Here is a 56541-nt window from a genome sequence, read left to right on the forward strand (position 1 = left end):
TTTCTGTATTCGTTGGTCTGATCATCACGAACTGTATCGTTATGGGTCGTGCTGAAGCATACGCCATGAAGTCTGAGCCATTGCCATCTCTCGTCGATGGTATTGGTAACGGCCTAGGTTACGGCTTCGTACTTATCACTGTTGCTTTCTTCCGTGAGCTATTTGGTTCAGGCAAGCTATTCGGTGTGGAAATCCTGCCGCTAGTGTCTGACGGTGGTTGGTACCAGCCAAACGGTATGATGATCCTAGCACCATCAGCGTTCTTCCTGATTGGTTTCATGATCTGGGCTATCCGTATCATCCGTCCAGAACAAATCGAAGCGAAGGAGTAAGGGGAACATGGAACATTATCTAAGCCTTCTAGTTCGTTCGATCTTTATCGAGAACTTGGCACTGTCGTTCTTCCTAGGTATGTGTACATTCCTAGCGGTATCGAAAAAAGTGAAGACTTCTTTCGGTCTGGGTGTAGCGGTTATCGTTGTACTAACGATCGCTGTTCCAGTGAACAACTTGATCTACAACCTACTGCTAAAAGACGGCGCCATTGTTTCAGGTGTTGACCTTAGCTTCCTGAACTTTATTACGTTCATCGGTGTTATCGCGGCATTGGTACAGATCCTGGAAATGGTTCTGGACCGCTTCTTCCCGCCGCTATACAACGCGCTAGGTATTTTCCTGCCATTGATCACAGTAAACTGTGCGATCTTCGGTGGTGTATCTTTCATGGTGCAGCGTGATTACAACTTTGCTGAATCTGTAGTATACGGTCTAGGTTCTGGTATCGGTTGGATGCTAGCAATCGTTGCTCTTGCGGGTATTCGTGAGAAGATGAAATACTCAGACGTACCTCCTGGTCTTCGTGGCCTAGGTATCACATTCATCACCGTTGGCCTTATGGCGTTGGGCTTCATGTCCTTCTCCGGCGTTCAGCTGTAATCAGGATAATAAGGAATAAAATCAATGGATATTATTCTTGGCGTAGTCATGTTCACCTTGATTATCCTGGCTCTAGTTTTAGTGATCCTATTCGCTAAATCTAAGCTGGTACCATCAGGTGACATTACTATCTCAGTAAATGGCGATCCGGAAAAAGCGATTACAACCGCTGCCGGTAACAAACTGCTTAATGCGCTTTCAGCGAGCGGTATCTTTGTTTCTTCTGCTTGTGGTGGCGGTGGCTCTTGTGGCCAGTGTCGCGTGAAAGTGAAGTCTGGAGGTGGCGATATCCTACCGACAGAGCTTGACCACATCACCAAAGGTGAAGCACGTGAAGGCGAACGTCTGGCTTGTCAGGTTAATGTTAAATCTGACATGGACATCGAACTTCCAGAAGAAATCTTTGGCGTTAAGAAGTGGGAATGTGAAGTTCTTTCGAATGATAACGAAGCCACGTTCATTAAAGAACTTGTGCTTAAAATCCCTGAAGGTGAGGAAGTTCCTTTCCGTGCAGGTGGTTACATTCAGATTGAAGCTGAACCGCACCACATCAAGTACTCTGACTTCGATGTTCCTGAGGAATACCGCGAAGACTGGGACAAGTTCAACCTGTTCCGTTACGAGTCTATTGTAAAAGAGCATTCAATCCGTGCTTACTCTATGGCGTCATACCCAGAAGAGAAAGGCTTGATCAAGCTGAACGTACGTATTGCAACGCCGCCGCCAAACAACCCTGATGTACCACCTGGCGTTATGTCATCGTACATCTGGTCGCTTAAGGCTGGTGACACGTGTACTATCTCTGGTCCATTCGGTGAGTTCTTCGCGAAAGAAACTGACAACGAAATGGTATTCATCGGTGGTGGTGCAGGTATGGCACCTATGCGTTCGCACATCTTCGACCAGCTTCTACGCCTGAAATCTAAGCGTAAGATGACTTACTGGTACGGTGCGCGTTCTAAGCGTGAAATGTTCTACATTGAAGATTTCGATACGCTAGCAGCGGACAACGACAACTTCGAGTGGCATGTTGCCCTGTCTGATCCACTACCAGAAGATAACTGGGATGGTTACACAGGCTTCATCCACAACGTGATCTACGAGAACTACTTGAAAGATCACGAAGCACCTGAAGATTGTGAGTACTACATGTGTGGTCCACCAATGATGAACGCAGCTGTTATCGGCATGCTGAAAGATCTTGGTGTTGAAGACGAAAACATCCTACTGGATGACTTCGGTGGCTAATTAGCTACACACTGAAAAACTGGCTGATCCCCTTTGGGGTCAGCCTTTTTTCGTAATAAGCGCATAATAACAGTATGTAAGATAAGGTCTTTGCATATTATTAACTGTCTTTCATTTGGGGAGTAGTTGGATGAAGACATTGCTACACCGCGCATTGATGATGCTCGCGTTGGTATTTACCCTATCAGCTTGTAGTGATCAGCGTGAGTTGATTCACCTTAACGGTTCGACCATGGGAACCTACTATTCAATTAAGTTGATTAAGCAGGAAGGCTTACCGCCTGCCACGGATATCCAGGCAGAAATTGACCGTCGACTCGAGTTGGTTAACGATCAGATGTCGACTTACCGTAAGCATTCCGAGCTCAGCCAATTTAACCAATTCCGTGCCAATGAGCCGTTTGAAGTATCAGCCGACACTGCTAAGGTAGTGACGGAGGCTATCCGTCTTGCCAAGCTGACTGACGGTGCATTGGATGTGACTGTCGGTCCGATTGTGAACCTGTGGAGTTTCGGCCCTGAAGCACGCCCGGAGAAAACACCGACTGAGCAAGAGCTGTCAGAGCGCCGACAGATTGTCGGTATCCACCACCTGAGCGTGGAAGGTAATACCCTGACTAAGGATATTCCTGAACTGTACGTAGACTTGTCCTCGATTGCCAAGGGATTTGGGGTTGACGTGGTGGCCGATTACTTTGATGATCTAGGCGTAGCAGATTACCTGGTTGAGATTGGTGGTGAACTGAGCCTGAAAGGCAATAACCTCGAAGGCGTGCCGTGGCGCATCGCAATTGAGAAGCCAACCGAAGACGGTAGCCGAGCGATTCAGGAAGTGATTGAGCCGGGTGATATGGCGGTTGCTACATCGGGTGATTACCGTAACTACTTCGAAGAAGATGGCGTACGTTACTCTCACTTGATCGATCCCAACAGCGGTATGCCGATTTCTAACCATGTGGTATCGGTAACAGTGCTGCACCCATCAAGTATGACGTCAGATGCACTAGCGACGGCATTCTCTGTAATGGGCGAGGAAAAGGCACTGGCATTGGCCAACCAAGAGCAGATCCCATTGTTGTTGGTAGTGAAAACAGAGCAAGGCTTCAAGGAATATATTTCTGATGCCTTTGCCCCTTATATGAACCAAAAGTAGAGATTGAACAATGGTTATCTATGTAACGACCTTTGCTGTGTTTTTGCTGGTTATCGCGGCGATGGCTGTCGGTTATATCTTCCAGCGTAAAAGCGTCAGTGGCAGCTGTGGCGGCCTGGACGGGATCGGTATCGCTAAAGAGTGTGACTGTCCTGAGCCGTGTGATGCTCGCCTCAAGCGTGAAGCGCGCGAAGCCCGTGCAGCAGAGTGGAAGAAAAATCAGATCATCTGATCAGACAAGCCCAGAGTGGCTCGTTTACTCTGATTTTCAAGCCCGGCACTGCCGGGCTTTTTGTTATGCTTCACACCGTTTGATCTAGCCTCTATAATGTTACTGTATAAAAAAACAGTAACCAGGTGTAAGATCGCATGTCTCCGTTGTTATCCCCCAAGCCAGCCAAGGTGCAGAAGAAGATTATCCATGTCGACATGGACTGCTTCTACGCGGCGGTAGAGATGCGTGACAATCCTGAGCTGCGTGATATCCCGATTGCCATCGGTGGGCGTTCCGAGCAGCGAGGGGTGATCAGCACCTGTAATTACCTGGCGCGCAAGTACGGTGTACGCTCGGCTATGCCGACCGGAAAGGCGATGCAACTCTGTCCGCACCTAACGCTGGTATCAGGGCGGATGGCCGTTTACAAAGAGGTCTCTGGTCAGATCCGCGAAATCTTCCAGCGCTATACCGATAAAATAGAACCGTTATCCCTCGATGAAGCCTATCTCGATGTGACGGACTGCGATCTGTGCCATGGCTCTGCCACCTTGATTGCCGAAGATATCCGCCGCACCATTCGCGAGGAGCTGAACCTAACAGCCTCAGCCGGGGTTGCCCCGGTTAAGTTCATCGCCAAGATAGCCTCAGATCTCAACAAGCCCGATGGCCAGTATGTCGTGACCCCTGATGAAATCCCCGACTTTGTCGCCGATCTGAAGCTTGAGAAGATCCCCGGTGTTGGCAAGGTTACTACCCAGAAACTTCATGACAGAGGCCTGTATGTCGGCAAAGATGTCCAACAATATGATAGGCATATGCTGTTGCAGCAGTTTGGTAAGTTCGGCCAGTCGTTGTGGTCCCGTGCCCACGGGATTGATGAGCGGGAAGTGGTGGTGGAGCGTGAACGCAAATCGGTCGGGGTAGAACGGACTTTCACCCAAAATATCAGCAGCTATGAGCAATGCTGGGAAGTAATAGAGCGCTTGTTTCCTGAATTGGAAAAGCGCCTCAAGCGGGTACGTCCTGAGCTCAACATTGCCAAGCAGGGCGTGAAAGTGAAGTTTGCTGACTTTCAGCAGACCACGGTTGAGCATACCCAGCCTAAGTTGGAAAAGGCCCAGTTTGAGGGGCTGCTCAAGGAAGCCTTGACCCGCCAGCAGAACAGGGAGATCCGCTTGATTGGGATCAGTGTTGGCTTGGAGGTCGGTACCCGGGCACAGCAGTTGTCGTTGTTTTGATGGAGCGGCCATGGGCGGAAGGCAATAGGCTATTGGAAGAGCAAGAACTTGGAAGCAATAATTTGACATGGAAAGACTTTTGATAAGGCTAAATAGCCAATAGCCAATAGCCAATAGCCAATAGCCAATAGCCAATAGCCAATAGCCAATAGCCAATAGCCAATAGCCAGATACAAAAAAGCGAACTCACAGGAGTTCGCTTTTCTTATCGGTTACTCAGAGAGTAACGGCTACGCCTTGACCGGAATGTTCTTCAGGATCGCTACCATTTGCTCCCAGAATAGGGCAACGGTGTCGATCTGGACTTTCTCATCTGGTGAGTGCGGGAACTTGATCGTTGGACCGAAAGAAATCATATCCATGTTCGGGTATGGCTTCTTGAACAGGCCACACTCAAGACCGGCGTGGATCACCATGATGTTCGGTACGCGGCCGTAGATGCTCTCATACGTTTCACGGAACAGGTGCATAACTTCAGAGTCAGCATCCGGTTTCCAGCCAGGGTAGGTGCCAGAGAACTCACAGCTTGCGCCAGCAAGAGAAGCCACCGCTTTTAGCATGCCTTCGACATTGCTGCGACCAGAGTCGATCAGCGAGCGGATCAGGCACAGGACCGTGATTTTGTCAGCTTCCGTGGTGATCACACCGACGTTCAGTGATGTCTCAACCACGCCTTGGATATCATCACTCATGCGGATCACACCGTTCGGACAGGCGTTTAGCATGTTGACGAAACGCTGCTGGTCGGCGGTTGCAAGCACATCAGCTGGAAGCTCGGTTGTTTCGGTAAATAGGTTGATGTCGGTTTCAACACGGCCAAGTTCAGCAACTAGTAGTTCTTGGTAGTCAACGAACAGCTCGTTTAGTTTATCCACGTTTTCCGCTGGCAGGGCCACAACCGCGCTTGCTTCACGTGGGATGGCGTTACGCAGACTTCCTCCCGTAAGAGATGTCAGGCGCAAACCTAGCTCTTCGGCGTGACCAAACAGGAAACGGCCAAGGATCTTGTTGGCATTGCCGCGGCCGGTATGGATATCACAGCCAGAGTGACCGCCCTTAAGCCCTTTAACCACCAGTTTGGCAGCCTGATAATCAGCGGGAGTGGTTTCGCGCTGGATATCAATAACCAGTGAGCTATCAACCCCGCCGGCACAGCCCATGTAGACTTCGCCTTCTTGCTCTGAATCGGTGTTTAGCAAGATGTCGCCTTCCAGCCAGCCTTCTTCTAGACCGAAGGCTCCGGTCATACCGGCTTCTTCATCAATGGTCAGGAGAACTTCTAGCGGACCGTGCTCGATCTCTTTTGAAGCCAGTACCGCAAGACAAGCTGCCATTCCCATACCGTTATCGGCACCCAAGGTCGTGCCCTTGGCTGTCACCCATTCACCATCGATGTATGGCTGGATAGGATCGGCTGTGAAGTCGTGGTCAGTCTCTTCATTCTTCTGCGGCACCATATCGATGTGGGCCTGAAGAACAACCCCTTTACGATCTTCCATGCCCGGTGTCGCTGGCTTTTTGATGAAGACATTACCCACGGCATCACGGCGTACTTCCAGGCCTTCGGCTTGGGCGAATTGGATGATGTGCTGGGCTAGGGCTTCTTCATGCTTGGAAGGGTGTGGGATTGAGCAGATTTGATCGAAGAATTGCCACACAGGCTGGGGTGACAGTTGGCTGATTTCTGACACAGCAGTCTCCTTTATAAACTGTTGTTAATGGGCGATCGGTTAGCGGAATATCAACAATATTGCAATATTATACAGAACAATTACCTATCGCGGTTAACGTCAAGGATACCACTGCGTCCGAAACGGTAACAGCTAAATCTTAAAGTGGCCGATATGGCTTTCCAAGCTTTGCCCATTGGCCAGTAACTGGCTACTGGCGGCGGCAATATGGTCACCCTGTTCAACGGTTTGATGGCTGTGATTGGTTAGTTGATGCAGGCTCTGGTTGATCTCATCTGCTGCTTGTGATTGTTGGTCACTGGCTTCGGCAATATGCTGGTTGAGCGTTAATATCGTGGTGATCTGCTTGCCGATGGCGGTCAGGGTTTGGGCGACCTCATCGGCATGCTCAGCGGTGCTTGAGGACTGTTTCCGGGTTTTGACCAAAGCGTCACTGACACTGTTGGCTCTGTTTTGGAGGTTGGCAATGATGGTTTCAATTTCATTGGTGCTCGATTGGGTCCTCGTGGCAAGGGTGCGGACTTCTGCGGCGACAACCGCAAAACCACGTCCTTGCTCCCCGGCCCGAGCCGCTTCAATCGCGGCATTGAGGGCCAATAGGTTAGTCTGTTCGGCAATACCCCGGATCACATCCAATACCGAACCGATAGTTTGCGAGTCCTGTTCTAATACGTGTGCACTGTGGCTGGCCTCGTCAAGCAAGGTCAGTAGCGCATGCATTTCTTTGGCGGAATTGGAGACAATGGCAATGCTTTTGCTGCTGTGTTGCTGGGCTTGATCAGCAGCATCGGCCGCTTGTTGCGCAGACTGGGCGATATCTTGATTATTGGCATGGAGCTGGTTCATCGCGGCGGCAACGCTGTCAATGCCATGATAAGCCTGGTTGGCACTGCTTGCCGTTTGGGTGGCGACGCTGTTGAGTTGGCTGGCAGTGGCGCTGATCTGATCGCTGACCGGGGCGATGTCGCGTAGCATGCCGGACAAATGATTTGAGAACGTGTTAAACGAACGTGCCAACTGGCTGAGCTCATCATCGCCCTGGCACGGTAACCGTTGAGTTAAATCGCCATCACCTTTAGCAATATCATGCATGGCCTGAGCCGTTTCACGGCAAGGGTGGGTGATCGAGCGGGTGATCTGCCAAGCAAGCAGCGCGCTCAGTGCCAGTGCACTGAGTATGAAGAGGCTGATCTTTTTGATTTCGCGATAGAACAACGCACTGACATCATCGACATATATCCCCGATCCAACAATCCATCCCCAGGCTGGAAAGCCTTTCACGAACGATATCTTCTCCAGCGGGGTACTGAAGCCGGGTTTTTCCCAAAAGTAGTCGACAAAGCCTTGGCCTTGCTGGCGGACGGTATTGGCCATCTCGACAAATAAGGCTGTGCCGTTGGGGTCTTTAAAATTGTTTAGCGATTGGCCGTTGAGCGAGGGCTTGAAGGGGTGCATCACCATTGCCGGTGTCATATCGTTGATCCAGAAATAATCTTGGTGCTCATAACGCAAAGCGGCCAGAGCTTCAATCGCCTGTTGCTTGGCTTGTGCTCGAGAAAGGGTGCCTTGTTGTTCAAGAGAATGGTAATAGCCGAGCAAGCTGTGGGCACTCTCAACGAGGTGGCGGGTCTTGAGCCTTTTTTGCTCCATGATATTGGTCTGGTAATCGGCAATGAATAACACCAGTGGCAATAGGGTCAATGTTGTCACGATAAAGCTCAATAGGTAGAGCCGTTTGCCAATAGATATTTTCCGTAGATATGAGAATTCCGCCATTTTGTCCCTCACCCGCCACCATTAATATGTGTTCGTTTGAATAAGGTATGTTGTATCTATGTTGGTGTTCAATAGGGGAGTGTTACACTTTAGTCGCGAAAGGGTGAAAGTGTGAACTTACGCCATGTAATTTAATTACAGAAATTGTTGTTCTACCACTCAATAACAGGAAAAGTGTGACGAGGTTAAAGAAAATGCTTGAAAGTTTATTACGCCGGAGTTATAGTTGCTGTATCTTCTGAACGAAGACGAACGACACAAAATTTTGCTCTAGGATGAGCCCGAGATATCGCCTCCATGGAACCGAGTTGAAGTCAGGTCAAGATGGCCAAACACACACTCTGTGTGTACTCATTGCTTAATAGTTAAGGTGATAAAAATGAAAGTATTTGAATCTGCAAATAAATTTTGGAATAACCGCTCTGTATACACCGGTAACTTCAAATACCCAAGCTCGTTCGGTTACTAATTCTACGGTTTGTCCGGTTTCACATGATCGGGCAGATCTACGTGGTCAACTTTTTGTTCACCCCCTTTGTTTAAGAATCTCTTAAAACCGCTTTTCGGTTTCTAGTTACATTCTGACGCCACTTCTCGTTGAAGTGGCGTTTTTTTATCTCCTTGATTCTTCGCCCTCTCTCATTACCACCATACTTATACATATTATTTTTAATCTGTATTTCATGGCTTTTCGATGTATTCGATTACATTCTTCGTTAGCTGTTAATTAATGAGCTTTGTTGCTTGATATTAACGATTGCGCATACGAGTAAAATAATAATTGAACAAAATGTAATCATGCTGTTAATGGTTTAAGCTTCTGTTTTTATTGACTTATTTTTGTTCTTTATTTTTCGTGGTTGATTTTTTATTCGGTTATTCGTATCCGATGGTGATAATTCCGTTATTTACTGGAATTTGACAATAATCGAGCATATAATCGCCCCCTAAATAGGAACGCAATCGTTTTCTATTTCTTGAATGTTCGTGATGTGTGGAATCCGGGATACGGGTTCGGTACATCCTATATACCAATATCAATTGCTTAATATCTCCAAGGAATCGAGAGCAATGCTTGAGAAAACTTTTAAACTCAAAGAGCACGGTACAGACGTCCGAACTGAGCTGCTTGCGGGTCTGACCACCTTCTTGACGATGGCTTACATCATTTTTGTAAACCCATCTATGCTGTCGGCGACGGGGATGGACCAAGGCGCTGTCTTTGTTGCGACCTGTCTGGCTGCTGTTGTCGGCTGTTTTATCATGGGTTTTGTGGCTAACTATCCGGTTGCACAGGCTCCGGGGATGGGGCTGAATGCTTTTTTCACCTACGGTGTCGTGTTGGGTATGGGTCATACCTGGCAGGTTGCACTGGCGGCGGTGTTCTTGTCGGGTCTGTGCTTTATTGCCTTGAGTGTCATGCGCGTTCGGGAGTGGATTATCAACTCGATCCCTCATGCCCTGCGGATTGGGATCTCGGCGGGTATTGGTCTGTTTTTGGCGTTTATTGCCCTGCAAAGCTCCGGTATTGTTGTTGATAACCCGGCAACGTTGGTACAGGTGGGGGATTTCACTAGCTTCCCGGCAGCCATGGCTTCACTGGGTTTCTTCCTAACGATTGCGCTGGTTCATCGCGGTTATAAAGCTGCGGTACTGATTGCCATTTTGGCCGTTACCGTTATCAGTGTGCTGGTTGGTGAAGTGAGCTATGCCGGTATCGTGTCGGCACCACCAAGCATTGCCCCAACCTTTATGCAGATGGATTTCTCTGGTGCATTGGAAGTGGGCTTGATTTCAGTGGTTTTTGCCTTCCTGTTCGTCGACCTGTTCGATACGGCCGGTACCTTGGTGGGTGTCGCGACTAAAGCGGATCTGGTTGATAAAGATGGCAAGCTCCCTCGTCTTAACCGTGCGCTATTGGCCGACAGTACAGCTACTTCTGTTGGTGCGGTATTGGGTACATCAAACACCACGTCTTACGTTGAAAGTGTGTCAGGTGTCGCCGTGGGCGGCCGTACCGGTCTAACGGCTGTGACGGTTGGCGTTTTGTTCCTGTTGGCATTGTTCTTTGCTCCGCTAGCAGGTATGGTGCCTGCCTATGCGACAGCGGGTGCGTTGTTCTATGTTGCCATCCTGATGATGTCTGGATTGGTTAGCGTTGACTGGCGTGACTTAACAGAAGCAGCACCAGTAGTTGTAGTTTGTCTACTGATGCCGTTAACATACTCCATCGCAGAAGGTATTGGCCTTGGCTTTATCACCTATGCTGCCGTCAAGACGATGAGTGGCAAAGGGCGTGATGTAAATATTAGTGTGTGGGTTATCGCAGCCCTATTTGTTGCTAAAATTATCTTTCTATAACAGTAAATAAATACATACAGCAGTTTTTGCTGACTCAGAGGTTCATCGGATATGAGTAATAAGTTCATCATCACTTGGGACAACATGCAAATGTATACCCGCCAGTTAGCAGAGAAATTACTTCCTGCAGATCAGTGGAAAGGTATCATTGCCGTTAGCCGTGGTGGCTTGGTTCCCTCTGCAATCTTGGCGCGTGAACTTGGTATTCGTTATGTTGATACCGTGTGTATCTCTAGCTACGACCACGATCATCAGCGTGAGATGACCGTTCTGAAGCAAGCTGAAGGTGATGGTGAAGGCTTCATCGTTATCGATGACCTGGTTGATACTGGCGGTACAGCGGAAATGATCCGTCAGATGTACCCGAAAGCAAAATTCGTAACGGTATGTGCGAAACCTGCAGGCAAACATCTGGTTGATGACTACGTGGTAGATATCCCGCAGGAAACTTGGATTGAGCAGCCATGGGATATGGCCGTGACTTTCGTTGATCCAATCGCGAAAAAATAATATCGCTTGAACGAGTAAAAAAGGAGCCTAGAAGGCTCCTTTTTTTATGCCTGAAAAACCATATTGAAAAGTGATGCCATGACAAACAGGGTTAACTGGCTTTGGCTCTGATATCCGATAGGGACTCACCATTGGGTTTGTTGCGGTAATAGTTGTTGTAGTTGATGATATCAACCATGGTATTGCCAGTAATTGTACATTGGCGTTGGTATTTGGTCTGGAAGCTATCGGGGATCCGCTCGCCAGTGACATCCAAGCATAAAGGCGTTTTGGCATTGACGCCGCCCGAGGCTTCGCCGGGGTTTCCCCCCAACGAACCGCCACTGCCGAAAGCGAGTACTGATGAAGAGAATAAAAGCGAAGCACAAAGGCACAGGGCATATCGCATACTTACCACCGTATGAAGTACTGATAGGTATGTAAAAGCATAGCTGACTTCTTTTTAGTGCGGTGTACAGGTTCTACAACTAATGGGATTTGTCTGCCGGCTCATACTGTAAGTACCTGTTGGGTGGTATACTTTAAAAATATAAACACTATAAGCACATGCGATAACTAAACAGATATTGGCTCTTGCAATGCTGAGGTTGCTATGCTGGTTTCATTGTTTAGTTCGGCGTGTGTTAACCGATATGGAGCTAAACGTGTCTGAATCGTCCAATACCAATCTTTCCGAAAAGCTCTTTGCCCCGAGGCAAACCTCCAAAGAAACCTCGAGTTTGGTGAAGTTGGCCAATATCGCTGATAGCCCGATCCACAGTGCCCTTGATGGTGACAGTGAAGTCGGATGGTACCGAGTGATGCGCCGCCCTCAGTGGATTTGGCAGGGAGTCGACCCTATTGAACTGGAGGCGATCCTTTCTCGAATGGCTAACTCCGAAGCACCGCGTACCCGTGATGACTTACTGGACACGGTCATTGGTTACAAACCAGGAAACTGGGTATACGAGTGGTGCCAGGCGGGGGGAATGTACCACAAAGCTGCGCGTGCGTTACTTGATCAGGGTGAAAAAGAAAAAGCGGCAGAGCAGTTAATCAATGCCAGTATGTACTACAGCATCGGAGCCTACCCGCACCTGAAAGGGGATGATCTGTCTGCCCAGGCCGAGCTGCAAGCCAATCAAGCTTATCGCGATGCAATGGAAAACATGCCGCACCAAATGCGCACCATTGATGTGAAATACCAGAACAAGACCTTCCAGGCCTTTATTCATTTACCTTGTACTGACAAGCTATTGCCAACCGTGATTGTCAGTGGTGGCTTGGATTCCCTGCAGTCCGATTTATTGCGTTTGTACCAAAAATACTTCGGGCCTGCTGGCTTTGCGATGATCACCCTGGATATGCCTTCGGTCGGCCACAGTAGCCATTGGTCGTTGACTGAAGATACCAGCCGATTACACCAGGCCTTGTTGCAACAGATCATGGATGTGCCATGGGTCGATCATACCCGGGTGGCAATGCTGGGACTGCGTTTTGGTGGTAATGCCGCTATCCGCTTGGGATTTCTTGAGCCGAGTCGTTTGAAAACCTGCATAAGTATCGGTGGGGTTATCCATAGCGGATTGGCCGATCCCAAGCGGTTGGATGCCATGCCGAGGATGTATCTCGATATGCTTGCATCTCGGCTGGGGAAAAATGGCGTGTCGAAGTCTAGCTTGGTCTCCCACCTTTCTGCATGGTCCCTCAAGCATCAGGGCTTGCTGGGGCGTCGCAAGATTGATGTGCCAATGCTGGGGATTGGCCTTAAGGGGGACCCGGTATGTTCGGAATTCGATAACCAGCTTATTGCGATGTCGAGCCGCGGCGGCAAGGCCGTTACCTTACCTGAGAAACCGTTGCACGACGGCTATCACCGTGCAATGACCACGGTCGTTGATTGGCTGAAGGAAAAGCTCGCCTAGTACGTATCGTTATTAAGAAGTCTTTATCAATATGTCTGTTTTGTAAATAAATTGTTGCCAAGCGAGCGGTTTATGGCTTAAATGGAATAGGTAAATTATTGCTAGGGATGGAGATGACTATGACGACCGAAAAGACTTTCCCGCCCCATGGGCGTTTGATGACAAAGCTGACCGCCTTGGGACCTTATTTACGTCAGCCTCTGTCTTCAGAAGGGCATTTTTTCTTTGATTGCCTTTCAAGTTGCGTCAGTGCTAAAAAGGCGCCTGACGAGCGTGAGTTCTGGGGCTGGTGGTTCATCATTGAAGCCAATGATGAAGGGTTTGATTATCACTATGGCTTTGGTCGTTACGACGGTGCTGGCGAATGGGTGAAGGATCCGGTTCCGGCCAAACATGAGAAAGCCGTGCAGCAGACCTTAGAAGATTTCTATCCAAAATTGGAAGGTTTGTTGCAAAAAGAGTTTAAATTGACCTTATCGCCCTCAAAGGTCTTGAAAGAGCCTGAGCTTGGCAGTGTTGCCTAATAATCCAAGCGGATCTTAAATGAAGAAAAATGCGCCTAATTGGCGCATTTTTCTTGTGATTTTTAAAGGGTGTTGATACAACATCATTCTACTTATTCTTTTTGTTTTATCCCCATGGCAGAGACAAATATCCTAAATGTACAAAGCAAGGGCTTGGTAACCGTAGACGCGAAAAACGGGTCTCAAAACCAAGAGGTTAAGCACAGTTCACAGACTATCGTTGTCAAGCTGGGTACCAGCGTACTGACCGGTGGAACGCTAAAGCTGGATCGTGCTCATATGGTTGAACTGGTTCGTCAGTGCGCACAGCTGCGCCGTCAGGGCCACAAGGTCATTATCGTGACATCAGGCGCCATTGCCGCTGGCCGTGAACATTTAGGATACCCCGAACTGCCCAAAAACATGGCGAGCAAACAATTATTGGCTGCTGTCGGCCAGAGCCGCTTGATCCAAGAGTGGGAAAGCCTGTTCGGTATCTATGGCCTGCATGTGGGGCAGATGCTACTGACCCGTGCGGATCTCGATGATCGCGAGCGCTACCTCAATGCCCGCGATATGATTGTTGCCCTGCTGGACAACGGTATTATCCCGGTTGTGAACGAAAATGATGCCGTTGCCACCACTGAAATCAAGGTCGGTGATAACGACAACCTGTCGGCATTGGTCGGTATCCTAGCGGGTGCCGATAAGCTATTGTTGCTTACCGATCAGCCTGGCCTGTTTACCGCTGATCCCCGCAACAACCCAGACGCCGAGCTGATCCGTGAAGTGCATACCATCGATGAAACCTTGCGCAAGATCGCTGGTGGCAGTGTCGGCGGCCTTGGTACCGGTGGTATGGCAACCAAGCTGCAGGCGGCCGATGTTGCACGTCGTGCGGGTATTGAAGTGATTATCGCTGCTGGTAGTCGTCCAGATGTGGTGGCGGATTTAGCCCAGGGCACATCAGTAGGTACGCGTTTCTTACCCCTTGAATCACCGTTGGAAAGCCGTAAGCGTTGGATTTTGGCTGGTCCTCCTCCTGCCGGAGATATCGTGATAGATCAAGGTGCAGCGGTGGCGGTGCAACAACGAGGAAGCAGTCTGCTGTCAAAAGGGATTGCCGAGGTGAAAGGCGAGTTTGAGCGCGGAGAAGTGGCTCGGATTTTCAATACCCAAGGCGAACTGCTTGCCCGCGGGATCAGCCGTTATTCTAGCAACGATTTGGCGAAAATTGCCGGTAAACACAGCCAGGATATTTATCAGGTGTTGGGTTATGAATATGGCCCGGTTGCTGTACACCGTGATGACTTGGTCGTCATCTAACACGTATTGAACCGTAAGGGAAAAACATGAACCTTGAACTGATGGGCCAAGCGGCGCAACAGGCTGCTTTTGAACTCGCAACGGCAGCAACGAAACAGAAAAATCGCGCATTGGCAGTGATTGCCGATGAGTTAGAAGCAAACCAAGACGTTATTTTGGCTGCAAATGCCAAAGATATTGCGGCTGCAAAAGAAGCCGGTATGACCGACGCACTCGTCGATCGCCTGCTACTTAATGCCGAGCGTTTGGCCGGTATTGCTAACGATGTCCGCAATGTGATCAGCCTCAATGATCCCGTGGGATCGGAGCTCGACAGCAAAGTACTGGAAAACGGCATGCGCCTGAGTCGCCGTCGTGTCCCACTGGGTGTGGTGGGTGTGATTTATGAAGCTCGCCCGAATGTGACTATCGATATTGCTGCCCTGTGCCTGAAAACCGGTAACGCCAGTATCCTTCGTGGTGGCCGCGAGACGTTCCACTCCAATATGGAGTTGGTTAAAGTGATCCAGGTTGCCCTTGAGAAAACTGGGCTGCCAAAGGCGTCGGTACAGTACATTGAAAAACCTGATCGTGAGCTGGTTTCCCAACTTCTTAAAATGGATCAGTATGTCGATATGATCATCCCTCGCGGTGGTGCTGGCCTGCACAAAATGTGTAAGGAAAACAGTACCATCCCGGTAATCATCGGTGGTTTCGGTATCAGCCATGTCTATGTTGATGCCTCAGCTGATCTCTCGCGCACGCTAGATGTGGTGGAAAATGCCAAGGTACAGCGGCCGTCGGCCTGTAATGCCCTTGATACCCTACTGGTCCATGAGAAAGTCGCAGAGGCTTTCTTGCCTCGCCTGACCGAGCGCTTGAATGCGAGTAATGTTGACCTCGTTGCTGACGAGAATGCCTACGAGCTGCTTGAAGGCAAAGCGGCAAGCCTGCGCCGTGTCGCCGAAGGTGATTACGACACCGAATGGTTGAGCTTCACCTTGGGGATCAAAATCGTAAAAGATGTGGATGAAGCCATTGCCCACATGCGCAAACACAACGCCAGTCATTCCGATGCCATCATGACCAACGACCTATTAGCGGCAGAGCGCTTCGTTAATGCCGCAGGTTCAGCTGCGGTCTACGTCAATGCATCGACCCGCTTTACCGATGGTGCGCAGTTTGGTCTCGGCGCGGAAGTTGCCGTGTCGACCCAGAAGCTGCATGCCCGTGGTCCGATGGGGCTGGAAGAGTTAACAAGCTACAAGTGGGTGGGGATCGCTGACTACCTCCCACGAGCATAACCAGTGAGGCCGTCGGCAAACTAGCTATAACGTCATCTCAAGTGCTCATTTACGTCCGTAAACTTCGCGCTTCGTCTTTGTGCTTACAGCAACGGACATAGATAAAACAATAAGCAGTATTAGCAAAGTGCTTGTAATAGAAGAATATATAAACGAGAGCTTGATGCTCTCGTTTTTTTATGTGTGTTTTTTGAGGTTTTTTAAATCTTGGTTTTTATCGTTGGCGGTTTGTTTCTCGATTAGCTCATCGAGTTCTTGCTCGCGCCGGCTTTTATCGTACATGTATTTGACTTTGTCCTTGTGGCCAAATTTCATGTTAGCGGTGTATTTCAGCGCCGCAATGTTACCGACCACCACGCTAACGACAATGATGCTGATAACCCACGGGTTAAGTAGCCATTCCATTTACACCTCACAGATAGTCTCTATGTATCTATTATAGAGACTATCAAGGTTTTTCAGTATGTGCGACCTTCCCGCAAGCTCATATTGTCTAAGTGTGCGCTTGAGCCGCTCACGCTAACGCAATCTCTACAGGGTAAATACCGTGTTTCCGTCCTTGATGGTTTCCAACACCTTGATATCTTTGATCACCATCGGATCAACATCCAGTGGATTGGCTTCCAAGATCACAAGATCTGCACGCTTGCCGACTTCAACGGTGCCTTTTTCTGCGTCTTCAAAATTCTGGTAAGCCGCGTGGATAGTGACGGCCTCCAGCGCCTGGTAAGGACTGATCTTGTGCCATTCCCCCAATGTTTCTCCGCTGCGGGTGATACGGTTAACCGCGGTCCACATGTTGCGCATCTGGTCCGGGTAAACAACAGGGGCATCCATGTGGATGGTAAACTTCAGGCCGTACTCGTTCGCCCAGCCCATAGGTGAGATGTTCGATGCACGCCAGGGACCCAATACCGATTTTTTGTGGTAGTCGCCCCAGAAATAAGTGTGTGCTGGGAAGAAAGACGCCATCATGTTGGCTTCTACCATGCGCTGAATCTGGTCGAGGCGAGCTGTTTGGCCGTGAATGATCGTGGTGCGGTGATCGCGCTCGCCATACTTCTTGTTGGCTTTTTCAACGGCGTTGATCAGCTGATCGGCTGCCGCATCGCCGTTGGCGTGGCTGATCAGTTGCGCGTTGTGTTTAAACGCGATGTCCACGAAGTGGTTCATTTCTTCCTGGTTCAGTACCGGATAGCCATGGTAGTGGTATGCGTGGCTGTGGGGCACTTCGAAATACGGCGTCGACAGGTAAGCCGTTTTACCCTGTGGTGAACCGTCACCGGTGATCTTCATACCGGCAAATTTGAAGTTGTTGTGGTATTTACCCAGTGCTGGCATATCGTTGATGATGCCCTCGAAATCCGTCCACTTGGCATAGCTCAACAGGTCAATCTTCAGCAGGTTGTTATCGGCCATCTGCTTCATACTACGCATGGTGTGCGCCATCGCCAGGCCTTCCTGGGCAGTTGTCACACCGTAGCTCATGAACATGTCTTGTACCTTGGCCAGGTTAACGACTAGCTCTTGAGGCGAGATATTCAGATGGGGGAACATGGCATAGGTCGCCGACTCTTCGATCAGGCCGGTTAGTTCGCCTTCCTTAGTCTTATGGATCACACCGCCGGCAGGGGCTGGCGTATCCTTGTTGTAGCCGATAACGTCCAGGCCTTTTGAGTTACATACTGCTAAGTGGCCAGAGATATGCACTAGGCACAGGGCGAAATCACCAGAGATATCATCCAGTTCCCAACGGGTCGGGTGGCGTTGTTCAACCAGCTCAGTATTATCGTAACCGAAAGCAAAGTGCAGCCTGTCTTTGTCGAGGCCTGGTTGTGCCAAATATTCCGCAATCATTGTTTGGATTGCCGGAAGCGAGTCACTGTTACCCAGAGGTGAAGGGTAAACAAACGGTGAGTTGATCAATGGCAGGTATTGAGAGAAGTGGCCGTGAGAGTCGATAAAACCAGGGGTCATGGTTTTACCGCCTAGGTCACGAACTTCAGTGTTGCTGCCTTGCTCTTTCAGAACGTCAGCGTTGCTGCCAACGGCGATGATTTTGCTGTTTTTGATTGCAACAGCCTGAGCGCGGTCGGCCTCACCGGTTACAGTGACAATATCCCCATTGGTAAAGATCAGATCTGCGTTGGCCAGTGCCGAACCAGATGCTGCAGCCAGGGCGATGACCAGTATAGACTTAGAGAGTTTCATACTTTTATCCAGTTGGAAGAAGACAAATAACATAAATGACACCCCCATTATCGGTTAGAATATTTAACAATAAAAATCACTTTTGGACGGGGTTTCCATCCCAAATTAACAAGGAAGTGTGATGCATACCTTGGAACAACTGGTGAGCTTTGTCGCCGTTTATGAAGCTGGCTCTTACAGTGCCGCCGCCAAAGCGGTTCAAAAATCGCGGGCCACCGTGCGCGAGCAGGTGATTAGCTATGAGGATGGTTTGGGTTTTCCGCTTTTTACCATCGATGGGCGCAAAGCCCGGCCTACCCCGCAGGCCGATGCGCTATATCTCCGGGCCAAACTGTTGATCAGGCAAAGTGAAGAGCTGGAATCATTCAGCCAGGCATTTTTCAGTTCGGAGGTGTTAAGCCTTACCCTGTATCATGATGCGGCAGTCCCCCCGGAATTATTGGTGTTTCTCGAGAAGCAGATGCGGCGTGCCTATCCCCAGGTGTCGTTGAATTGGCTGCACCGCAACCGTGAAGAGGCGTTTGAGGGGATATTGCGTGATACTGGCCAGCTGGCGATTTTGCAGCACCAGAGATCAGTGCACCCTGAGCGGGAGATCAATTTTGCCTCGTTGGGAAACCTGGCACTTTCAATTTATGTCGGCCCTGACTCCCCCTTGTTGGAAAAACCATCAGCCAGTTTGCGCGAGGTGCAACTTTATACCCAGTATGTGAGCGAAAATGATATCAATGCGGGCCACTCCCTGGCCAAGCTGGCACCGAAGTACCATGTGGTCAGCAATGTGGATGTGATGTGCCAGATGATATCCTGCAATGGTTGGGGGCTGTTGCCGGATAAAGTCGCTGAACCCTACGTAAAGCTCAAGCTGTTACAGAAGCTCGATGTCGATGTTATGGTCAACCCTATTAATACCGGGCTAACGCTGTTCTTCCGCCAGGGGGCGGAGCTAAAAGAGGAGCAGGCGTTTATTATGCGCTGTTGTCGCTATTATGCGGTTGGGCATTTGGGCTGAGCAGCGATTATGCCTGCGAGGCTATTTCCTGCGATGCTGCCGCCGCAGGCGCTTCCCTTGCTTGGCTTTGTTGCCACTATTCCATTTACACTTCACAGATATTCTCGATGTACCTACTGTAGAGTCTATCAAGGTTTTCCAGTATGTGCGGCTTTCCGGCAAGCTCCGATTGGCTCAGTGTGCACTTGAGCAGGTCCGGCGTGAGTTGTGAAAGTAAATACCGGCTAACCGGAAAGTAGCTGATATGCCAAGGCTCGCACGCGACGCCACCGCGATCGTCGGCATAGGGAAGATAGAAACCGAAAGCGGCCATATTGGCGGTTAGCCATTGGCTGAACTCAGCTTGGTGACCACCGCAGGCATACTCCCAAGGTTCGAGCTGTAGCGGTTCACCTTCGGGTAGGCAATTTGCCGCGTACACATCGATATCGGTACCCCAGTGGTGGCGGCTCGCGCCGGGCAGGGCTGACCAGCGCATAATGGCGTGGATTTTCTCCAGTTCACTGAGGTTGGCAGGATCAAGCGGTTGGCTATTGCTGTCAAGTATCGGTCGCATGCCGGAGAACTTGCTGTTCCAAATCAGTAACTGGCGATCAAAAGGGCGAAAGGCACTGGCAAGCTGAAGATCAAAACCTGCTTGATTGGCCGCTTCCTTTAGTGCCTGAAAGGCCGGGAGCATTTGCTGGTGGACAAAAGGGTGTCCACCGGCAGGGTTGAGCGAGACCAGGTGGCTGGTCTCTTGCCCGGTAAGTTGCCCGGCGGTATGCTGCCGGGCTTTGCTTGGGTGGTTAACCATTAAAGGGCTTTTTCCATCACTTTTTGGTACATGTCGGTGAGTTTTTCCAGATCGGCCACCTTCACACATTCATTCACTTTGTGGATGGTTGCATTGACCGGGCCTAGCTCGATAACCTGTGCACCGGTACGGGCAATGAAGCGGCCGTCAGAGGTGCCGCCAGTGGTCAGCAGCTCTGGTTTTTTGTGGTTCACCTCTTCAATCGCTTTGACCACCGCGTCGAGCAGCGTGCCTTCGTCGGTGAGGAAGGGGTGACCGCTGAAGGTCCAAGCCAGATCGTAGTCAAGCCCGTGGGCATCAAGCACAGAGTGAACCTTGCGTTTGATATCATCGACAGTCAACTCGGTACTGAACCGGAAGTTGAACTGAACATGGAACTCACCCGGGATCACATTCGACGCGCCGGTCCCAGCAGACAAGTTGGCGATTTGGAAGCTGGTCGGTGGAAAGTAGGCGTTACCGTTGTCCCATGTAGTGGCTGCGAGCTCGGCCAGTGCCGGCATAGCACGGTGAACCGGGTTATCGGCAAGGTGTGGGTAGGCGACATGCCCTTGGGTGCCTTTGATATTGATATCACCGGTGATTGAGCCCCTGCGGCCGTTCTTTACCACATCACCCACGGCATGGGTGCTTGATGGCTCGCCGACAATGCACATATCGATTTTCTCATTACGGGCTTCCAGGGTATCAATGACACGGGTGGTACCGTTGATGAACGGGCCTTCTTCATCTGACGTGATCAGTAGGGCGATAGAGCCTTTGTGATCGGGATTCTCAGCTAAGAAGCGTTCGATAGCCACAATCATACAGGCCAATGACCCTTTCATATCTGCAGCTCCTCGACCATGAAGGTAGCCATCAATGATGGTCGGCTCGAAAGGCGCAGTATGCCATTTGTCGCGGTTGCCCGCTGGGACCACATCGGTATGGCCAGCAAAGACAAACAGTGGGGCTTCCGTGCCGCGGCGAGCCCAAAGGTTGGTGGTATCTTCGAACACCATGGTTTCGATCTTGAAGCCGAGTTTTTCCAGACGTTCAATCATCACGTCCTGGCAGCCAGCATCTTCAGGGGTCACTGACTGGCGGCTGATAAAATCTTTCGCCAGGGCGAGAACCGGGCTATCTGACATCCTTGTATCCTTCCTTAATTCGTTTGGAAAATTTCTTGGTACTGGGCAGGCTTGAAGCCTAAGTGGTAGCCGTTGTTGTGAACCAACAGCGGGCGTTTGATCATGGCTGGATATTCCAGCATCAATTCAATGGCAGTTTGCTGGTTAAGGCCGGCTTTTTGTTCGTCGCTTAGCTGGCGGTAGGTCGTACCACGCTTGTTGACCATGGCTTCCCAGCCTAGCTCTGCCTCAAACTGTTCTAGCATGCCACGGTCTAGGCCGTCGACACGGTAGTCATGGAAGGTGAATGCAACATTTTCGGCTTCTAGCCACTTTTTCATTTTCTTGATGGTGTCGCAGTTCTTGATGCCGTAAGCAATTGTGTTCATATTTATTTGGGCTGACTTATTTTGTGAACTTGGTCTCCCTTTATAGCGGGAATAGACGGGGGGTGCAACGGCTTCAGCCGCCATAGCTTATCGCTAGTTTAATCAGCCAGATATTGGCCAAGATCCCAAGTACAAAGACGATGGTTCGCCATGGGCTGAGCTTGAAGGCATAGCATATGAAATAGAGTATCCGGCTGATGATAAATAAGTAGGCGGGCAGGGCCGACTCATGGGCCGGTACGCCTGAGAGGTGGGCGATAAAAACACAGCAAGAGAAAACCGAGAGGATCTCCCAGCCATTGGCCTGGGCCGCTTTTACCCTGGAGGCTGCACCGGTTAGCTCACGGTCTTGAATGCGCGGCTGGTTGATATCAAGCTTGCCAGTTTGGCGAACGGTTAGCCACCCTCCAATCCCTGCCAGTAAATAGTTAATCAGTATCATGACGATAACGCACCAAAAAGCCGGGATCATAGCTGCTCCTTTGGGTGGCCTTCGAGGCCGGTTTCAAGGTCTATGTTTGATTGTCAAAAGTATAGGAGACTAGGCTTATTAAGAATACCTATAAGCCGTGTTAGTTATCGGTAGGGGGAAGCGCCTAAAGCGTCGTGTGTTTGGTCTTTGTGTGTGATACTTCAAGTTATTGTTTAAAAATGTTTTTTTTGTTTGTGGAATGACACGCTCTTGAATTTTGCGACCTGGATCACCGAAAATCACGACTAAAACAGGGAAATCCTCCCTCATATTGATCAAACTCAACACCCCGCGGGCAGAAGTCGGAATAATGAAAACCTCAAATTATGGAGGTCTCAATGGAATTGAATCCGGTTTTTGCTCGTCGTCTTTATCTTGCTTTGCTTGTAGAGCAGCTAGATCGTCCCAATGTCCCTAAGCTGATTGAAATTACCGGTTGGCCACGTCGTACCATTCAGGATGTACTCAAAGCCCTACCAGGGTTTGGCATTGAATTGGCTTTTGTCCAAGACGGCAAGCGCCATAACGATGGCTACTACCAGCTCAGTGACTGGGGGCCGTTTGACGTCAGTTGGGTTGAATCGAAAGAAAGGGATATTATCTCTTCAGTATCGTGTTAATAAAAAAACCGCATTCGTGCGGTTTTTTTATTATTTAGTATCTTCACAATAGTAAGCATTGCCCATTATTGCCCCTGCGACTCCAGATAAAGCACCGTGGCCGCTGTTCTTGATTTCACTTGGAGTTTCTTCAGTAAACTCTTCATGTGAACCTTAACGGTTGCCTCAGAGATGAACAGGTTATCGGCAATTTGTTTGTTGCGGTATCCCTTCGCGACTTCTTTTAATATCTGCATTTCCCGATCGGTCAGGCTATCAAGCAAGGAGTCTTGCTCGGTGCTGTCGGCTAGATATTCACGGATCAAATCACTGAAGGCCTGGCCGCCACACATCGCTTGTTTCAGCAGGGCAATAAGCTGATCGGGTTCGGTGTCTTTCAGAAGGTAGCCGTCGGCACCGGCATTGATCAGTGCTTTGACATCTGAGCGGCTGTCAGACACCGTCAGCACGACGATACGGGCTTGGATCCCTTCTGCTCGCATGGCATTGAGGGTATCAAGGCCGGACATACCCTTCATATTCAGGTCAAGCAGGATCAGATCCGGCTCTTTTTCCTGAGCAAGTAATACGGCATCAGCCCCGTTGCTGGCTTCACCGACCATTTCGAAGTCGTTTTCAAAGCTGAGAAGTTGGCTGATCCCCCTGCGCATCAAGGGGTGATCATCAACAATCATTATTTTCCAACACGTCATATTATTATCCTTGGAATTCAGGCTGAAACTGAAGAGTGATTTCACAGCCCGCCCCCTTGGTTGTATTTATTTCCAGATTACCTAACAGGCGTGAGGCCCGTTCGGTCATAATTGCTAGGCCGTAGTGATTGAGTTTTTCACTGGCCGGATCAAAACCAATCCCATCATCGCTGATTTTGATCGTTACTGTGTCCAATTCCTGCTGGCAGGTGACGATGATTTCGTCAGCCTGCGCATGTTTTATCGCATTGAGCACCGCTTCCCTGATCAATTGCAGCAAGTGCACCTGATGGTGGGCATCCAGACTCAGCGATGAAAGTTGGTTATCAATGAGCACTAAAGCATGACTTTGTTCTTCTAATGGTTTTAGCATTTCTACCAATGCTTCACCAAAGTTTGCTTCTTTGATTGTGAGGCGGAAGGTACTTAGGAGTTCCCTTAACTGGGTATAAGCCCCTGAAAGTCCGTTGTCTATGTCGCTGATGATGGCCTTAGCCTGGTTTTGGTCCTCTTGCCCTTGCTGCCTTTTTAGCAAGGCTACCTGGATTTTCAAGTAAGACAGTGACTGGGCGAGGGAGTCGTGCAACTCGCGTGCAATCGTTGCCCGCTCTTCCATCAATAATAATTGTTCCGATTGTTTCTGTGCCCGATTGTAGTAGATCCCCCGCGCCAAAGTATGGGAAAGGTTTTCAATCAAGTTCTTATCAGGGCAGGGAAGGGTATCTTGCCACCACAACTGCCCGAGCACTTGGCCGTCGAGTTCTAGATCATGGTAATGCCAGTTATTGCCCGATGGCTGTCCTGCGATGATTTCGGTGTTGTTGCCAGTGCTTTCTTCGATGATCAGCTTGGCGGCGGTCAACCCTTCAATATCAAGCAGGGTCTCGAGCATCACGGCAAAGTTTTTGGTGCTCAGGCGGCTTTGTGATAACTCTTGCGAACAATCATACAGTACTTGCAGAGAATCATTGGCCTGGCGGAGACGGCGGGTTTTTTCATCGACCTTCATCTCCAGGTTGCGATAGAGCTTGCCAAGTTCTGCCGCCATGGTGGTGAAGGTGCCAGCTAATATCCCCAGTTCATTATCACTTTTGACATCGAGGGTGAGGTCGAATTTACCTTCCTGTATCTGCTCGCTGGCCGTGACCATTTGATTGAGCGGGGTAACGATTTTCCGCTGGGTAAAGTGGATGGTGAACAGCGCGGCAATCAGGATCAAGCTCAAGCCAAGGCCCCCCACGACCGAGAGCACCTGTAATTTGATAATTGAAAATTCTTGTAACTCGTAGACAAATTGATCGATCCGGTCGACAAAATTGACAACTTCACTGAGAAACAAGCGTTCATTGCCATTATGTAACAAGGGGTGCAGATCTTCCCAGCGGCCAATCAAGTTGTAGTAATGCTTTTTGATATTGGTTGGTACCGTCCAATGTTCGAGCGCAGCCATAGACGGCGAGAACAATGATTTTTCGAACATATCCAAATGGACGTTGAGCTGGGGGGATTGGGTCTGGATATCATAGGCTAATCGGTAGCTTTGCATCCTCAGTGAGCCGGAGACATTCACTGCCTCTGCATCATTCAAACTCGACGCGAGGGTCAGCAAGGCAAAGCTGGTTGTGACCACAGAAAGAAGCAAGATGGCCAGCATAGCTCTGGCAATCGTAGTCGTGACGGGCTTTAGAGGCCTATTTTTCACAAATTTTCCTTTTAAATCGTTACCTTAAAGATGAAGAGAGAGCATTTTTCTATTTATTTCTGTTCTATATTTAACAGATAACTGGTGATCTTTAGTGCGATTGGAGTAAAAGCTAACCACACCAAGGAAAGCTTGGCTTTTTTATATTGAGAGGGTGCGCATTTAAATTTATTGATCCAAGACAAATTTCACCCCTAATTAGCCCTTACTAGGTATTTAAGCATTTATTACGGGATTTACACTTGTCGTGTAAAAAAATGACAGCTTGTGATTATTTGTTGTAAGTCATTCAAGCCGTTTATAGGTACACCTTTGCGTTTATAGCCAAGCTGCTGCCCGTAATCACTATTTTTATTAATAATATTTTACGAAGGACTGAGTCAATGTTTGATCGTTCCCGTCGTCGGTTACTGACACGGCGTCGCAAGCCTGACCTGCAGCGAATGCCCTGGGTGGTGGACGAAGAGACGTTCACCGATACCTGTACCCGGTGCAACAAGTGTATCAACGCGTGTGAAACACAGATTATTGCCAAAGGCGACGGTGGGTTTCCTGCTGTCGACTTTCAGCGTGGTGAATGCACATTCTGTTACCGCTGTGCCGATGCGTGTCCCGAGCCCTTGTTTCAGTCGAAATCAGAGCAGCCATGGCCTTTGGTGGCGCAAGTTAATGAGGGTTGTCTTGCCCAGCAGAATATTGAGTGCCGAAGCTGCGGCGATGCGTGTGAGGTAATGGCTATCCGGTTCAGGCTGCAAGTGGGCGGTGTCGCCCGGCCTGAACTGGATACGTCAACCTGCACAGGATGTGGCGGGTGTGTGTCGGTATGCCCGGCATCGGCGATCACCATGGTGAGTCACAATAACGAAGAGAATTAGCGATGGCATTACAAGAAGTACACATTTCCAGCTTGGTTGTTCATGTAAAGCCGGCGTATCTGACCTCGGTTAAAGAGCAGATCGCAGCAATGCCGAATGCAGAAATTTACGGCGACAGTGAAGAAGGGAAGGTCATCGTGGTTCTGGAAACTGAAAACCAGGGCTATGTGACGGATACCATAGATAAAATTAATAACTTAGAACACGTTTTAACCACGTTTTTAGTGTATCACCAAATCGAACAGTTCGACTCGCAATCTGAGGAAGATTCATGAAAATGACAAGACGCGCGTTTGTAAAAGCAAACGCCGCTGCATCGGCAGCAGCTGTGGCGGGGATCTCGCTGCCGGCATCTGCAACTAACTTAATCGTTAGTTCTGACGAAACCAAAATTAAGTGGGATAAAGCGCCTTGTCGTTTTTGTGGTACAGGTTGTTCAGTGCTTGTGGGTACGCAGAATGGTCGCGTTGTGGCCACTCAGGGTGATCCTGAAGCCCCTGTTAACAAGGGCTTGAACTGCATCAAGGGTTACTTCCTATCAAAAATCATGTACGGCAAGGATCGTCTGCAGACACCGATGCTGCGTATGAAAGACGGCAAGTTCCATAAAGATGGCGACTTCCAGCCTGTTTCTTGGGATCAAGCGTTCGATGTGATGGCTGAAAAATGGAAAGCAGCACTGAAGAAGCACGGTCCTTCGGGTGTCGGTATGTTTGGCTCGGGCCAATGGACGGTAATGGAAGGTTATGCCGCATCGAAAATGATGAAGGCCGGCTTCCGTTCTAACAACATTGACCCGAATGCACGCCACTGCATGGCATCTGCGGTTGTGGGCTTTATGCGTACCTTTGGTATCGATGAGCCGATGGGATGTTACGACGATTTCGAAAATGCTGACTCCTTTGTGCTTTGGGGTTCAAACATGGCGGAAATGCACCCGGTGCTATGGACCCGCCTGACTGACCGCCGCCTGAGCAACCCACATGTTAAAGTTAATGTGTTATCGACGTATTACCACCGCTCGTTTGAACTTGCAGACAACGGCATGATCTTCGAACCGCAGACCGACCTTGCGATTGGTAACTTCATTGCTAACTACATCATCCAGAATGATGCGGTTAACTGGGAGTTTGTGAACAAGCACACTAACTTCAAGCGTGCTGATACCGATATCGGTTACGGCCTGCGTGACGAAGACCCACGTCAGCAGAAAGCGAAGAATGCCAATTCCGGTGCCATGCACGCGATGACATTCGACGAGTACAAGGCTTCTGTTGCCGAGTACACGGTAGAAAAAGCCGCTGAGATGTCGGGTGTGCCACAAGAGAAGCTGATTGAGCTGGCAAAACAATATGCCGATCCTAAGACCAAGGTGATGTCACTGTGGACCATGGGTATGAACCAGCACACCCGTGGTGTATGGATGAACAGCTTGGTTTATAACATCCACTTGCTAACCGGTAAGATTTCTCAGCCGGGTAACAGCCCATTCTCGCTAACCGGTCAGCCATCAGCGTGTGGTACTGCCCGTGAAGTGGGTACTTTTGCCCACCGTCTACCCGCTGACATGGTGGTGGCAAACCCTAAGCACCGTGCGATTGCAGAGAAAATCTGGAAACTGCCTGAAGGTACGATTCCACCAAAACCAGGCTACCATGCTGTCCTGCATGACCGTATGCTGAAAGACGGCAAGATGAATGCCTACTGGGTAATGTGTAACAACAATATGCAGGCTGGCCCAAACATTAACGAAGAGCGCCTGCCGGGTTACCGTAATCCTGAGAACTTCATCGTATGTTCAGACCCGTATCCGACAGCGACAGCCCAGGCCGCTGACCTTGTTCTGCCAACCGCAATGTGGGTAGAGAAAGAAGGTGCCTACGGTAACGCAGAGCGTCGTACCCAGGCTTGGTACCAGCAGGTTGAGACCCAAGGTGAATCAAAATCTGACCTTTGGCAGATCATGGAGTTCTCCAAGCGTTTCACCGTCGAGGAAGTGTGGGGCGAAGAACTACTGGCCAAAGCACCGCAGTACCGTGGCAAGACCATGTACGACATGCTGTTTAAAAATGGTCAGATCGACAAGTTCCCGCTTTCCGATGCACAGCCGTTGAATGATGATGCCAAAGCACAGGGCTTCTACGTACAGAAAGGCCTGTTCGAAGAATACGCGGCATTCGGTCGTGGTAAAGCGCATGACTTGGCCCCTTACGATACCTACCATCAGGTTCGAGGTCTGCGTTGGCCGGTGATCGATGGCAAGGAAACGAAATGGCGTTTCTCTGAAGGCCATGACTCATATGTACCGGCAGGTGAAGGCTTCCGTTTCTACGGCCACAAAGACGGCAAGGCAAACATTATCTTTGCACCGTTTGAGCCAGCGCCGGAAGTGCCTGATGAAGAATATGACCTATGGATGTCAACCGGGCGCGTGCTTGAACACTGGCATACCGGTACCATGACTCGTCGTGTTCCTGAGCTGTACAAAGCGGTACCGGATGCACTGTGTTATCTCCACCCGGACGATGCCGAATCTCGCGGCCTGCGTCGCGGAGATGAAGTGCTGGTTGCTTCTCGCCGAGGTGAAGTGCGCTGTCGAGTTGAGACCCGTGGTCGTAACCGCCCGCCAGTGGGCTTGGTATTTATCCCATTCTTTGATGCCCGTATTTTGGTGAACAAGCTGATTCTGGATGCGACGGATCCATTGTCGAAGCAGACAGACTTCAAGAAGTGTCCTGTGAAGATCACCAAAGTATAAATAGCAACACATTGAACAGGTTGGTTGTCTGGCTGCTTGCCGGACAGCCCTACCTTGACCTGATTTTAGCCGATAGGCGGAGAATACAATGAAACGATTAGTTCTAGCAGTAATGGCATTGGGCATGGTGCTGGCCGGTACTGTGCATAGTGCAGAAGAGCTGCAAAACCCAGGCGGTATCGGTGGCCTTGAGTCGCTGCGTGGTGCCAGTGAGCTGGAGGCTACCCGTGCTGCGGATCCAATGAAACGCTACCCACGCGACCAAGGTACGATCGATAGCGATTATGTGTACCAGCCGCCGTTGGTACCACACACGATCCGCAACTATGAAGTGTCGAAAAATGCGAATAAATGCCTGGCATGTCATAGCTGGAAAAATGCCAATGAAATGGGCGCGACCAAGATCAGCGTAACGCACTATCAGTCACCGCGTGAAGGCCAGGTACTGTCCGATGTGTCACCTGCTCGCTACTTCTGTCTACAGTGCCACGTGCCACAAGCGGATGCGAAGCCGTTGGTTGAAAATGATTTTGAGCGTGTCGACGCACTGCGTTAATTAGCCAGTTTAAAGAGAGGCTATCAATGAAAATGTTAAAAACCTTTTGGCGTAGGTTTACCTCACCAAGTAAGGTCGCAGTGGGTCTGGTGCTATTTATGGGCTTCATGGGCGGTTTGCTGTTCTGGGGGGCGTTTAACACCGGTATGGAAGCAACCAACACCGAAGAGTTCTGTGCAGGCTGCCATGCCCCGATTGTAAAAGAGATCCGGGAAACGGTTCACTTTGCTAACCGCTCAGGGGTTCGTGCAATTTGTTCAGACTGTCATGTACCGCATAATTGGACCGATAAAATTGTTCGTAAGGTTCAGGCATCGAAAGAGCTGGTGGCCCACGCGATGGGGACAATTGATACTCAAGAGAAATTCGAAGAGCGGCGGGGTTATCTTGCTAACCGGGAATGGCACAGGATGAAAGAAAATGATTCGCAGGAGTGTCGTAACTGTCATGAATTCGAATACATGGACTTCTCCGAGCAGGGTAGCCGCAGTGCGAAACAGCACTCAACGGCCCTGGCATCCGGTGATAAAACGTGTGTAGATTGTCATAAAGGTATTGCCCATAAATTGCCTGATATGTCGGGTATCGAAGGCTGGCAGTAAGCTGCAGATAAGGAGAAACCATGAGTACATTAGAGTCCATCTTCTGGCATGTACTGGGCTATGCGGCCATGCCTGTCATTATCCTGTCTGGCTTCGCGGCTGTAGCGGTGATTTGTATCATGCTATTGTCGCTAGGTAAGGATAAAAATATCTAGAGGCATACCCAGCCTTTGAAAATCAAAGCCATGCTGTTCAGCATGGCTTTTTTATTGCTTGCTGTACTGATGATAAAGGCCGATAGCAATCACGGCCAACCAGATGCTGTCGATGAGGAGCCAAGAGGCTAAGTGGCTTGAGAGGGCTGAAACGTCAGCAGCTCCCAGCAATAAGAGGATGGCTTCAAGTCCCTGCACCAATAGCATGGTTAGCAGCCCCAATAAACAGAACAACAAATAACTGGCGACGCTCATTGTGATCCTCCATCAGGGTATTGTTCTGATTTTAGATCTAAATGATAATCACTTGCAATTAGTTTCAGCTCTGCTGCTATTTATGGCTAAGGTACCCTGCCTTTTCCAGCATAGCCCGGAAGCTATCAGCGCGATTGCGGTTAACCCCGAAATCGGAATAGCCGATACGGGATTCGGAACGGACCACAAGTTGGTTGGCTTGCTTTTTAACCTCGAAATCATCGACAAACTGGAAAACCTTACTGGTACATTCTACCCGGAAATAATGGTCTGTCTTTGTGGCAAGCGAGGCACCAGGAAGAGAAAGTGCCATCTCTTCAATATGTTGCCATTGCTCAATGCCTTCGCTGCTGAGGATGAAAGGGGCCAAGTTATGCTCTTCTCGGGAATCCAGCGTACTGACGCAATTAGGCTTTCCTCCGCAGGGCTGGTTCACTTTTGCTGTCCCGCTATGTGAAGCAGAGTCTGGGCTGCCACATCCCGTCAACAGAGCGAGCATGGTTATGAAGGGAATAAAACGAAAACGATGTTGTTTATTCATCCGTGAGTCCTTGTTAGATTTAACCGAATTGAAGGTAACCTATAAAGCCCAGCCAAGAGGCAACCAGCAATAGCCAAGGCAACCAAGATTGTTTATTTGCGGCCTCTTGCTGCGGTACGGTGTGCTCTGCAGTTACGGGCTCAATGTCTTGGGCCTGGGTGCGGTCTCTGGTTTGTTTCTTGCGTAGCTTGTCGCGTTCACGGGCTTTGGCTTTTTGCTGTTTTTTGTACTGCTCGATACCGTGCTGGATCCCCTGAGCAATAAGTTTAGTCTGCTCTTTGGTCTGTCCAGGCTTTTGGGTCGAACGAGCAATTTTCATTGCTTCTGCTTGGGTTTCTGGGGACGGGGTCCCTTGGGGGGGCTTGTTTGCCATCGTTAATCTTATCCATCATATTCGTTGGCTGGATTATACCGCCGACAACACCAATTAGCACATTTCTGTCATTTTTATCCTTCTAAAGAGGTAGGAATCTTACAGAGCCTGAACGAATAATGAACAGGTCGAAATTTGTATTAATATCCATTAACATAATGAATATTAATAGATATTCGGTAAATTGTTAGAGTTTGAGCATATTTATTTCTGATGTGATTTCTGTAATAAAACTAGAAAAATGGCCGTTCTCATCCCACAGAACGTGATCTTACCTACAAGATGAATGTTCAAATAGTGCGTTGAACCACAGAAATTACCACTTCGGGTGGTAGTTGTGGGCAGATAGATTAAGGTGTGCCTAGTACTGAACAGTGTTGTTATATCGGCTCCCGAAGATAAAATCATGGTCATCACAGCCAAAGATACAATTGGCTATTGAAATACCATGGTGAAACCTCCATTGCATATTAAGCAGTGAGATACAGGGAAAAGAAGTGTTATATCCGATAGAAGCCTACGACAAGCATGGCTTGTTGAAACCATCAGCCATGTTGTGGTTATGCTGGTTGTTCAGTGCCAAAGGCTGGGTGATTTTCGTTATGGCGGGCGCAAGCCGCCAGCAAGGGGCCCAAGTCTTAGAGATTTTGTATCCATTGCGAGAGAACTTATATCTGGCAATGCTGTTGGGTCTTCCGGCACTTATCTATATGTGGATGGCTGGATACCGACACAAAAATAAAAAATTAATAAATTTTGTATGGCAGCAAGGGAAAGGGATCCTACTGCTGACTTATACAACAGATAGTGTTTTGCAAATGTATCAGTTGATGTTGACCCATGGGGCCTTCAGCTGGACCCGAGCGGTCAGCCTACTGCTGACATTCTGGCTTGGAGGGTACCTGCTTAGAAGCTCTAGGGTCAGAAATACATTTGCGGACAAGCCCGTAGAGAGGTACGTACAATGAATGATTGGGGTAAAGGGTTGGTGCTGTTTAGCGCACTGTTGAGCCCGTTAGCCATGGCCGATTGGCTATTAGATGTGAATTTTGAACTGACGGGTGCGACAGGTAGCACTCAGTCGGTAAATACCTCGCTGTCATTATTACCGGGAGAAGAGACCGTCTTCTTTGGTAGCAACATTGATAGTGAAGATAGCAGCCGAGAATTAGTCGGCAGCGCCGAGTTGCTGGAAGTGTCGGCGGAAGAAGTTAAGATCGCGTTCAAGGTTCAGGAGCGGCTTGATGACGGCGGTTGGCGTACACTGGTATCACCAACGCTATCTACAGGTTTAAATGCCCCAACAATGTTTGAAGGGCTGGATAATAGCGGTGATCAGCAAGTGAAGCTTCAGGTAGAAGTGACATCGGTATAAGCGCTAAATACGACTTTTTCATATTCAAAAGCCCGCAATTTTTGCGGGCTTTTTGCTGTTTGTCATACCTTAAACCGCAGTATCTAGCACCTTACCGTTGCCAGTCCCCGGATCGGGGGTAATGTTCTGGCTATAGAAATCAGGCTTGCTGGGGCGGTGTTCATCAATAGCATCAGCCACTTTTTTTTTGATGATCAAGCGGTGTTCTTGGGTTTGGGCTTTGTTGTCGGCCGAGATAACGGCTGTATCAGGATCCTTCTTCGGATCTTCTTTGAATTTATTCGTACTTTGTTGGTGAATATCAACCAGCTTTTGTGTTTGCTTCGCTTGGTAAAGGGGGCCTGCCACGTCTTTAGCCGGAAATGATGATGAACTTATTTCCATGATCTTATCCTTGTTATTGGTTTGAGCTAATGTGTTGTGCTTGTATATGTTTCACCCCATCATAGCAGGTTAAAATAGACAAAAATTGAACAATTCAGGGCTCTTCAGCGTTTATATAATCAGCCTGGGTAAGTGGATGATTGGGCTGTACCAGTAATAGTTGATATAACCGTTGACGATATACGCATTTACCCTATTGATTTGTAGAAGGTAATCTCACTCAGCTGACAATGATCAATTTTCCATAAAGCATTCTCGTTATACTTTGAGCATCATAATGCTGTATACCTTAGTCGTTTGGGGATCAGCGACGATAATAAGTTAGGAGAAAAATATGGCTACGGCACAACCTTTGATTTTGCCTGAAGCAGGACCATTTGCATTGTATGTTGTCATGAAGGCAACAGGTGATACCAAGGCGCTTGTTGAGCGCTGCCAGCAAGTTCACTCTCTGGTTGATGAGATCAACAGCCAGCAGCCGGGTGCTGAGCTAAGAGCCAGTATTGCTTTTGGTAAAGCGTTCTGGACCTCACTGGAAAAAGGCTCGCCTGCCGAGTTTGAGGACTTTGCCCCGCTAGGTGAAGGAGAAGTTACTGCTCCGGCAACCGGTGGCGATGTGCTGCTGCACCTTAACTCAAGCCGCCATGACTTGAATTTCTACTTATTGCGCCAGTTTATTTCGCCTATTGCTGAGCATGTCGAGGTGCTGGATGAAACCTATGGTTTCAAGTACCTTGATTCGCGTGATATGACCGACTTCGTTGATGGCACCGAGAATCCGAAGACGCTAGAAGCGCGCCAGGATGTTGCACTGATCAAAGAGGGTGACTTTGCCGGTGGCAGCTTTGTGATGCTGCAGCGCTTTGTCCACAACCTACCTGCCTGGAACCGTTTGAATATTCAGGCACAGGAGAAAGTAGTCGGTCGTACTAAGCCTGATTCTATCGAATTGGAAGATGTGCCGGCAGCCTCACACGTGGGCCGTGTGGATATCAAGGAAGAAGGCAAGGGCCTGAAGATTGTTCGCCATAGCCTGCCATATGGCTCTGTAAGCGGCGATCACGGCTTGCTGTTCATTGCATACTGTCACACTCAGCATAACTTCAGAGCGATGCTGGAGAGCATGTACGGCCACACAGACGGCAAGACCGATCAGTTGCTGCGTTTTACGACTGCGGTAACTGGTGCTTACTTCTTTGCACCTTCAGTCGAGATGCTTAATTCGCTATAAGATAGCGGCTAAAGGCTATTGGCACTAGGCGATAGGTAGGAGCTTGGTGCTGGGAAAAATGAATGAGGGAGGTAATGTTTGTATTGCCTCCTTTTTTATTGACTCTATTTTCTTAAACCTAGACTACTTGAATCGCCAATCGCCAATCGCCAATCGCCAATCGCCAATCGCCAATCGCCAATCGCCAATCGCCAGATAAACAAAAAGCGCCGCCCGAGGGCAGCGCTTTTGGCAAAGATTGAAACAATCTTACTTCTTGATGCGAAGAACTGGAGTTTCACCCACAGTTGTTGCGCCAGAAAGTTTGTTCAGCTCTTTGATTTCGTCCATGTTAGAGATAACAACTGGAGTAAGAGTTGATTTCGCTTTCTCTTCTAGAAGTGCTAGATCGAATTCGATGATAGTGTCACCAACTTTAACTGTTTGGCCTTCCTCAGCGATGCGAGTGAAGCCTTCACCTTTCAGTTCAACAGTGTCGATACCGAAGTGAACGAAAAGCTCGATGCCGTCGTCAGACTCGATAGAGAAAGCGTGGTTAGTTTCGAAGATTTTGCCGATAGTACCGTTTACTGGTGCAACCATTTTGTTGCCAGCAGGTTTGATAGCGATACCGTCACCAACGATTTTCTCTGCGAAAACAACATCTGGCACATCTTCGATGTTTACGATTTCACCAGAAAGTGGTGCAATGATTTCGATAGCACCAACTTCAGTGTTGTCATCAGAAACCAGCTTCTTTAATTTGTCAAACAGACCCATATCGTTGCTCCTAAGCGTTTTTATTCTATCTGCAGCTATATTAGCAGATGGTCTTTTCTGCGATGAATTTTTCTACGTGAGCTTCAATTTCAGCAGCAGTAGGCATAGCAAGTGCTTGCTCAGCCATTGCTTTAACATCAGCAAAATTAGCGTTGCGGATAATTTTCTTAATGCGTGGAATCGAAATTCCGCTCATGCTGAATTCGTCCAAGCCCATACCTAGAAGTAGTAGGGTTGCACGCTCATCACCCGCTAGCTCGCCACACATACCTGTCCACTTGCCTTCTTTGTGAGAAGCATCGATAACTTGCTTGATCACGGTTAGGACTGCAGGTGATAGTGGGTTGTAAAGGTGAGAAATCAGCTCATTACCACGGTCAACAGCAAGAGTATACTGGGTTAAGTCGTTAGTACCAATACTAAAGAACTCAACTTCTTTTGCCAGGTGGTGAGCGATTGCTGCTGCGGCTGGTGTTTCAACCATCACACCGATTTCGATGTTTTCGTCGAATGCCAAACCTTCAGAGCGAAGCTCTGCTTTGTATTCTTCAATCGCAGCTTTCAGTTCACGGATTTCCTCAACAGAGATAATCATCGGGAACATGATGCGAATTTTGCCGTGTGCAGATGCACGTAGGATACCGCGTAGCTGGTCACGTAGGATTTCGCGACGATCAAGGCTGATACGAACCGCACGCCAGCCTAGGAATGGGTTCATTTCTTGTGGCAGATCCATGTACGGTAGATCTTTGTCACCACCGATATCCATTGTACGGATGATCACTGGCTCGCCATGCATTGCTTCAGCAACGTCTTTGTATGCAGCGTACTGCTCTTCCTCGGTAGGAAGCGCGTCACGGTCCATGAATAGGAACTCGGTACGGTACAGGCCAACACCTTCACCGCCGTTACGGTTAATACCGTCACAGTCTTTTACTGTACCGATGTTACCGCAGACTTCTACTTGCTTGCCGTCAAGGGTGATAGCTGGCAAATCTTTCAGTTTTGCTAGCTCTTCTTTCTCGGCAATGTTTGCGTCACGGATCGCTTTGAATTGGGTTACTTCAGCGTCAGATGGGTTGATAACAACCTTATTGTTGATTGCATCAAGAATTAGCATATCGCCATTCTTAACCTGAGCTGTGATGTCATTTGTACCTACGATAGCAGGTAGCTCTAGAGAACGGGCCATGATAGAGGTGTGCGAAGTGCGACCACCGATATCAGTGATGAAGCCAAGTACGTAATCTAGGTTGATTTGCGCAGTTTCAGAAGGTGTCAGGTCGTTAGCAACCAGGATAACTTCTTCGTTGATAGCGCTTAGGTTGACGATGCTGATACCTAGTGCGTTTTTCACAAAACGGTTACCGATATCGCGAATGTCGGTAGCACGCTCTTTTAGGTATTCATCATCCAATGACTCAAGCGTTGCTGCTTGCTCTTCGATAATGCTGTAGATAGCAAGATCAGCAGAGGCATTGTTTTCTTTAATGAAGGCTATGATTTCTTCTTCTAGCTCTTCATCTTCCAGCAACATGATATGGCCTTCAAAGATGGCTTCCTTCTCTTCACCGAAGGTCACACGTGCTTTTTCTTTGATAACTTCTAGTTGCTCAGAAGATTTTTTTCGAGCGTCGAAGAAACGCTGAATTTCGCTCTCAACTTGGTCCGCAGTAATTGGCGTTTTGTTAAGAACAACCGCTTCTTCCTGCAAAAGTAGTGCTTTACCAAAAGCAATACCAGGAGATGCCAGGATACCTGAAATCATAGCCTTACCTTAAAATATACTTGAAACTAGGGGAAGTAATAAACAGACTGCGTATTAGTGCAGTTCATCCATTAGAGCAACTAGGTGGTCAACAGCTTGTTGAGCCTGAGTGCCTTCAGCAGCGATTGTTACTACTGTGCCTTTTACTAGACCTAGAGTCTGAAGCTTGAATAGGCTCTTAGCGCTTGCGCTTTTGCCGTTTGAAGTCACTGTGATGTCAGCGTCGAAAGCTTTTGCTTCTTTAACGAACTGAGCCGCTGGACGAGTGTGTAGACCGTTTTCTGCAGTGATCTCAACTTGCTTCTGATACATTTTTCACCCCGATATAGATATTATTTATTTAATATTAACGTAACTGAAAGTAAGCTTAACCTGTTTACGCTAAGCTCGCTAACTGGGATTATAAACTACCCAACAGTTCGGTGTTTGAGATTAATCCAAGTCAATTTTTAGTGACTTTTCTCACTTTTCCAACTTCGGCCAGTTTGTTTTTTGACCTTTTATTTTGAAGCTAGAAATAAAACACAACGGATTTATATTAAAGCTTCGGTCAAAATGCAACAAAAAAGCCCCCCTAAGGGAGGCTTTTGGGTCACAATCGGAGTGGTAACACCGAAAAGTGTGATCACTGTTGGGTTTCTTTGTCCGTGAAGATACCGGCAAACAGTGCTGATGATAGGTAGCGTTCAGCTGAACTTGGTAGCACTACAACAATGTTTTTGCCGGCAAATTCTGGGCGTTCTGCGATGCGATTGGCTGCTACTACTGCTGCCCCAGAAGAAATACCAGCCAAGATGCCTTCTTCTTCCATTAGGCGGCGTGCCATATCAATTGCATCTTCCGAACTTACGCGCTCAACTTCATCAATGAGATCAAGCTCAAGGTTGCCAGGAATAAAGCCCGCACCAATACCTTGGATTTTGTGAGGAGCCGGTTTGATTTCATCGCCATTAAGCGCTTGCGTGATGACAGGGGATTCACTTGGCTCAACCGCAACGGTCGTAATCGCTTTGCCTTTTTGCTGTTTGATGTAGCGGCTAACACCGGTCAGCGTACCGCCAGTGCCGACACCTGACACGAATACATCGATTTCGCCATCGGTCGCATCCCAAATTTCAGGACCGGTTGTTTTTTCGTGGATTTCAGGGTTAGCTGGGTTGTTGAATTGCTGAAGCAACAGGTATTTTTCAGGGTTGGAAGCGACAATTTCCTCTGCCTTCTCAATAGCACCTTTCATACCTTTTGGTGCTTCGGTCAGAACAAGGTTTGCCCCCAGTGCTTTTAGTAGCTTACGGCGCTCAAGGCTCATGCTCTCTGGCATGGTTAGCGTTAGCTTATAACCACGGGCTGAAGCAACAAACGCAAGAGCAATACCTGTGTTACCACTCGTTGGTTCAACAAGCTCGACACCTTCTTTCAAAATACCTTTCTTTTCGGCGTCCCAAATCATATTGGCACCGATACGACATTTAACGCTGAAGCTAGGGTTACGGGCTTCAACCTTAGCCAAGACGTTTCCTTTACTAACTCGGTTAAGGCGAACGAGCGGAGTGTTACCAATTGTCAGGGAGTTATCTTCGTAGATCTTGCTCATTATTGTCGTTCCTTCGTAACGCGTTTAAAAACATAAGACACGTTAAGCATAACCCGTAAAAGATGTTTGCAAAGTAATTTGTAGTTATATCTTATTGTTATATGGGGCTGCTAGGAATGAGAAACTGGTTTCTAGAGGGAATAGTGGAAAAACAGGAAGAGCGGGATCCTCGTTCCTAGGACGAGAGTCAATTGGAAGTAGCCGTTTGACCCAGAGCCCAGAGCCCAGAGCTCTCTAGGAACTAGGTTCTAGGATCTAGGATCTAGCCCCATAATTAATAGTGACGGTGCTGCTCGCGGTAGTGGTCAACCCACATGGCGGTTGCGCCACAAACGGCAACTGGCATCACGAACAAATTGACGATAGGGGTCATGGTGCACACCATAACTAAACTACCAAAGCTCAAAGATGTACCGCGCTTGGTTTTCAGTGCGTCGCGCATTGTCGTGAAAGGAACTTTGTGGTTGTCGAATGGGTAATCGGCGTACTGGATACTCATCATCCAGGCACTGAACAAGAACCACAGTACCGGACCGACAGTCTGGCCAACGGCAGGGATCCACAGCAAAATGAATAGCCCGATAGCTTTGGGCAGGTAATATTTCAACTTGATCCACTCGCGGTGCATGATCCGCGGAAAATCTTTCATCACGCCTGTGATCCCAGTATCTGGTGCTTTCTGGCCAGTTAGCTTGGCTTCGAGGTGCTCGGCGAGTAGGCCATTGAAAGGTGCGGCGATCCAGTTGGCTATTGTGCTGAACAGATAGGAGAAGGTAACTAAGGTCGCTATGGCAAGCAGTGGCCACAGCAGGTAAGAAAGCCAGTCGAGCCAACTGGGCAACTGGTTCATCCAACCGTCAATCCATGTACCTAGCTGGCTTAATACCAAGCCAAATGCCGTACCGAACAGTACGATATTAATCAGTAGAGGAAGCAGCACGAAACGTCGCGTGCCTGGCTGGGTTGCTAGCGAAATTCCACGAAAGAAATAACCGGCACCACTCAACGGGGCTGAAAGTTGGGGGTGGGGCTGCCGGGATGATTGCATATAGGCTCCTTGGCAAGTAATCAGAATGCAGACAGAGATGATCAGTGTTGGCAATGATAGTAACGGTGATTAATGGCTATAAGCAAATTAGCGCCGCTCAGAGTCGGGCGAATGACGTTAAAAACGGTCAAAGCTTGTTCATTTTTGTGCTCGGTAGCACTATCTTGCACGAATAACGACATTCACCTTCTCATTCTGAATTGAGTTTTGATACATTAGAGCAAAGTTAAGTCCATAATGAATGTTGTAAACGACTTCACTGAAGGGCTGTCGTTGGCTTTTTAATTTGCACTTTATTGTCATAGTGTCATGTCAGTCTGTGATAAAAAGTGCAAAGCTAAGTAGTTGAGGTTACACACTGGCTTGCCAGAGGGTGTAATCCAGATGTTGATTTGCCCGGTCATGGGTTACAAGTAAATTCAGAGTGTTCATATGCAGGAATTGCGTCTGGTTCTTATTATTGTCGGTGCGCTCGCTATAGCAGGGTTGTTGCTCCACGGATTGTGGAGTAGTCGGAAGGAAAAGCCTGCAAAATTTGGTGAGAAGCCACTGGGTAAGTTGAACAAGGCTTCCCGAGATTCGGAAGGTTTTGATAAGGATGGTGTAGGTAGTGTCAGGGTCGTCGGCTCTGAAAATGTGCCAGCGGAAGCGCCTCGTCAGGAAAGGAAAGAGCCAGAATTGCACTTTGGTGCGAAGCTGGAGGCTGATCCGTTATTGGACGGACAAGCTAAAGCGGCTCCTGTGCCAGAGGTCAAGAACACGCCGATGGAAGAGCCCACGGCTGAAAAAGTGGCAGCACCTGCGACTACAGATAACCTTGCGCCAGCTGAACCACAAGCCGTGAAACAAGAACAGATTAAGCAGCAGCCTAGCATTAAGGCCGCTGAAAAAGTCGAGCCTGTATTAAATGTGGAAACGGCTGAGCATGTAACTTTCGATGAAAGCGCCTCGATTGAGTCCATCGAAAGTTCTCAGCAAGCTGCCCAGCACACGCCTAGCGTAAATGGGGCAGAACCGGCTATTGCAACCTCGGAGCCAACAAGCGTTGCTGAAACGGTTGCCTCCGTAGAAACAGCTAAAAGCGCTGAAATAGCAGAGCCAGCGGTGTTTGAACCAACGGTTGAACCTATCTTAGACGTCGAAGAGACATTGCCGGTTGAGCAGCCCGAGCTGCCGCCAGTGGAAGCCGAAGTGCTTCCTCCCGACTACTTGGTATTGAACGTTCATTCTCGTAACGGTGAGATGTTCCGTGGCAGCCGATTATTTAATGCCTTTGAGCAGAACCACCTGATTTTTGGTGAAAACTCAGTTTATCACCGGCATGTCGATGCGGTAGGTACTGGACCCGCTATCTTTAGCGTAACCAATATGGTTCATCCGGCTCACTTCCCTGAAGGTGGCAGTGATAGTTTCGAGACTCCAGGAGTGGCGTTCTACTTGATGCTACCGGCTGAGGTTGGCCGAGCGGATCAGAACTTCAACTTGATGCTACAAACTGTTCAGCGTATTGCTGATAGCCTTGGTGGTGATGTGCTTGATCATGAACGTAATCTGATCACTCCGCACCGGATCAGCGGCTATCGTGATAAGGCGCAACGCTATAGCTAGCAATTAGTTATAGTCACATTGAGCGGAACGAATACAAATTGGCCCCTTTATACGTCTTGGTATAAGGGGCCTTGTTTTTTATATCCTTTTTTTCTAGCTAACCCCCAGAGGGTAAAGCGACTTGGTATTAGAACAGGTACATATATGAGCCACGACATTCAGCAGCAGCTCAATGAGTTGCGTGAACTTCTCGCCTATCACGGTCACCGCTATTACGTAGAAGACAACCCGGAAATTCCGGATGTAGAATACGACCGGATGATGCAGCAGTTGCTGGCGATTGAGGCCGAAAACCCAGCGTTGGTAAGCGTGGACTCCCCAAGTCAGCGAGTCGGTGGCAAGCCGCTTGATGGATTTACCCAGATCACCCATGAAATTCCGATGCTGTCGCTCGACAATGCATTCAATGATGACGATCTTCATGCGTTTGAAAAGCGAATGCTCGATCGCTTGCTGTCGGTATCCTCGTTGACCTACTGTTGTGAGCCGAAACTGGATGGCTTGGCGGTGAGTTTGATGTATGAAAATGGCGTATTGATCCAAGCGGCGACCCGAGGTGATGGGTCGACGGGGGAGAATATTACAGAAAATGTTCGTACGATTCGTTCTATACCGTTGAAACTTCGCGGTGAAGGCTGGCCGGCGCGTCTTGAGGTACGCGGCGAAGTATTCATGCCGAAAAAAGGTTTTGAAGCGCTGAATCAAAAAGCGTTGAAGAAAGGTGAAAAGACCTTCGCCAATCCGCGTAATGCAGCCGCAGGCAGCCTGCGCCAGTTGGATTCAAAGATCACCGCCACTCGTCCTTTGAGTTTCTATGCCTATTCCGTGGGCGTGGTCGAAGGGCTGGTTCTGGCGCCAAGCCAGTATGAACGCTTGGTTCAGCTTAAAGGGTGGGGCCTGCCGATGTGCCCTGAGATCCGCCAATTGGCCAGCATGGATGAAGTGATCACTTACCATCAGATGATAGGTGATAAACGTGAAGCCCTGCCTTATGAAATTGACGGTGTAGTGATCAAGATTGATGATGTTGTGCTTCAGCAGCAGCTTGGTTTTGTAGCTCGCGCCCCACGCTGGGCAATTGCCTACAAGTTTCCGGCACAGGAAGAGCTCACCACATTGAAAAACGTCGAGTTCCAAGTGGGGCGAACCGGTGCGATTACCCCGGTGGCAAAACTGGAGCCCGTTTTTGTCGGTGGCGTGACGGTCAGTAATGCAACGCTGCACAATGCTGATGAAATTTCTCGCCTGGGCGTCATGGTTGGCGATACGGTGGTGATCCGCCGTGCTGGTGATGTGATCCCACAGATAGCCTCAGTGATTGAATCCCGCCGTCCTGCTGATGCGACGCCGATTGTTTTTCCTGAGTCTTGCCCAGTGTGTAATTCAAAAGTTGAACGAGTTGAAGGTGAGGCGGTGGCTCGTTGCTCAGGCGGTCTTTTCTGCCAGGCACAGCGCAAAGAAGCCTTGAAGCACTTTGTTTCCCGAAAAGCACTGGATGTTGATGGCTGCGGTGAAAAGATCATCGAGCAGCTAGTTGATCGCGAGATGGTAGCTACGCCAGCCGACTTATTCAAGCTATCGGCTGGCGTGGTGACTGTATTGGAAAGAATGGGACCGAAGTCAGCCCAGAAATTGGTTGATTCCTTGTCTTCTTCTAAGCTCACCACACTGTCGCGTTTCTTGTATTCACTGGGGATCCGCGAAGTCGGTGAAGCGACAGCAGCTAACTTGGCCGCACACTTTGAAACCTTGCCCGCTATTGAGTCGGCGAGCAAAGAGCAGTTGATCGAAGTCTCCGATGTCGGTGAAATCGTCGCGGCCCATGTCTACAACTTTTTCCGGGAAGAGCACAACCTGGCTGTGATCAAGGATCTCATCGAGGTTGGTATTCACTGGCCAGCGATAGAAAAACGTGCGGATGATGTTGAATTACCCCTAGAAGGAAAAATTGTTGTGTTGACGGGGAGTTTGTCGCAGTTGTCGCGCTCGGAGGCCAAAGCAGCATTGCAAAACCTGGGGGCCAAGGTCACAGGCAGTGTATCTAAGAAGACGGATTTGCTGGTTGCTGGTGAAGCTGCAGGGTCAAAACTCACTAAAGCTCAAGAACTTGGTATCGAAGTTTGGGATGAGCAACAGCTTGTTGACTTCATGGCCCGTTAATTTCGTCAAAAAGTAATTTTTTAACGAAATTAACGTTTAACAGCTCTAAGGCTATGTCTTTAGAGCTGTTTTTTTTTATTTCTTTTCATGCTTTGTTGTTATTTTTTGTCTCGAAGTTAATTGAGGTTTTTGAGAAGAAATTTGTCATCGTGAAAGAAAAGGATGCGGTAAAGTAGGTTGAGCAATAAAACGCCATCTCGAGTAAATACTAGGTTTTATAGGACCTAAAGTTTTGATTTAATTGAATTTTTGCTATTGTTGCTTTAGGGTGTCATCAAGGGTTGATCCGGATCACTAATCTCCCTAAAGTTTGCAGTGAGTCATATTTTTTAAAGAATAAATTAAGTTCTGTTTGATGTTTTTTGTCATGAAAGTAGTCTTAGGGGTGAAGTTAGACAGCAGTTCAACTTAAAACGAAAAAATATGAATTGGTCAGGATATCTACCTGGCTAACATATCGGGAGAGTTACTTGTTGCCCACGGCGGCCAACCTTTTGGGCACAAGTAAACACAGCTAGTATTTTTAGGAGTTTTCCATGGAAAAGATGTTCAAACGTTCTCTACTGGGTGCGGCTATTGCAATGACCGCAGTTGCGGGTAACGCAAATGCAGCAATCGAACTTGCTGGAGAAAATGTTGTTCTTTACGGACAGGCAGCAGGTAACCTGCAGTACTGGAATGCTGACGGCAAAGGTAAAGATAATAACGTTAACGTTGAAATCGAATCACGTATCGGTATTCGCGGCAAAGTAAGCTTTGACGCTATGTCGCCTGCTTTCATCTACCAGATGGAAACTGGCAATGCAGACAACGGCGGTGATGGTAACGGCGATGGCCTTGGCGCATTCGGTGGCCGTGATACTTATGTCGGTTTCGAATTTGACGGCATTGGCCAAATCAAATACGGTCGTCAGCTAGTTGCCGCTTACGATTACGTTGACTGGCCACACACAAACCCAGGTCTAGGTAATGTATTCGATTGGCACAACGCCATTGACGCAGGTTTTGCTGACCGCGCCAACCACACTATCCGTTTCGACTCTGCTAACTGGGGCGGCGTGAAAGTTCAGGCGACGTTGAGCGGCATGAATGAAACTACTGATGCTGTTGTTGCATCGGCTGCGGCAGGCTACACAGGCTCGAACTTTAACATTCACGCGGGTTACTACACGCAAGCTGATTACAAAGATTCTGCTGGTAATAAAGCTGGTGACATATCATATGCTATCGTTGGCGGTAGCTTGAATGTTGGCGACTTCACGTTCACTGCAGCGTATAAGCCTATGTGGAACGACCTTACAGACAACCAGCAGGATGCATACTCTGCCACTGCACAGTACATGGTTGACCAGACTTGGGTCTACAAAATCGGTTATGCAGCAACAACTGACGTAGATAAAGCCGTAGACCGTGATGACAACGGCGTATTCACTAAGGATACAGCGTCTCAGGCAATCACTGGTCGTGTGATGTACTTGCTACCAAGCACAGCGATTTACTTCGACGTGCGTAACTACGACATGCTAGGTAACGACAAGAGCGCAGATGGTACTCGCTTCCTATTCGGTGCTGAATACTACTTCTAATCTTGTGTAACACAGGTTAGAGACATGATATTGCGGGCATCTTTCGGGATGCTCGCATTGCTTTAAGGGGTGCATATGAATACACAAATAAAGTCATGGCTAGCCATTGCGACGCTACTTGCCTCGGCCAGCTCGCAAGCTATGGTTAACGTCTCGTTTGAGCGTGATGTCGAATTGTTGGCTGTCAACGGTAAGGCATTAAGCGCATTCTCCACTGCACCTAGTAAGGTGGAGCTCGATAACGGCCCCAACCAACTGGTTGCACGGGTTTCCAAGCTTGTTTCATATAATGGTGAATTCAAGAAGTTTCTCACCTATCCGGTTGTTCTAACGTTTGATATTTCTGATGCCGATATTGATGTTAGTGCGGGCCGGGTAATCATTCGTGATGATCAGATCAAGGGGTTCGACAAAAAGCCGTCGCTGAAGGTGACAATGAACGGGCGTGCTTACACTGATTTTCACCAGGGCTTGCTGCCGAGGGGAACGGGGATTGTCCGTGACTATGAGCGTGAACTGTTAACCTATAACGTTGATAACGGGTTTGCGGTCGAGGAAAAAACACGACCGTCCATCAACTACCAATCCGCCACCGCAGTCACGACCAGTAGTACTGTAGCTCAAGCAACCGAATCACCAGTGTCGGCAGGCAATGCATTGATTTTACTGCAAGCTGATTTCTTACGCCTTCCGGAGCAGCAAAGGGCCACATTTATTAAATGGGCGAATCAACAATAAGAATTCGATGGGAGTGGATTCTAGCCACTCCCACAAGAGGGGCTGTTACTTTACAGTACCATTCTTTTGCAGTTTGCAGATCATCAGTGGGGTATAATCCATTTTTCCATCCGGTAGTTGGCACTCAACCCAAGGTCCTGCTGCCGATGATGCCTTGGCTCCGCCAGAACTAGCACTTGAGTTAGCCATTGCATTACCTGACATAAATAAAAATGTGGCCATTGCTACAACAATTACACTTTTCATATAAACCTCAGTTATTCATTAGGTGAAAGAGAGCAAGCCATCCATTGCTTGAATTCAGATAATTAACTCCGTTGCTTATCACTTCAATTCAGTTTATGTATAGGACAAGGTAAAGGTCAAAAAAATTTCGAAAATTAACCTAAATTTATACAAAGAAATAAGTCTAACGCCTGTGTTTTACATTACCTTTATAAATCATGTGTTTATGTGTTGTCTTTATTGTGGGTAAAACCCGTGATAATAGGGGTTCTTATTTTTAAGGTGTGATTTTTTTTGTCGTTTTAATTTTATTTATTCGTTTGTTTGGCTGGGAGAGTATTTTTATTAAGTAAATTAACAAGGAAAAATAATAGTCAATTCATACTCTTTCGCTTGTTAAATAAAGTTTCTGAAAACTGTATGTTATTTTGTATTTGTTTTTTCTTAGAAATACCAGAGCCCCTGTTTTGTCATTAGTGATAGCAGAACCTTAAGGTTATGAAGTTTTGCACTCCTTTCTTTACCATTGTGTCTGCATTTGTTTGCCAAGAGGCATGTGACCCGTCACGCTTATGGTCAGGATCGATAGAAGCGACACCTTGAGGCGAGCTTACAGCCTATTGAACTACGCGAAAGAGATAAGATTGTAGATTTGCTTAACAATGATAGAATATCAGCCATATTTTTTTGCAGTGGCACGCTTTCGGTGCTGCTGCTCCTTCATAAACTAGGTAATGTTCAATGACGGTTAAAACTCGCTTTGCACCGAGCCCAACAGGCTTTTTGCACGTTGGTGGTGCTCGTACGGCTCTATATTCTTGGTTGTTCGCTAAACACATGGGTGGCGAATTTGTTCTTCGTATCGAAGATACTGACCTTGAGCGCTCTACACAGGAAGCGATCGACGCCATTCTTGAGGGTATGGAGTGGTTGGGTCTGAATTGGGATGAAGGTCCTTACTACCAGACCAAACGTTTTGATCGTTATAACCAGCTTATTGACCAACTTCTTTCAGAAGACAAGGCATATAAGTGTTACTGCCCGAAAGAGCTACTAGACGAGCTTCGTGAAGAGCAAATGGCTGCAGGTGTAAAACCTCGTTATGATGCAAACCATCCTAAAATTGTAGCGGCTAACGCAGCAGCGACAGAAGACTCGCCGTTTGTTATTCGCTTCCGTAACCCGAAAGAGGGTACGGTGGTATTTAATGACCATGTACGTGGTCGTATTGAAATTGCCAACAGCGAGCTGGATGACCTTATCATTCGCCGTACAGATGGCAGCCCAACCTACAACTTCTGTGTGGTTGTTGATGACTGGGATATGGGTATTACCCAAGTTGTACGTGGTGAAGATCACATCAATAACACGCCTCGTCAGATCAACATCTATGAGGCACTGGGTGCACCTGTACCTGAGTTTGCCCACTGTGCAATGATCCTGGGTGATGACGGTGCGAAACTGTCTAAGCGCCATGGTGCGGTAAGCGTGATGCAATACCGTGATGAAGGTTACTTGCCTCAGGCCCTTCTGAACTACTTGGTTCGTCTGGGTTGGTCACACGGTGATCAGGAAATCTTCTCGCTGGAAGAGATGATCAAGCTATTTAGCCTTGATTCAATCAGCAAGTCTGCCTCTGCATTCAATACCGACAAGCTGTTGTGGTTGAACAACCACTACATCAAGACGGCTGAACCAGAGTACGTTGCAGAGTACCTGCAGTGGCACTTAGATCAGAAAGAAATTGCGATTACAGACGGCCCAGCAATCACTGACGTGATTAAGTTGGTGGGTGAGCGTTGTAATACGCTGATTGAACTAGCTGAGCAGTCACGTTACTTCTACCAGGACTTCAGCGAGTTTGAAGCTGGTGCGGCGAAGAAGCACCTACGCCCAGTAGCTAAAGGTGCGCTTGAACTGGCGCTGGCAAAAGTTGAAGCACTTGAAGAGTGGACGACTGAAAACCTTCACAATGTGATTAAAGAAACCTGTGAAGAGTTGGAACTTGGTATGGGTAAAGTGGGTATGCCATTACGCGTATCGGTTACCGGTCAAGGTCAGTCACCATCGGTTGATGCTGTTATGCAGCTGATTGGTAAAGAGCGCGTAGCGGCTCGTATCAAGATGGCGTTGGCATTTATCGCAGAGCGTGAAGCAAACAGCTAAGCTTTTTTACTTATACAAATAATAAACGGAAGGGCTATTGCCCTTCCGTTTTTCTTTGTGCCGTATAGGGCTGCTGTGACTGTATGAGAGTTGATGTGACGTCAATCACGAAATTACCTCTTAGATTACATTGTGAGTTTGATTCTATTGACATGATTTAACTAAGTTTTTATTATCATTTGCACAATTTGGGGCTATAGCTCAGCTGGGAGAGCGCTTCGCTGGCAGCGAAGAGGTCTGCGGTTCGATCCCGCATAGCTCCACCAAATTTAAAACCTCGCTTCGGCGGGGTTTTTCGTTTTTAGCTCTATTTAGCTTTTCTGCTTATCCCGTCGGTGGTTCCGCCGTCCTTTCAACGATCTTTCATGTGAATTAACGCCATCTGACCTTTTTCACCAAAGTGTGTTGCTGTAGTTTTGGCTCTTTATTTTAAACGGTGTTTTTTATTATGGGTGAAAACCAGCTTTATCGAGGTGTACTTGTTGTCTGTGTGCTTTCTTGCTCTGCTACAGCCGTAGCTGCTAATACGAAAGATTCCCAGTCATTTGTCGGGATAGGAGTAACAGATGGGACAAAATATGAATCGCCATTGGAATTTGAACCGGTATTTCGCCTAGGGGCAATCTTTGATGACACACATCGTTTTACCGCGAATTACTCCCATGGTTTTTCATCGGGCGTAACAAGTGTTCATTTTGCATATGATTATCTCTACCCGTTTACCGATAGCGGAAACTGGCAGGTTTTTGGTGGTGGTAGCCTAGGGTATAAATTTGGCTTGCATGACAAAAATGACTGGACCTTTGGTGGGCAAACCGGCATTCGTTACCGTTACAGCGCTGAGACCAGTGTTGACGTCGGCTACCGGGTGTTCGATACGCTTGATGATTGGAAAGAGTATGAATTGGGGCAACTGGGTAATTTGTATATCAGTATAGATTTTACTATGTAGGACATAATTCTGTTATCTCGAGTGGCATGCTATTGCAAATAGCCAACGTTTAAGCTTTTACATGTCAAATAACCGCTAGGGACACAAAATGTTGGCTAATTGATGGTTACAAGGCCAAGTTGAAACTCTCGTTCCCTTCACATACCTATCTTTTGGTCTTTTTACAGGAAGGTCCTCTCCCATCGCACGATGTTTATTTCAAATCTTGCTCCGTGCGTTTGGGGCTTCTCGCAACGAGCAGTTACAATTTTCTTAGTATCTGATTTTATTATCTCATGGAAACATCCATTTATCTGGTCAATAATGTCGCTTTATTTTTACGTGACCGTGAGATACTTCAATTTATTCCCTGTGGGCATGATTAAATATGGTATTTGTAAATTTAACCACTGAAGAACCTTGGTCGTTGTAACTTGTTAGCTAAGCCTGATCCATTAGATCTAGGACATGTTATGGCTGGCTGTTCATCATCTTACTGATGATTTGCCTGCCATATTGAGTTGAAACGTAAAAAGTAGATAGCGTACACATAGCATGCGTATTTGGATTGAGCATGCTTTTTTTTGATTTGTGCTGCCTTGGTTAGTTGGCATTTATGTTTGGTATTGTTTACAAGATGAAACTGAAACTTGGATTTAAAGCGCGGATACACCTGACAGTGATGTTGTTGATGGCTGTCTGTTTAACCACGCTCGGAATGGTAAATATTAATAGCTTGCAGCGAAATATGGTGGCATCACTCACTGCGACGACGGAAGGTGTATTGGCAGCTCATGTCAGAGAGATTGAAAACTGGCTGCAAGATAGGCGAGGCCTGTTGGAGAACACCCGCTCCGAGTTTCACTCGGGGTTAACCGATCAGGAGAACCTCAGCCTTATTCGCGTGCTGGCCAAAAGCGATGGCGTTGCTAACTTGGCCATCGCTTATCAGGATGGCCGGACCTTTGCTGCGAAGGGAGGGAATAACGGCGTTTTCGACGTGTCGGATATCTTTATCAGTCGTGACTGGTACATAAATGCGATGCGCAAGGGCGCTACAGTGATCAGTGACCCTTATCTAGACCTTGTCTCCGGCGAAATGGTGGTGAGTGTATCTACCCCCCTTGCCAACCGTGAAGGGGTGCTGACCACAGACATCTCCCTAGTCGAACTGATCGCGCAAATCAGCCAGGTGGACTTTGCCGGTGGTGCTGCGACCCTTTCCGATAGCAACAATGTGTTTATTGCCAGTGATGATCCGTCTGATATTGGCTTGAGACCGTCACAGATCACCCCGGAGTGGCGATTCATTGAAAGCGCATTTTCTGACAACAAGCAGGGCGTGCTGGATATTCATTACCTGGATATCGACTTCAAGGGCTATTTCAAGCGGGTTGAACTGGGTGATGGTTCTTACTGGACCATGATGATGTTTATTGATGAACATACCGCATTGGCGGATGTTCGTGATGCAATCTTCAATGCAGCGGTTGCTATTGTATTGCTGACCTTAGCCAGTACCATTGCGGTTACGCTTCTGCTTAACCGAATCTATCAGCCTTTGGTGCAGCTTAAGCAGGCGACCCAAAATTTGAGTAGTGGCCACGGAGATCTGACTCAGCGGCTCAATGTTGAAGGCGAGGATGATCTGGCGCAGATCGGTGCAGGCTTCAACCAGTTTATCGGCAATATCCAGCAGATGATGCTAAGGGTCAATGACGCCTCGCAAGGTATTGCTGCCAGCCTCGAGCAATTGGGCGTGTCGGCTCAGCAAAGCAAGGAGGGGCTAGGCGCGCACTCCCGTGAAACAGAGCAGGTCGTTACAGCGATGGCCCAGATGAGTGAGGCTGCGCAGTCAGTCGCTCAAAGCATCTCGAAATCGACAGAAATCACCCAGTGTGCCAGTGCCGAGGCGAGCCAGTCGCAGCGGGTCGTCAGCCACTCGGTCAGTACCGTCAGCTCGTTGATTGAAGAATTCGATGCTATGGCGGCGGATATCGTGCACATGAACCAGGATGCGAACCAGATCAGTGCCGTGTTGTCTGTCATCGGCGAGATTGCCGAGCAAACCAACCTGCTGGCCCTGAATGCTGCCATCGAAGCGGCGCGTGCCGGCGAGCAAGGGCGCGGCTTTGCCGTTGTTGCCGATGAAGTCCGTGCCTTGGCTGGGCGCACCCAGCAAAGTACGTCCGAGATCGGGGATATGCTGACCAAGTTGCTAAACGGCACAAAAGGTGTGGTGACCGCGATGGAGCGAACCCGTGAGCGTTGTCAGGAGGCTGCGGAGACAAGCTCGGAGGTTTCCGGCAGTCTCGAATCACTCTTTGGTGCAGTCGGCAATGTAGAAGAGCTCAGCGGGCAGATCTCTACCGCGGCTGAAGAGCAAAATGCCGTTGCTCAAGAGGTCAACAACAATATGCTGGCAATCCGCGACATTGTGGATGTGTTGGTACTAGGGGGCGAGCAGACACTCTCTGTGACTCAAGACCTACAAAAAGCTAACACTGAACTCGCCTCGATGGTGGGTCATTTCAAAGTTTCTTAATTTCTCAAGAGGCGAGGAGCCATTGAACGTCGGTTTGCCGTTAGGCAGCTAAGATCAATTGGCTCCTTTTCACCAATCCCTCACTTAAGCAACTCTAATACGATTACTAGGTATCACTATGCCAGACACTTGTCTTTCACTTTTACATGATAGTGAAGCAAACCAACTCAGTTCGCTATTCCAGCGTCACTATGATGCAGCCTTTGCCGATTATTTTTCCCGTGATCCGGCGAAATGGCCAATCTTTTCCGAACCGGGTTTAAAGAGCATTCACGACTTCCGTCAGCAAAGGCTCAACCCCAATGAGCGGATTGCGGCCTACCCCAACGGATTGGCGCTTCAGCAGCACCTTGCTGGCCATGCTACGATTGCACAGCAGCGCCAGATCCCCGATGGCACGCCAGATGAGATGCTGACTTTTGCCGCGGCGTTGTCAAAGGATTGGGAAAACCCGTCGTCGGTAGAGAATGTGGTCACCATGCCATGCGATCCGGCTATCTATGGTTCGATGATGGGGGCGATGGCCAACCCGAACCTGGCATACAGCGAATATGCCGGTATGGCTGATCAGCTGGAGAAATATGTCATTCGCCAGATTGCCAACCAGGTAGGCTATGATCCGGAGCAATCGACAGGGATCTTCACCCAGGGTGGGACCTTTTGTAATCTTTACGGTTATCTGCTTGGGCTCAGAAAGTCCCTACCAATGGCACTGCAGCACGGAATGGGAAGAGTACCGGACTTTCGTATCATCAACTCCCAAGGCGGTCACTACTCCAACATGACCAACCTGTCGCTGCTTGGGGTTGATATCAAAGATAAGACCATCCGTATCAAAGTCACCGACAGTCACGATATGGATTACGAAGATCTTGAACGCCAGCTCCGTGCCTGCTTTGCTGTTAACTGCCGTGTGCCGACCATCATGGTTACCATGGGCACGACTGACACCTTTGCCGTTGATCGGATCAAGCCGGTCTATGAATTGCGTAACCGCTTGTGTGAAGAGTATGAGGTTGAGGTGAAGCCGCATATCCATGTCGACGCAGCTGTCGGCTGGTCGATGATCTTCTTCCTTGACTACGATTTTCATCGTAATCCATTGGATATCAACCCGGTTACCCTGTCGGGGATTGAGCGTACCATCTCTCGGGTAAAAGAGCTCAAGTATGCCGACTCATTTACCGTCGACTTCCATAAGTGGGGCTATGTGCCTTATACCTCCAGCTTGGTGATGATCAAGAACAAGCAGGATATGAAAGCGTTGGAAAATGAGCCCGAGAACTTTTCCTACTTCGAGCATGACCTTCAGGGCCAGACCCATCTGCAGTCGACCATTGAGTGCTCGCGCGGTGCGGTAGGAGTGTTCGGTGCTTACGCGGCATTGAAGTATATGGGTATTGAAGGCTACCAGACTATCCTGGCGCACTGCCTGCAAAACGCCAACTACTTCCGACATCAGCTGCTCAAACAAGGCAATGTCAAACTGATGGCGCCGGAAAACCAGGGCCCGAGTGTGGGTTTTCGTCTCTATAACCCGCAGTGGGTCGACGATGTTTGCGCCGAGTTTGCCAAAGAGCAGCAGTGTATGACCAATCCAGAATATATGGAGCAACTGCGCAGGAATAGTCAGTGGCACCGCAGTGTATTCAAGGAGCGGGGCAAGGTGGGCCTTTATACTAACTGGGTTGAGTTTATTTCTCGTTCGGCCTACAACCCGACCGGCAAGTACTCTTATATACCGGGTGAAAAAGCGGTATTTATGAATCCGGCTACCGGACGCAGTCAGATTGACCTCTTCATGCGTTATTACAGCTAGCTCTGTCCCTAGCCGATAAACGCAACGAAACAGCCTGCTCAATTGAGTGGGCTTTTTAATAAAGAGGGTTTAATGAAGATAGCGACATGGCGCTAAAACCAACAGGCAAGAAAAAAGGTTAGTCGGTACTAACCGGCTAACCTCTATAGAATATGGCGCTCCCTGCAGGAGTCGAACCTGCGGCCTTCCCCTTAGGAGGGGGACGCTCTATCCAGCTGAGCTAAGGGAGCAACAAGCGTTGCTTGATTCTCCCATTATACAAAAAAATACCAATAAATTAAGTGATTACTCTTAATCTTCAATCTGTTTGGTTAGCAAATCACCAGGTTGGATGCTGTTGGCAAGTTCAGCCTGCTCGACGCTTAGTTCTGCCGACTTCTCGTAAACCCGATCAACGATAAGGGTGATGTCGGTTTGAACCATACGGTTTCGAGGGATCCCGTTCTGATCAATAAAGCCAGCGCTGTGCCACAGGACAAGTTGATCGCCTTGCTTGACGCCATGCTTACGTCCTTGGTTGATATGGACGGTATTCCCATTGTAGCGGACAACTTCAGGTAAGTTGGTGCGGCATGCCAGTGAGCTTTCCAGATCGAGCATCATATTTTGGCTGACCCGCTGGACCGCCTGGCCATAAGCCGACTGCCAGAAGCGAGCACTGTTGGTATCGACCTGGCTGGTACGTGAAAACGGCCAGTTAGCCATTTCACGGTATTGGTTCTGCATCAGTATTTCGCCAGTTTTGCCATCAAGCAGCTGTAGTTCGGCAGCAAATTGCCGATTGATTTTATCGTTACGCAAAAGCTTCTGATCCAAAGTGGATGTCATATCGGTGATCTGGCCATTGATGATGTACTGGGCATCATGATCTTCGGCAAGCATGACCATTTGGCTCGGGTAACCAGGGTTGATTTGAACGCGGGTCGTACCCGATACCACAAAACTTTGTGAGCGGGTTTCAAGCTGCCGTTTTAATATGGCGGTAAAGTTGTTCCCGAGCTGGTAGATCCCGCCGAGTGAAGCATGCTGTGGCGAGCGGATATCAAACTCACCCAGTAGCAAGCCTTTTTTGTATTGTACCTTGTGGCAAGTTCTTGCCGAGGGGAACACTTCAACTTGTGCTGTTAGGTAAAGACTGCCGCTTTTCTTACTCGTTTTGGTAACCGTAATTTGACGCAGTTCACTGCCACTGAACTGGTAGTGATCGCGGCTGTTTTTGAGGTAGGGCTTAACGCGGTTGAATGAGGAAAGATCGGCACCGGCATAGCGGATCACTTGTAACACGGCATCTTCCAGCGCGCTTTGCCGTGCTTGCGCCTCGCTTTGTAGGACAACGGCTGAGCCGGTAACTTCATACCATGCAGCATTGACCGGCAAGGTAATGAATAGCCACAGGCAGCTTAGGGTGAGGAGGATCTTTTTTCTCATGTCTTCCACTTTCGGTATAAAAATTGCTTATCTACTGTAAGTTGGATGCTTACAAGTAGAAGCGAGAGTGCCACTATCGGTAAAGAGATTGAATGGCGGCTTTCATAGTATTCAAAGGGTAATGCAAAGAGCATTCCCAAATTTTTGACTTTAACAATAAAGTTTTTGTTTGAGCCTACGATAACAAGCTATGGGTCTGAAGTCTCTTTCCAATTGGAGCGGTAAATTATGAAAAAGTGGGCAATTGTGTTGATGGCGATGTTGGTAACATCTTGCGCCTATTCTCCCATTTACAATGGTAAAGAGCCTTATACCGGTAGCCGGCACAGTTTGGATGAAATGCCGCGGCATACCATGGATTTTTTTATTGAGGGAATGGCAAATAAACTGATTGAGTCCAACCAATATTTGACTGCCCGCACACCGTTGGCCGTGACGTCGTTTGTTGATCTGCAAGACATGGATGAGACGAACTGGTTGGGTAATACGGTCTCTGAAGGTTTGATGTACCAGATGCAGCAGCGTGGCTATACGGTGGTGGATTATAAGGTGACCGGTGGGATCAAAGTGACCCCAGATGGTGATTTTGCGCTCAGCCGTGACTGGCAGCAATTATCTTCTGAGCAACCGGTCGATTACGTGTTGGCTGGGACAATGCTGCGTCAATCGGCGGGTGTGCTGGTGAATGCCCGGATTATCGGTATTCGTTCTCGGGTGGTCATTGCCTCGGCACAGGGTTTCTTGCCGGCAGACCGAATAGGCCGAGACCTTGATAGCCTTAACAGAATGCGAATGGATAATGGCTGGATCATCAGGGATGAAACGCTGTCCCATGATAGAAATACCGTCGTTATTAAACCTTAGGAGTAGAAATGCGTTATTGTTACCTGTTGGTTTTATCTTTCCTCGTCGGTTGCCAGCCTTTGGTTGAAACTCGCAGCACAGACATTATTACTGCTGTTGGTTATGCATCGATTAGCGAACAGCCGGGTAAGAACATGGAAGAGAAACGGATGCGTGCTATGCGGGCATCAAAACTTGACGCTTACCGTGAATTGACCGAGCAGGTGTACGGGATCCGTATTTCGGCCCGCTCCGAGATGGATGACCAACAGTTGAATTTTGAAAGAAATGACAGTTCGGTCGATGGCAGTATCCGTGGGGCTGAGGTGATTCGAAGCTATCCGCTGGGTGATAACTATGTGACCGAAATGCAGTTGGATCTCAACAGGATGGAGCGCTTGAAGGGAAGTGCAGAAATTTATGCCGTACCCCAAAGCCAAGAAATTATGTTCTAAGCGTGTTTTGCAATCTGGAGGCACTGAGATGAGTGGCTCCCATTGGGGCTATGCTTTGAGATCGGTGCCGAGGGTGCGGGTATTTTGGGTGACCCCCTCGCTGTTGTAGGTCATTTGGTGTTTGCCACGGCTTTGTTGCAGCAGGTTGTTGAGCTTGTGGAAGCTGAGCTGGGCACGCATTAGGGCTTCGCCATTGATCTCGTTGGTCGACTGGCAGTCGTTGGTTTGGGCTTTCAATGCGTGAACAACGGTCGCTAAGTCACCGCCTTCAATAAGCCTTGCTTTGTCTGGATGGACTGAAAGTTGGTGATCAACCAGTTTGATGTTGTCGATCAGCGCCATTTTTTTCTGGGCACACTCAAGGATATGCTCGGACTGACGTTCGACAATCGCTTTTTGCTCCTGCTCAAGCAGAGCTGTCAGAGAGGTAAGGTTCTTCTGTTGCTGTTCAAGAAGTTGCTCTATAGAAGTAGACATACTCTCTCACCCGTTCCTTAAAGGCCTTTTAAATCGTCTTCTAGCTTGATCATATTAGCCGCCAACTTATCGGCATCAATGACGTAGGAGCCATTGGCAATGGCTTCTTTGATCGCGTTCACTTTTTCAGTGTCGAA

At 48.5% G+C, this 56541-nt stretch carries 59 protein-coding genes and 2 tRNA genes (2 of these 61 running past the window's edge); 35 read left to right on the plus strand and 26 right to left on the minus strand.

Going from position 1 to position 56541, the window contains the following annotated elements:
* The 6 genes from C9I99_RS19925 to dinB form a co-directional block, all read left to right on the plus strand.
* Positions 1–332: the 3' portion of an NADH:ubiquinone reductase (Na(+)-transporting) subunit D gene (locus C9I99_RS19925; protein ID WP_107350584.1), read on the plus strand. Its footprint begins 301 nt before the window's first position; only the last 332 of its 633 coding nucleotides appear in the window; its start codon lies off the left edge, out of view; it ends in the stop codon at positions 330–332.
* A gap of 7 nt (positions 333–339) precedes the next feature.
* Positions 340–936, plus strand: a complete 597-nt coding sequence (gene nqrE, locus C9I99_RS19930; protein WP_039460611.1) for an NADH:ubiquinone reductase (Na(+)-transporting) subunit E — start codon at positions 340–342, stop codon at positions 934–936.
* 24 nt (positions 937–960) lie between these two features.
* The gene (nqrF, locus tag C9I99_RS19935) at positions 961–2184 is read left to right on the plus strand and encodes an NADH:ubiquinone reductase (Na(+)-transporting) subunit F (protein WP_107350585.1); all 1224 of its coding nucleotides are present in this window, start codon (positions 961–963) and stop codon (positions 2182–2184) included.
* A gap of 130 nt (positions 2185–2314) precedes the next feature.
* Positions 2315–3337, plus strand: coding sequence for an FAD:protein FMN transferase (locus C9I99_RS19940; RefSeq protein ID WP_107350586.1), 1023 nt, complete (start codon positions 2315–2317; stop codon positions 3335–3337).
* Between the two features lie 10 nt (positions 3338–3347).
* Positions 3348–3569: a (Na+)-NQR maturation NqrM gene (nqrM, locus tag C9I99_RS19945; protein WP_107350587.1), complete on the plus strand. Its 222-nt coding sequence runs from the start codon at positions 3348–3350 to the stop codon at positions 3567–3569.
* Positions 3570–3706: 137 nt separating this feature from the next.
* Entirely contained in the window at positions 3707–4792 is a 1086-nt protein-coding gene (gene dinB / locus C9I99_RS19950) for a DNA polymerase IV (RefSeq protein WP_107350588.1), read from the plus strand.
* A gap of 230 nt (positions 4793–5022) precedes the next feature.
* Here the strand turns inward: dinB and C9I99_RS19955 are convergent, their stop codons facing one another.
* Positions 5023–6483, minus strand: a complete 1461-nt coding sequence (locus C9I99_RS19955; protein WP_107350589.1) for an aminoacyl-histidine dipeptidase — start codon at positions 6481–6483, stop codon at positions 5023–5025.
* A 132-nt stretch (positions 6484–6615) separates the two neighbouring features.
* A complete protein-coding gene (locus tag C9I99_RS19960; protein ID WP_107350590.1) occupies positions 6616–8259 on the minus strand; it encodes a methyl-accepting chemotaxis protein in 1644 nt (547 codons plus the stop codon).
* A gap of 379 nt (positions 8260–8638) precedes the next feature.
* Between C9I99_RS19960 and vcdP the strand changes: the two genes are divergently transcribed.
* The 3 genes from vcdP (at position 8639) to gpt (ending at position 11130) form a co-directional block, all read left to right on the plus strand.
* Entirely contained in the window at positions 8639–8728 is a 90-nt protein-coding gene (gene vcdP / locus C9I99_RS27765) for a small protein VcdP (RefSeq protein ID WP_483407023.1), read from the plus strand.
* Positions 8729–9330: 602 nt separating this feature from the next.
* Positions 9331–10620: an NCS2 family permease gene (locus C9I99_RS19965; protein ID WP_107350591.1), complete on the plus strand. Its 1290-nt coding sequence runs from the start codon at positions 9331–9333 to the stop codon at positions 10618–10620.
* A 51-nt stretch (positions 10621–10671) separates the two neighbouring features.
* Positions 10672–11130 carry a xanthine phosphoribosyltransferase gene (gene gpt, locus C9I99_RS19970; protein ID WP_107350592.1) on the plus strand — a complete coding sequence of 153 codons (459 nt, stop codon included), beginning with the start codon at positions 10672–10674 and terminating at the stop codon, positions 11128–11130.
* 91 nt (positions 11131–11221) lie between these two features.
* Here gpt and C9I99_RS19975 read toward each other — a convergent pair whose 3' ends face one another.
* The gene (locus C9I99_RS19975) at positions 11222–11518 is read right to left on the minus strand and encodes a hypothetical protein (protein ID WP_107350593.1); all 297 of its coding nucleotides are present in this window, start codon (positions 11516–11518) and stop codon (positions 11222–11224) included.
* 256 nt (positions 11519–11774) lie between these two features.
* Between C9I99_RS19975 and frsA the strand changes: the two genes are divergently transcribed.
* From frsA to C9I99_RS19995, 4 genes are all read left to right on the plus strand, one after another.
* Entirely contained in the window at positions 11775–13034 is a 1260-nt protein-coding gene (gene frsA, locus C9I99_RS19980) for an esterase FrsA (protein ID WP_107350594.1), read from the plus strand.
* A 119-nt stretch (positions 13035–13153) separates the two neighbouring features.
* Positions 13154–13558 (plus strand): sigma factor-binding protein Crl, encoded by a 405-nt coding sequence (gene crl / locus C9I99_RS19985; protein ID WP_107350595.1) that lies wholly within the window; start codon positions 13154–13156, stop codon positions 13556–13558.
* A gap of 114 nt (positions 13559–13672) precedes the next feature.
* Entirely contained in the window at positions 13673–14863 is a 1191-nt protein-coding gene (proB, locus tag C9I99_RS19990; protein WP_243734656.1) for a glutamate 5-kinase, read from the plus strand.
* 26 nt (positions 14864–14889) lie between these two features.
* Positions 14890–16146, plus strand: coding sequence for a glutamate-5-semialdehyde dehydrogenase (locus tag C9I99_RS19995; RefSeq protein WP_107350596.1), 1257 nt, complete (start codon positions 14890–14892; stop codon positions 16144–16146).
* A 177-nt stretch (positions 16147–16323) separates the two neighbouring features.
* Here C9I99_RS19995 and C9I99_RS20000 read toward each other — a convergent pair whose 3' ends face one another.
* Positions 16324–16551 carry a DUF2897 family protein gene (locus C9I99_RS20000; protein ID WP_107350597.1) on the minus strand — a complete coding sequence of 76 codons (228 nt, stop codon included), beginning with the start codon at positions 16549–16551 and terminating at the stop codon, positions 16324–16326.
* 126 nt (positions 16552–16677) lie between these two features.
* The gene (locus C9I99_RS20005; protein WP_107350647.1) at positions 16678–18357 is read right to left on the minus strand and encodes an amidohydrolase; all 1680 of its coding nucleotides are present in this window, start codon (positions 18355–18357) and stop codon (positions 16678–16680) included.
* Between the two features lie 121 nt (positions 18358–18478).
* Here C9I99_RS20005 and C9I99_RS20010 point away from each other — a divergent pair, with 121 nt between their 5' ends.
* The gene (locus C9I99_RS20010) at positions 18479–19369 is read left to right on the plus strand and encodes a LysR family transcriptional regulator (RefSeq protein ID WP_107350598.1); all 891 of its coding nucleotides are present in this window, start codon (positions 18479–18481) and stop codon (positions 19367–19369) included.
* Positions 19370–19454: 85 nt separating this feature from the next.
* On the opposite strand, the gene C9I99_RS20015 is transcribed toward C9I99_RS20010, so the two are convergent.
* The 4 genes from C9I99_RS20015 to C9I99_RS20030 all read right to left on the minus strand — a co-directional run bounded on the left by C9I99_RS20015 (position 19455) and on the right by C9I99_RS20030 (position 22135).
* Positions 19455–20165: a M15 family metallopeptidase gene (locus tag C9I99_RS20015; RefSeq protein WP_107350599.1), complete on the minus strand. Its 711-nt coding sequence runs from the start codon at positions 20163–20165 to the stop codon at positions 19455–19457.
* Entirely contained in the window at positions 20165–21295 is a 1131-nt protein-coding gene (dapE, locus tag C9I99_RS20020) for a succinyl-diaminopimelate desuccinylase (protein WP_107350600.1), read from the minus strand. Before dapE ends, C9I99_RS20015 begins: the two co-directional genes overlap by 1 nt.
* A 14-nt stretch (positions 21296–21309) precedes the next feature.
* Positions 21310–21663, minus strand: a complete 354-nt coding sequence (locus tag C9I99_RS20025; RefSeq protein WP_107350601.1) for an ArsC family reductase — start codon at positions 21661–21663, stop codon at positions 21310–21312.
* Positions 21664–21736: 73 nt separating this feature from the next.
* Positions 21737–22135 (minus strand): MAPEG family protein, encoded by a 399-nt coding sequence (locus tag C9I99_RS20030; RefSeq protein WP_107350602.1) that lies wholly within the window; start codon positions 22133–22135, stop codon positions 21737–21739.
* Positions 22136–22473: 338 nt separating this feature from the next.
* Between C9I99_RS20030 and C9I99_RS20035 the strand changes: the two genes are divergently transcribed.
* The gene (locus C9I99_RS20035; RefSeq protein WP_107350603.1) at positions 22474–22755 is read left to right on the plus strand and encodes a winged helix-turn-helix domain-containing protein; all 282 of its coding nucleotides are present in this window, start codon (positions 22474–22476) and stop codon (positions 22753–22755) included.
* A gap of 65 nt (positions 22756–22820) precedes the next feature.
* Here C9I99_RS20035 and C9I99_RS20040 read toward each other — a convergent pair whose 3' ends face one another.
* Both C9I99_RS20040 and narQ read right to left on the minus strand, forming a co-directional pair.
* Positions 22821–23447: a response regulator gene (locus C9I99_RS20040; RefSeq protein ID WP_107350604.1), complete on the minus strand. Its 627-nt coding sequence runs from the start codon at positions 23445–23447 to the stop codon at positions 22821–22823.
* 4 nt (positions 23448–23451) lie between these two features.
* Positions 23452–25149, minus strand: coding sequence for a nitrate/nitrite two-component system sensor histidine kinase NarQ (gene narQ, locus C9I99_RS20045; RefSeq protein ID WP_107350605.1), 1698 nt, complete (start codon positions 25147–25149; stop codon positions 23452–23454).
* Between the two features lie 383 nt (positions 25150–25532).
* Here narQ and napF point away from each other — a divergent pair, with 383 nt between their 5' ends.
* The 6 genes from napF to C9I99_RS20075 all read left to right on the plus strand — a co-directional run bounded on the left by napF (position 25533) and on the right by C9I99_RS20075 (position 30095).
* Positions 25533–26024 carry a ferredoxin-type protein NapF gene (gene napF, locus C9I99_RS20050; RefSeq protein WP_107350606.1) on the plus strand — a complete coding sequence of 164 codons (492 nt, stop codon included), beginning with the start codon at positions 25533–25535 and terminating at the stop codon, positions 26022–26024.
* A gap of 2 nt (positions 26025–26026) precedes the next feature.
* Positions 26027–26299: a chaperone NapD gene (locus C9I99_RS20055; RefSeq protein ID WP_107350607.1), complete on the plus strand. Its 273-nt coding sequence runs from the start codon at positions 26027–26029 to the stop codon at positions 26297–26299.
* Positions 26296–28782, plus strand: coding sequence for a periplasmic nitrate reductase subunit alpha (napA, locus tag C9I99_RS20060; RefSeq protein ID WP_107350608.1), 2487 nt, complete (start codon positions 26296–26298; stop codon positions 28780–28782). The genes C9I99_RS20055 and napA overlap by 4 nt, the downstream gene beginning before the upstream one ends.
* Before the next feature lie 88 nt (positions 28783–28870).
* A complete protein-coding gene (locus tag C9I99_RS20065; protein WP_107350609.1) occupies positions 28871–29338 on the plus strand; it encodes a nitrate reductase cytochrome c-type subunit in 468 nt (155 codons plus the stop codon).
* Positions 29339–29364: 26 nt separating this feature from the next.
* Positions 29365–29940: a NapC/NirT family cytochrome c gene (locus tag C9I99_RS20070; protein WP_107350610.1), complete on the plus strand. Its 576-nt coding sequence runs from the start codon at positions 29365–29367 to the stop codon at positions 29938–29940.
* Positions 29941–29960: 20 nt separating this feature from the next.
* Positions 29961–30095 (plus strand): TIGR02808 family protein, encoded by a 135-nt coding sequence (locus C9I99_RS20075; protein ID WP_107350611.1) that lies wholly within the window; start codon positions 29961–29963, stop codon positions 30093–30095.
* Positions 30096–30146: 51 nt separating this feature from the next.
* Here C9I99_RS20075 and C9I99_RS20080 read toward each other — a convergent pair whose 3' ends face one another.
* The 3 genes from C9I99_RS20080 to C9I99_RS20090 all read right to left on the minus strand — a co-directional run bounded on the left by C9I99_RS20080 (position 30147) and on the right by C9I99_RS20090 (position 31264).
* Positions 30147–30350 carry a hypothetical protein gene (locus tag C9I99_RS20080; RefSeq protein WP_107350612.1) on the minus strand — a complete coding sequence of 68 codons (204 nt, stop codon included), beginning with the start codon at positions 30348–30350 and terminating at the stop codon, positions 30147–30149.
* A 76-nt stretch (positions 30351–30426) separates the two neighbouring features.
* Positions 30427–30891 (minus strand): DUF1499 domain-containing protein, encoded by a 465-nt coding sequence (locus tag C9I99_RS20085; RefSeq protein ID WP_243734657.1) that lies wholly within the window; start codon positions 30889–30891, stop codon positions 30427–30429.
* A 19-nt stretch (positions 30892–30910) separates the two neighbouring features.
* On the minus strand, positions 30911–31264 hold the full coding sequence (locus C9I99_RS20090) for a DUF2956 domain-containing protein (RefSeq protein WP_107350613.1): 354 nt from the start codon (positions 31262–31264) through the stop codon (positions 30911–30913).
* Positions 31265–31761: 497 nt separating this feature from the next.
* Between C9I99_RS20090 and C9I99_RS20095 the strand changes: the two genes are divergently transcribed.
* Both C9I99_RS20095 and C9I99_RS20100 read left to right on the plus strand, forming a co-directional pair.
* Positions 31762–32232 carry a DUF2919 domain-containing protein gene (locus C9I99_RS20095; protein ID WP_107350614.1) on the plus strand — a complete coding sequence of 157 codons (471 nt, stop codon included), beginning with the start codon at positions 31762–31764 and terminating at the stop codon, positions 32230–32232.
* A complete protein-coding gene (locus C9I99_RS20100; RefSeq protein WP_107350615.1) occupies positions 32229–32639 on the plus strand; it encodes a hypothetical protein in 411 nt (136 codons plus the stop codon). The genes C9I99_RS20095 and C9I99_RS20100 overlap by 4 nt, the downstream gene beginning before the upstream one ends.
* A gap of 69 nt (positions 32640–32708) precedes the next feature.
* Here C9I99_RS20100 and C9I99_RS20105 read toward each other — a convergent pair whose 3' ends face one another.
* On the minus strand, positions 32709–33023 hold the full coding sequence (locus tag C9I99_RS20105) for a hypothetical protein (protein WP_107350616.1): 315 nt from the start codon (positions 33021–33023) through the stop codon (positions 32709–32711).
* Between the two features lie 334 nt (positions 33024–33357).
* Between C9I99_RS20105 and C9I99_RS20110 the strand changes: the two genes are divergently transcribed.
* Positions 33358–34254 (plus strand): Dyp-type peroxidase, encoded by an 897-nt coding sequence (locus C9I99_RS20110; protein WP_107350617.1) that lies wholly within the window; start codon positions 33358–33360, stop codon positions 34252–34254.
* 118 nt (positions 34255–34372) lie between these two features.
* Here the strand turns inward: C9I99_RS20110 and C9I99_RS27585 are convergent, their stop codons facing one another.
* The 6 genes from C9I99_RS27585 to cysZ all read right to left on the minus strand — a co-directional run bounded on the left by C9I99_RS27585 (position 34373) and on the right by cysZ (position 39423).
* Entirely contained in the window at positions 34373–34501 is a 129-nt protein-coding gene (locus C9I99_RS27585; RefSeq protein ID WP_280523314.1) for a hypothetical protein, read from the minus strand.
* A 2-nt stretch (positions 34502–34503) separates the two neighbouring features.
* Complete coding sequence (crr, locus tag C9I99_RS20115; RefSeq protein ID WP_107350618.1) at positions 34504–35013, minus strand: PTS glucose transporter subunit IIA; 510 nt, start codon at positions 35011–35013, stop codon at positions 34504–34506.
* Positions 35014–35053: 40 nt separating this feature from the next.
* Complete coding sequence (gene ptsI, locus C9I99_RS20120; protein ID WP_107350619.1) at positions 35054–36781, minus strand: phosphoenolpyruvate-protein phosphotransferase PtsI; 1728 nt, start codon at positions 36779–36781, stop codon at positions 35054–35056.
* A gap of 54 nt (positions 36782–36835) precedes the next feature.
* A complete protein-coding gene (locus tag C9I99_RS20125) occupies positions 36836–37093 on the minus strand; it encodes an HPr family phosphocarrier protein (RefSeq protein ID WP_107350620.1) in 258 nt (85 codons plus the stop codon).
* A 313-nt stretch (positions 37094–37406) separates the two neighbouring features.
* Positions 37407–38375 (minus strand): cysteine synthase A, encoded by a 969-nt coding sequence (gene cysK / locus C9I99_RS20130; protein ID WP_107350621.1) that lies wholly within the window; start codon positions 38373–38375, stop codon positions 37407–37409.
* A gap of 274 nt (positions 38376–38649) precedes the next feature.
* Positions 38650–39423, minus strand: a complete 774-nt coding sequence (cysZ, locus tag C9I99_RS20135) for a sulfate transporter CysZ (RefSeq protein ID WP_107350622.1) — start codon at positions 39421–39423, stop codon at positions 38650–38652.
* Between the two features lie 432 nt (positions 39424–39855).
* On the opposite strand from cysZ, the gene zipA reads away from it, so the two are divergent.
* The 4 genes from zipA (at position 39856) to C9I99_RS20155 (ending at position 45515) form a co-directional block, all read left to right on the plus strand.
* Complete coding sequence (gene zipA, locus C9I99_RS20140) at positions 39856–41031, plus strand: cell division protein ZipA (protein WP_107350623.1); 1176 nt, start codon at positions 39856–39858, stop codon at positions 41029–41031.
* A gap of 144 nt (positions 41032–41175) precedes the next feature.
* Positions 41176–43191: an NAD-dependent DNA ligase LigA gene (gene ligA / locus C9I99_RS20145; protein ID WP_107350624.1), complete on the plus strand. Its 2016-nt coding sequence runs from the start codon at positions 41176–41178 to the stop codon at positions 43189–43191.
* Positions 43192–43727: 536 nt separating this feature from the next.
* Positions 43728–44777 carry a porin gene (locus C9I99_RS20150; protein ID WP_107350625.1) on the plus strand — a complete coding sequence of 350 codons (1050 nt, stop codon included), beginning with the start codon at positions 43728–43730 and terminating at the stop codon, positions 44775–44777.
* Between the two features lie 75 nt (positions 44778–44852).
* Positions 44853–45515 carry a DUF2057 family protein gene (locus C9I99_RS20155; RefSeq protein WP_107350626.1) on the plus strand — a complete coding sequence of 221 codons (663 nt, stop codon included), beginning with the start codon at positions 44853–44855 and terminating at the stop codon, positions 45513–45515.
* 45 nt (positions 45516–45560) lie between these two features.
* Here the strand turns inward: C9I99_RS20155 and C9I99_RS20160 are convergent, their stop codons facing one another.
* Entirely contained in the window at positions 45561–45761 is a 201-nt protein-coding gene (locus tag C9I99_RS20160; protein ID WP_107350627.1) for a hypothetical protein, read from the minus strand.
* Between the two features lie 720 nt (positions 45762–46481).
* Between C9I99_RS20160 and gltX the strand changes: the two genes are divergently transcribed.
* The 5 genes from gltX to C9I99_RS20185 all read left to right on the plus strand — a co-directional run bounded on the left by gltX (position 46482) and on the right by C9I99_RS20185 (position 53201).
* On the plus strand, positions 46482–47906 hold the full coding sequence (gltX, locus tag C9I99_RS20165) for a glutamate--tRNA ligase (protein WP_107350628.1): 1425 nt from the start codon (positions 46482–46484) through the stop codon (positions 47904–47906).
* Between the two features lie 190 nt (positions 47907–48096).
* Positions 48097–48172, plus strand: a tRNA-Ala gene (locus tag C9I99_RS20170).
* Between the two features lie 182 nt (positions 48173–48354).
* Positions 48355–48858, plus strand: a complete 504-nt coding sequence (locus tag C9I99_RS20175) for a hypothetical protein (protein ID WP_107350629.1) — start codon at positions 48355–48357, stop codon at positions 48856–48858.
* Positions 48859–49474: 616 nt separating this feature from the next.
* Positions 49475–51382 carry a methyl-accepting chemotaxis protein gene (locus C9I99_RS20180; RefSeq protein WP_243734658.1) on the plus strand — a complete coding sequence of 636 codons (1908 nt, stop codon included), beginning with the start codon at positions 49475–49477 and terminating at the stop codon, positions 51380–51382.
* A 118-nt stretch (positions 51383–51500) separates the two neighbouring features.
* Entirely contained in the window at positions 51501–53201 is a 1701-nt protein-coding gene (locus tag C9I99_RS20185) for a pyridoxal phosphate-dependent decarboxylase family protein (RefSeq protein ID WP_107350630.1), read from the plus strand.
* A gap of 153 nt (positions 53202–53354) precedes the next feature.
* On the opposite strand, the gene C9I99_RS20190 is transcribed toward C9I99_RS20185, so the two are convergent.
* Positions 53355–53431 (minus strand) — tRNA-Arg (locus C9I99_RS20190).
* A 61-nt stretch (positions 53432–53492) separates the two neighbouring features.
* A complete protein-coding gene (locus C9I99_RS20195) occupies positions 53493–54629 on the minus strand; it encodes a flagellar assembly protein FlgT (RefSeq protein ID WP_107350631.1) in 1137 nt (378 codons plus the stop codon).
* A 228-nt stretch (positions 54630–54857) separates the two neighbouring features.
* Here C9I99_RS20195 and C9I99_RS20200 point away from each other — a divergent pair, with 228 nt between their 5' ends.
* Together C9I99_RS20200 and C9I99_RS20205 are read left to right on the plus strand one after the other, a co-directional pair.
* The gene (locus tag C9I99_RS20200; protein ID WP_107350632.1) at positions 54858–55493 is read left to right on the plus strand and encodes a FlgO family outer membrane protein; all 636 of its coding nucleotides are present in this window, start codon (positions 54858–54860) and stop codon (positions 55491–55493) included.
* An 8-nt stretch (positions 55494–55501) separates the two neighbouring features.
* Positions 55502–55927 (plus strand): LPP20 family lipoprotein, encoded by a 426-nt coding sequence (locus C9I99_RS20205; RefSeq protein WP_107350633.1) that lies wholly within the window; start codon positions 55502–55504, stop codon positions 55925–55927.
* 48 nt (positions 55928–55975) lie between these two features.
* Here the strand turns inward: C9I99_RS20205 and C9I99_RS20210 are convergent, their stop codons facing one another.
* Together C9I99_RS20210 and flgM are read right to left on the minus strand one after the other, a co-directional pair.
* The gene (locus tag C9I99_RS20210) at positions 55976–56404 is read right to left on the minus strand and encodes a flagella synthesis protein FlgN (protein ID WP_107350634.1); all 429 of its coding nucleotides are present in this window, start codon (positions 56402–56404) and stop codon (positions 55976–55978) included.
* Between the two features lie 17 nt (positions 56405–56421).
* Positions 56422–56541 carry the final stretch of a flagellar biosynthesis anti-sigma factor FlgM gene (gene flgM, locus C9I99_RS20215; RefSeq protein ID WP_107350635.1) on the minus strand. Its footprint extends 192 nt past the window's final position, so only the last 120 of its 312 coding nucleotides appear in the window; the start codon falls outside the window, past its right edge — the gene reads right to left on this strand; it ends in the stop codon at positions 56422–56424.

Source organism: Photobacterium lutimaris (assembly GCF_003025555.1).
GTDB classification, from domain to species: domain Bacteria; phylum Pseudomonadota; class Gammaproteobacteria; order Enterobacterales; family Vibrionaceae; genus Photobacterium; species Photobacterium lutimaris.

Bases quoted from the DNA above. Each gene is read 5' to 3' on its own strand.
- nqrE (WP_039460611.1), top strand. From the start codon at position 340: ATGGAACATTATCTAAGCCTTCTAGTTCGTTCGATCTTTATCGAGAAC.
- nqrF (WP_107350585.1), top strand. From the start codon at position 961: ATGGATATTATTCTTGGCGTAGTCATGTTCACCTTGATTATCCTGGCT.
- C9I99_RS19940 (WP_107350586.1), top strand. From the start codon at position 2,315: ATGAAGACATTGCTACACCGCGCATTGATGATGCTCGCGTTGGTATTT.
- nqrM (WP_107350587.1), top strand. From the start codon at position 3,348: ATGGTTATCTATGTAACGACCTTTGCTGTGTTTTTGCTGGTTATCGCG.
- dinB (WP_107350588.1), top strand. From the start codon at position 3,707: ATGTCTCCGTTGTTATCCCCCAAGCCAGCCAAGGTGCAGAAGAAGATT.
- C9I99_RS19960 (WP_107350590.1), bottom strand. From the start codon at position 8,259: ATGGCGGAATTCTCATATCTACGGAAAATATCTATTGGCAAACGGCTC.
- vcdP (WP_483407023.1), top strand. From the start codon at position 8,639: ATGAAAGTATTTGAATCTGCAAATAAATTTTGGAATAACCGCTCTGTA.
- C9I99_RS19965 (WP_107350591.1), top strand. From the start codon at position 9,331: ATGCTTGAGAAAACTTTTAAACTCAAAGAGCACGGTACAGACGTCCGA.
- gpt (WP_107350592.1), top strand. From the start codon at position 10,672: ATGAGTAATAAGTTCATCATCACTTGGGACAACATGCAAATGTATACC.
- C9I99_RS19975 (WP_107350593.1), bottom strand. From the start codon at position 11,518: ATGCGATATGCCCTGTGCCTTTGTGCTTCGCTTTTATTCTCTTCATCA.
- crl (WP_107350595.1), top strand. From the start codon at position 13,154: ATGACGACCGAAAAGACTTTCCCGCCCCATGGGCGTTTGATGACAAAG.
- proB (WP_243734656.1), top strand. From the start codon at position 13,673: ATGGCAGAGACAAATATCCTAAATGTACAAAGCAAGGGCTTGGTAACC.
- C9I99_RS19995 (WP_107350596.1), top strand. From the start codon at position 14,890: ATGAACCTTGAACTGATGGGCCAAGCGGCGCAACAGGCTGCTTTTGAA.
- C9I99_RS20000 (WP_107350597.1), bottom strand. From the start codon at position 16,551: ATGGAATGGCTACTTAACCCGTGGGTTATCAGCATCATTGTCGTTAGC.
- C9I99_RS20005 (WP_107350647.1), bottom strand. From the start codon at position 18,357: ATGAAACTCTCTAAGTCTATACTGGTCATCGCCCTGGCTGCAGCATCT.
- C9I99_RS20010 (WP_107350598.1), top strand. From the start codon at position 18,479: ATGCATACCTTGGAACAACTGGTGAGCTTTGTCGCCGTTTATGAAGCT.
- C9I99_RS20015 (WP_107350599.1), bottom strand. From the start codon at position 20,165: ATGGTTAACCACCCAAGCAAAGCCCGGCAGCATACCGCCGGGCAACTT.
- dapE (WP_107350600.1), bottom strand. From the start codon at position 21,295: ATGTCAGATAGCCCGGTTCTCGCCCTGGCGAAAGATTTTATCAGCCGC.
- C9I99_RS20025 (WP_107350601.1), bottom strand. From the start codon at position 21,663: ATGAACACAATTGCTTACGGCATCAAGAACTGCGACACCATCAAGAAA.
- C9I99_RS20030 (WP_107350602.1), bottom strand. From the start codon at position 22,135: ATGATCCCGGCTTTTTGGTGCGTTATCGTCATGATACTGATTAACTAT.
- C9I99_RS20035 (WP_107350603.1), top strand. From the start codon at position 22,474: ATGGAATTGAATCCGGTTTTTGCTCGTCGTCTTTATCTTGCTTTGCTT.
- C9I99_RS20040 (WP_107350604.1), bottom strand. From the start codon at position 23,447: ATGACGTGTTGGAAAATAATGATTGTTGATGATCACCCCTTGATGCGC.
- napF (WP_107350606.1), top strand. From the start codon at position 25,533: ATGTTTGATCGTTCCCGTCGTCGGTTACTGACACGGCGTCGCAAGCCT.
- C9I99_RS20055 (WP_107350607.1), top strand. From the start codon at position 26,027: ATGGCATTACAAGAAGTACACATTTCCAGCTTGGTTGTTCATGTAAAG.
- napA (WP_107350608.1), top strand. From the start codon at position 26,296: ATGAAAATGACAAGACGCGCGTTTGTAAAAGCAAACGCCGCTGCATCG.
- C9I99_RS20065 (WP_107350609.1), top strand. From the start codon at position 28,871: ATGAAACGATTAGTTCTAGCAGTAATGGCATTGGGCATGGTGCTGGCC.
- C9I99_RS20070 (WP_107350610.1), top strand. From the start codon at position 29,365: ATGAAAATGTTAAAAACCTTTTGGCGTAGGTTTACCTCACCAAGTAAG.
- C9I99_RS20075 (WP_107350611.1), top strand. From the start codon at position 29,961: ATGAGTACATTAGAGTCCATCTTCTGGCATGTACTGGGCTATGCGGCC.
- C9I99_RS20080 (WP_107350612.1), bottom strand. From the start codon at position 30,350: ATGAGCGTCGCCAGTTATTTGTTGTTCTGTTTATTGGGGCTGCTAACC.
- C9I99_RS20085 (WP_243734657.1), bottom strand. From the start codon at position 30,891: ATGAATAAACAACATCGTTTTCGTTTTATTCCCTTCATAACCATGCTC.
- C9I99_RS20090 (WP_107350613.1), bottom strand. From the start codon at position 31,264: ATGGCAAACAAGCCCCCCCAAGGGACCCCGTCCCCAGAAACCCAAGCA.
- C9I99_RS20100 (WP_107350615.1), top strand. From the start codon at position 32,229: ATGAATGATTGGGGTAAAGGGTTGGTGCTGTTTAGCGCACTGTTGAGC.
- C9I99_RS20105 (WP_107350616.1), bottom strand. From the start codon at position 33,023: ATGGAAATAAGTTCATCATCATTTCCGGCTAAAGACGTGGCAGGCCCC.
- C9I99_RS20110 (WP_107350617.1), top strand. From the start codon at position 33,358: ATGGCTACGGCACAACCTTTGATTTTGCCTGAAGCAGGACCATTTGCA.
- crr (WP_107350618.1), bottom strand. From the start codon at position 35,013: ATGGGTCTGTTTGACAAATTAAAGAAGCTGGTTTCTGATGACAACACT.
- ptsI (WP_107350619.1), bottom strand. From the start codon at position 36,781: ATGATTTCAGGTATCCTGGCATCTCCTGGTATTGCTTTTGGTAAAGCA.
- C9I99_RS20125 (WP_107350620.1), bottom strand. From the start codon at position 37,093: ATGTATCAGAAGCAAGTTGAGATCACTGCAGAAAACGGTCTACACACT.
- cysK (WP_107350621.1), bottom strand. From the start codon at position 38,375: ATGAGCAAGATCTACGAAGATAACTCCCTGACAATTGGTAACACTCCG.
- cysZ (WP_107350622.1), bottom strand. From the start codon at position 39,423: ATGCAATCATCCCGGCAGCCCCACCCCCAACTTTCAGCCCCGTTGAGT.
- zipA (WP_107350623.1), top strand. From the start codon at position 39,856: ATGCAGGAATTGCGTCTGGTTCTTATTATTGTCGGTGCGCTCGCTATA.
- ligA (WP_107350624.1), top strand. From the start codon at position 41,176: ATGAGCCACGACATTCAGCAGCAGCTCAATGAGTTGCGTGAACTTCTC.
- C9I99_RS20150 (WP_107350625.1), top strand. From the start codon at position 43,728: ATGGAAAAGATGTTCAAACGTTCTCTACTGGGTGCGGCTATTGCAATG.
- C9I99_RS20155 (WP_107350626.1), top strand. From the start codon at position 44,853: ATGAATACACAAATAAAGTCATGGCTAGCCATTGCGACGCTACTTGCC.
- C9I99_RS20160 (WP_107350627.1), bottom strand. From the start codon at position 45,761: ATGAAAAGTGTAATTGTTGTAGCAATGGCCACATTTTTATTTATGTCA.
- gltX (WP_107350628.1), top strand. From the start codon at position 46,482: ATGACGGTTAAAACTCGCTTTGCACCGAGCCCAACAGGCTTTTTGCAC.
- C9I99_RS20175 (WP_107350629.1), top strand. From the start codon at position 48,355: ATGGGTGAAAACCAGCTTTATCGAGGTGTACTTGTTGTCTGTGTGCTT.
- C9I99_RS20180 (WP_243734658.1), top strand. From the start codon at position 49,475: ATGAAACTGAAACTTGGATTTAAAGCGCGGATACACCTGACAGTGATG.
- C9I99_RS20185 (WP_107350630.1), top strand. From the start codon at position 51,501: ATGCCAGACACTTGTCTTTCACTTTTACATGATAGTGAAGCAAACCAA.
- C9I99_RS20195 (WP_107350631.1), bottom strand. From the start codon at position 54,629: ATGAGAAAAAAGATCCTCCTCACCCTAAGCTGCCTGTGGCTATTCATT.
- C9I99_RS20200 (WP_107350632.1), top strand. From the start codon at position 54,858: ATGAAAAAGTGGGCAATTGTGTTGATGGCGATGTTGGTAACATCTTGC.
- C9I99_RS20205 (WP_107350633.1), top strand. From the start codon at position 55,502: ATGCGTTATTGTTACCTGTTGGTTTTATCTTTCCTCGTCGGTTGCCAG.
- C9I99_RS20210 (WP_107350634.1), bottom strand. From the start codon at position 56,404: ATGTCTACTTCTATAGAGCAACTTCTTGAACAGCAACAGAAGAACCTT.